Here is a 47,862-nt window from a genome sequence, read left to right as displayed (position 1 = left end):
CCCCCATTTAGAGCGCAAGTAGGCGGGAGGGCCTCGCCCCCTTTTCGGGCCCCCTTCTCAGCTCGTAGGAGCTCGCTCGAACTAGTACGAGCTCGACCCGCCCGCGCCGGAGAACCCGGAGCTGAAGCCCGTGTTCGCGCTGGACGAGGAGCTCTGCGCCTGCGCGGCCTGGTGCGCCGCCACGTTGGACGCGTGCCACGAGTTCATCGTCGCGTACGGCACGTAGTTGACGTAGATGAAGTCTGGGTCCGTCAGGCGCGGCTGTTGCAGTGCGTTGTACTCCTTCACGTCGGAGAACTCGCGGCGCTTGATCTCCTCGAGCACCAGCGTGTAGTCGCCCAAGATGCGGGTGAACTGGTCGACGAACTGCGGGTAGTCCGGATTCTGGTCCAGGTAGTCCAGGCTGCGTTCCAGCTCTGCCAGGTCCCGCTTGAGCTCCTTGTCCTTCACTTTGCGGCGCGCCTGAATCACGTCGGCGCGGACCTCGGTGATGATCACGCGGCGCTCCGCTGCGTCGCCCTGCTCCACGGCGAAGAGGCGGTTGATGTTCTCCTCCGCGTTGCCGGCGTCTTGCACGGTCTCGGCGTACTGGGCGAGCTGCTTGTGGTTCTCCCACGCTTGGCGGTCGGTGCCCACCTCCAGCTGCATCGCGTCGTGCATGCTCAGGAAGCGGTCGCGCACCTCCTCCCACTGCTTGCGCAGCTCGGCGTTGGCGAACGCGCTGGAGACGGAGTTCGCGCGGATGTCCAGCTCGTCCAACCGCTGCGACAGACCCGTGTAGTCGGCGCCGATCAGCTCGTGGTCGGTGCGCGCCTGCGCAATGGCCTTGCGGCGCTTACCGCGGCGCGACGCGGCAACGGAGCCGCCGATTAAGGTTGCGCCGCCGCCGACGATGCCGCCGATGATCGCCGCTAAGGCCTGATCGGTCTCCCCGTCCTCCACCGGGTAGTTCTGGGCGCTCTCAGTATCCAACGCCATGTCGGCGCCGGCGAAGTAGCCGCCCGGCAGGTTGTTGTCGCGCAACCCCGGTTTCATCGCCTCGAGCGCGGACTCCAAGCGCTGACCGGAGCGCAGGTAGAGCTCGCTCGCCACGTCCTCGCCGGCGAAGATGAAGTTGTTTCGTCCCTCAACATCGGTGCCGATGATTAGCACTCCGTCCGCGAACGTGTCGTCGCCGATCTCGTCTGGGTAGTGGTCGCGCAGGAAGTTTTCTACCGAGTCGTTGACGTTGTCGCGCCCCTCGGCAAGCGTGATGTAGTGCAGCTTCGTGACCACTTCCGGGTGCGGCAGGCGCTCGGCGTCGCGCACCATGCGCTCCTCGTCTTCCGGGCTGACTACGTCGCTCGGGTCGGAGATCTCCACGTGCGGGGCCTGGGCCTGCGTGGCGATTGCCGCAGGCTCCGGCACGTCAGGAAGCGTGTGCCCGAGCGCGCCGGCGCCCACGGTCGCAAGCGCCGTCATCCCGATCACCGCGGCCCAGTCCTTCAGCGGCGTGCTCCGGGATCCGCGGTAGCCCTTGTCTACATTTCCGTTGGAAGCTTCAGACATGGGTTCATAGTACGGCGGCGGGGGAGGGATTGAAGGGAGCGTCGATAAGCAACTTGTCCTGTTGCCACCCGTGCTACGTTCAAGCTGTACAACCCCACTACGGATCGTTCGGCACGTACCTGCCGATGGAGGAGAACATCATGGCATCTGTGACCTATGAGCAGGCCACCCGCATCTACCCCGGCGCGGACAAGCCGAGCGTGGACCGGCTCAACCTCGACATCGCCGACGGCGAGTTCCTCGTGCTGGTCGGCCCGTCGGGCTCCGGCAAGTCGACTGCGCTGCGCATGCTCGCGGGCCTGGAGGAGACCAACGAAGGCCGCATCCTGATCGGGGACCGCGACGTGACCAACGCGAGCCCGAAGGACCGCGACATCGCCATGGTGTTCCAGAACTACGCCCTGTACCCGCACATGACCGTGCGCGAGAACATCGGCTTCGCGCTGAAGATCGCCGGCATGGACAAGGCGGAGATCAACCGCCGCGTGGAGGAAGCGGCGCAGACGCTCGACCTGACCCAGTACCTGGACCGCAAGCCGAAGGCCCTGTCCGGCGGCCAGCGCCAGCGTGTGGCCATGGGCCGCGCCATTGTTCGCGAACCGCAGGTGTTTCTAATGGATGAGCCGCTGTCCAACCTGGATGCAAAGCTGCGCGTGCAGACCCGCACCCAGATCGCCAACCTGCAGCGCCGCATGGGCGTGACCACGATCTACGTCACGCACGACCAGACCGAGGCGCTGACCATGGGCGACCGCATCGCCGTGTTGAACTTCGGCGTGCTGCAGCAGGTGGGCACCCCGCGCGAGCTGTACGACCACCCGGACAACGTCTTCGTCGCCGGCTTCATCGGCTCCCCGGCGATGAACCTGTCCACCTTCGACGTCGACGCCGCATCGAAGGCCGCGCGCATCGGTGAGGCCAGCATTCCGCTTAGCCAAGACACCTTGGCCGCCATCACCCCCGAAGACAACGGGCAGGTCATTCTTGGTTTTAGGCCCGAGGCACTTGAGCTTGTGGACGGCGCGGTGGCCTCCCAGGAGCACACCATCCCGGTGGAAGTCGACTTCGTTGAGGAGCTCGGCTCCGACTCCTACGTCTACGGCCACCTGGCCGGCGGCAGCTGGCGCGCGGCGGGCCGCGACGAGTCGGATGCGGGCCAGATCGTCGTGCGCACCCCACCTTTGTCCGGCGCGCGCGAGGGCGACGTTATCCACGTCCGCATCAAGGACGGCGGCCTGCACGCCTTCTCCAAGGCGACCGGCAACCGCATCTAGGCGGCGGCCTAGGTGGAAAAACTCAACGTTGTTTCCCCGCAGTACGCACCCACGCTGCTGAAGATGCCGTGGTCGCTACCCCTTGAGCAGTGGAGCGGCGACCTGCTTGCGGCCCTGCCGCGCGGCATCTCGCGCCACACTGTGCGCCTAATCTCGGCGGACGGGCTGGTGTTTGCCGTCAAAGAGATCGGCGAGGAGGTCGCGTACCACGAGTACCGCATGCTGCGGCGGCTGAAGGAGCTCGACGCGCCCTGCGTTGAGCCGGTGGCGGTGATCACGCACCGCACCGATGCCGCGGGCGAGCCGCTCACCGCCTGCCTGGTCACCGAGCACCTGCGTTTCTCGCTGCCGTACCGCGACGTGTTCTCCCGCGTGCTCTCCCCGGACACCGTGACCAAGCTGGTGCGCGCACTGGCCGTGCTCCTGGTTCGCCTGCACCTGCTGAACTTCTACTGGGGCGACGTGTCGCTGTCCAACACGCTGTTTCGCCGCGACGCCGACGAGTTCTCCGCCTACCTGGTGGACGCGGAAACAGGCGAGTTCCACGAGCCGCTGTCCGAGGGGCGCAGGCTTTACGACGTCGACGTAGCCCGCGTCAATATCATCGGGGAGTTGATGGACCTCCAGTCCGGAGGGCTGATCGGCGCGGACGAGGACGTCATCGCGCTCGGCAACGACATCGAGCGCAACTACCTCGACCTGTGGGAACTCATGACCGGCGAGCTGGTGGCCGAGGACAGCCACGCCTTCGACGCGATCGCGGAGCGGGTGCGCCGCATCAACGAGCTCGGCTTCGACGTCGGAGAAACCGAGATCACCACCCGCGACGGCGTCCACCACGTTCGCATCGAGCCGGCGGTGTTCTCCACCGGCTTCAACCGCCGCAAGCTGATGGCCCTGACCGGTTTGGACGTGCAGGACCGCCAGGCGCAGCGGTTGCTGGGCGAGATGGAGGTCTACCGCTCCGTGCGCTACGGCGGCAAGCTGCCTTTGGAAGCCGTCGCGCACCGCTGGATGGTGAAAGAGTACGAGCCGGTGGTCAGCCTGGTGCCGGAGGAGCTGCGCGAAAAGCTGGAGCCGGCGCAGATCTTCCACGAGATCCTGGACCACCGCTGGTTTATGAGCCAGAACGACCGGCGCTTTGTGCCGCTGGCGGAAGCCGCGGAGTCCTACTTCGACTGGGTGCTGCCCAGCCGCCGGGACGAGGCGATGGTGTACCGCCTGCCCAACGAGGCGGGGGAGTGATCACGCTCACACCGTTTTGTCAGTTGTGCACACGTCACTAGAATGAAAGTTGTTACTTTTCCGAGTAGAAGGATTGCTCATGCGCAAGTTTTCCCGCGTGCTGGCCACCACCGCCGTGGCAGCACTGACCGCGACCAGCCTCACCGCCTGCGGCGGCAGCGGTGGCGAAGACGGTCCCAGCGTCTACTTCCTCAACTTCAAGCCGGAGCAGGACGCTGCCTACCAGCAGATTGCCCAGGAGTACACCGAGGAGACCGGCGTGCCGGTCAAGGTGGTCACCGCGGCATCCGGCAAGTACGAGCAGACGCTTCGTACTGAGGTGTCCAAGTCGGACGCCCCGACCCTGTTCCAGATGAACGGCCCGACCGGCTTCGACACCTGGAAGGACTACACCACCGACCTCTCCGACACCGAGGTGGCCAAGCAGCTCAACGAGGACGTCACCCCGCTCACCGGCGAGGACGGCTCCGTTCGCGGCGTTCCGTTCGCCGTTGAAGGCTTCGGCATCCTCTACAACGAGGAGATCCTGGACAAGTACTTCGCGCTGCCGGGCGCCGAGATCACCTCCATCGACCAGGTGAAGAACTTTGAGTCGCTGAAGAAGCTGGCCGAGGGCATGCAGGCGAAGAAGGACGAGCTGGGTATCGACGGCGCGTTTGCCTCCACCTCCCTCACCTCCGGTGAGGACTGGCGCTGGCAGACCCACCTGGCCAACGGCCCGATGCACTACGAGTTCGAGAACATCGGCGACCCGAACACCGCCGACGTGACCTTCGAGTACAACGAGGAGTTCAAGAACCTCTTCGATCTCTACCTGCAGAACTCCACCGTGGAGCCGTCTTTGGCACCGTCCAAGGCTGTGTCCGATTCCATGGCTGAGTTTGCGCTTGGCCAGGCAGCCATGGTGCAGAACGGTAACTGGGCGTGGAGCCAGATCGCCGACGTCAACGGCAACGTGGTCGAGGAGGACAAGATCAAGTTCCTCCCGATGTACATGGGCCTGCCGGACGAGGAAAACACCGGCATCAACGTGGGCACCGAGAACTACTTCGCCGTGAACTCGGAAGCCTCCGAGGAGGACCAGCAGGCGTCCAAGGACTTCCTGGATTGGCTGTTCACCTCGGAGAAGGGCAAGGAGCACGTGATCAACGACCTCGGCTTCATCGCCCCGTTTAAGAACTACTCCGAGACCGACGTCCCGGCTGACCCGCTGGCGAAGCAGGTCCAGGCAGCGATCTCTGACGATTCCGTCACCACCATCCCGTGGGACTTCCAGTACTTCCCCTCCCAGCAGTTCAAGGACCTCTTCGGCGGCAACCTTGCGCAGTATGCAAGCGGGAACATGGAGTGGGATGATGTAGTGGCCAAGTTCGTCGAGGACTGGAAGGCTGAGAAGCGCACCAACTAAGTCGCTTATACGCACCGAAATGAATACGAACGCGGAGCGCACGATCGCCGAGTAGGCGACCGTGTGCTTCGCGTTTTTCCGAAAGAGGCACCCGATGCAGCAATCTTTGAAGAAGTACTTCCCAATCTTTGTGCTGCCCACCCTGATCGCGTTTCTGATCGCGTTCTTGGTCCCGTTCGTCATGGGCTTCTTGCTCTCGTTCACCAAGTTCACGACGATCACCAACGCCACCTGGGTGGGCCTAGACAACTACGCACAAGCGTTTAGCGCCCGCGAGGGATTCGTCCGCTCGTTCGGGTTCACCGCGCTGGTGTCCATCGTCTCCATCATCACGGTGAACGTCTTCGCGTTCGCCATCGCCTGGGTGCTCACCCGCAAGCTGAAGGGCACCAACTTCTTCCGCACGATCTTCTTCATGCCGAACCTCATCGGCGGCATCGTGTTGGGCTACACCTGGCAGTCCATGATCAACGCGGTGCTGGCCCGCTACGGCACCACCATCGTGTCCGACTGGAAGTACGGCTTCGCCGGCCTGATCATCCTTCTGAACTGGCAGCTGGTGGGCTACATGATGATCATCTACATCGCGGGCCTGCAGAACGTCCCGCCGGAGCTGATCGAGGCCGCCGAGCTCGACGGCGTCTCCCGCTGGGAGATGCTGCGCCACGTGACCATCCCGATGATCATGCCGTCGATCACCATCTGCTTGTTCCTCACCCTGTCGAACACGTTCAAGCTGTTCGACCAGAACCTGGCGCTGACCAACGGTGCCCCAGGCGGGCAGACCGAGATGGTGGCGCTCAACATCGTCAACACCATGTTTAACCGCGTCGGCGTGGAAGGCGTGGGTCAAGCGAAGGCCGTGATCTTCGTCGTGGTCGTCGTTGTCATCGCAATGTTCCAGCTGCGCGCTACCCGCAGCAGGGAAGTGGAGGCGTAGAAACCATGACTAGCCGTATCAACCCATCGATGAACTCCACACCAGGCCCCAACGAGGGCAAGGTGGGCGTGGACACCGAGGCGTCGCGCAGCGGGACTTCGGATCTCGCGCTCGACGCGGATACCGACACCGAGGCGGAAGTTTTCGGCACCTCGAAGCGCGACCGTAAGCGCGAGTCCGCCGCAGCTGCCTCCCAGGCGCGCGTCTCCGGCGGCGCGAAGGTGCTCATTTACGCGGTGCTGGTCTTCCTCACCGTCGTGTTCTTGGGCCCGATCTTCTTTATCCTGCTGAACTCCTTCAAGCAGAAGTTCTCCATCTCGAACAATCCGTTCGCACTCCCGCTGGGAGACATGTGGGCCGGGTTCGAGAACTACATCACCGGCATCCAGGGCGAAGGTTTCGGCATGGCGATCGTCTGGTCGTTCGTGATCACGATCCTCTCGGTCGCCGCGATTGTGTTCTTCAGCTCCATGACGGCGTACTACATCACCCGCGTGAAGACGTGGTGGACGGCGCTGCTGTACTACCTGTTCGTCTTCTCCATGGTTATCCCGTTCCAGATGGTGATGTTTCCGACCGTGGCCATCGCCGACCGCCTGAGCCTGGACAACCCGCTCGGCATGGTCGTGCTCTACATGGGCTTCGGCGCCGGCTTGAGCGTGTTCATGTTCGCTGGTTTTGTGAAGTCGATCCCGCTTGAGATCGAGGAAGCCGCGGTTATCGACGGCTGCTCGCCGCTGACCACCTTCTTCCGCGTGGTGCTGCCGATGCTGAAACCCACCGCGATTACGGTGGCGATCCTGAACGCCATGTGGGTGTGGAACGACTACCTGCTGCCGTACCTGGTCATCGGCCTGTCCACCCCGTACCGCACGATCCCGGTCGTGATCCAGCAGTTCGTCGGCTCCCAGGGCAACCGCGACATGGGCGCCATGATGGCCATGCTGGTGCTGGCGATCATCCCGATCGTTATCTTCTACATGTCCGCCCAGAAGCACATCGTGGAAGGTGTCGCCGCTGGTGCCGTGAAGGGCTAGGCTCTATCGGGTGCTGCACCCTGACTCTCGGTTCATGTCCGCCATCACCTTGATGGCGGACATTGTCATTCTCAACATGCTTTTGGTGGTCAGCTGCTTGCCAATTGTGACGGTGGGCGCCGCTGTGCGTGCCGCCAGCGCCGTCGCACGCGATATGGCCGCCGGCATTGGGTCGCGCTACCACTTGCAGTTCTTCCGGGAGCTCACGTTGCGGTGGAAGCCGGTGTCCCTTTTCTGGGGTCTCTTCGCAGTCCTCAGCGCGCTGTTGGTCTACCAACAGTTCGTCGTTTTCCAAGCCGGCGTGGGCGGCGCCGCGCTCACGGTCATTCAGGCGCTTGCGCTCTCGGGTGCGTTCATCATCGCCGGCATCAGCGTCTGGTTCTTCGGGCTCGCCTCCACCCGCGGTGAGGACCGCGGTGAGGACCGTGGGTTTGCGGACTACTTCACCGCGGCCACGCTGATGGCGTTCCGCTTCCTCGGCCGCACCGTTCTAGCAGTCGCGATCCTCGTCGCCGCTGCCGCCGTCATCGTGGCGTTGCCCATCGCGTGGGCGGTGCCGCTGACGTTCTTCTTTGTGCCGGCCTTCGCGATCTACCTCATTCGGCTCGTGATCGCGGGGCCGCTTGGAGAGCAGCTCGGGGTGGACTAGGCCGGGGTGGACTAGACGGAGCCGCCTAGAACGGCTCCGCGACCGCCCGGGCGAGCACCACGGCTTGCTCGTCAATGCGCTCGGTCAGCTTCGCCTCGACGCTCTCCAGCGCCTCAGAGGTGAGGAACCACCCCGCCCAGGCAGTCTTGCCGGGGGAGAATATGCCGTCGCCCTTGCCGATGATGTTCAGCGTCGCGTCGCGAACCCACAGCGGCCCGATCCACTTCGCCTGCTCCGTGCTCTCCATCTCGGAGATGGTGGGGTGGAAGGCGACGGCGTTGACGTCGGCAAGCAGTGCGCTGAAAAGCTGCTGTGCCACCGCCTCGTTGGTTTCCGTGCCGAGGTACACAACGGTGATGAGGGAGAGCTCGCCCTCGATGCCGTCGCGGACCTCGAGCTCCGAGATGCCGCCGAGGGTCGACGGGTAGCGGGTGGGATCAGCAGGGCCTTCGAAGAAGAAGTCCTCCATGGCTTCGTCCCGGTCCGCTACCACGAAATCAACCAGCGCGTTCAGCTCGTAGAGGTTCATCGTCTCCGGGGCGGGCATGTTCGCGTACGCCGCTTCGCACCGCAGGTCCCACAGGAAGAAGTCGCTCTCGATCGGGTGGGGCCGGGGCGAGATCGCAACCACCTCGGCGCGGCTCGCGCTTACGCGAGCGCGGAAGAGCTCGTACGCGTCGTCGAGGTCCTCCTCGTGTGCGACGAAGTGGTTGGAAACGATCTCAAAAGCCATGGAGGCTAGCGTAGCGGGTTAGTTACTTTGCTAGCCGATACCTGCGATTCCGGCTCGTGGGCGGGGCAGTTGGAGAAATCTCGCCTGCATCGATGAGTTTGCGTAAACGGGGTCGAAGACTTCCGAGGGTGATACCAAGTGCCTCCGCAATCTCTCGGGCGGACAACTCAACCCCATCAGCCAGCAGCCTCGAGATTTCCTCATCAGCCCCCGCCGTTCGCGTCGATTGAAAGGTGAAGGAGTCCGTTTCTCCCGCCGGAGCCAGAATGTGCTTATCGACGAGACCGTTGAGCACCTCTCTCGCGTCATTGCTATCCAGACCAATGTTGTTCTTCAGCTCTCGAACGGATACGGCCCCTAAACCGTGCGCAATCGCCAGAACAATGTGCTCCTCGCGTGTGGCGTCAGGAGCGACAGATTCTAACCACGCGGCGATCTCGGGAGTCAGGAGGCCGAAACGAAACAGTGTGACGGTGAAATCACTGATAGTGGCGGTAAACAACGGTTGGGGAAGTCCCTGGTGCTGCATACCGAGCTTCATTCGCTGGATGCCGCTGCCCTGGTTTTCCGCAACACGGGATGACCCCCCTGGCGACGGGAGGTGGCTCAAGAGGTTAGCGAGCGCAGGGTTGCGCGTCGTCGAGCGGTTTTCGTCCAAATTCTCCACAGTGCGATCGCCCCAGAGACCGCCCGGGTTGTTGATCTCCACCCTGTCGGGGTAGATGTCGATCTGCACTTGCCTGCCCTGCACCTGAGGGTTGTAGTCGCGGTGCATTACTGCGTTGACCACAGCTTCGCGGATCGCGATCTCCGGAATCTCCGGTTCATCGACCATCACCGAATCTCGTTCCACCGCCCGAGTCCGCAAGTTCGCCATCACCGTCTGGATTGCAGTTTCAACGGCAATCGGCAGCGGGCCGTCGCACTGCTTACGGTCCAGGAACCGCACTTCGCTGGCCGATTTCTCAGTCATCGGGTGCACCGCAACGTCGATGAAGAGCTGCGGGTAGAACTGCTGCGGATATGTTCCAAGCGCTAGGAGCCCAGCCAACGTCGGCTTGCCCTCAGCATCGACAACATGGAGACGCTCCAGCGCTTCAGTGTCATTCCGAGTGCCGTACATCAGACGGGATCCGGACTTCACAAACGAATCCAATAAAGCAACCCAGGCAGACCTTTCGAGATCGTCGACTGCAGCCAGTGGCGGCGTGGCCAGCTCCGCTACGTCTGTCTCAAACAACGACGACAGTTGGAAGATTTCGTATGAGGACAACCTCTGATCGCCGTCCAGCACCCGCTTGTACGAACCGTTGCGCGGGCCTTGCGACGTTACGAAGCACGGCATCTGCTTACCGAGCTTCGGGTCATCCCGCATCGGATGCACCGTGATCACAATGACCGGCTGGTCTTCAAACTCGTCGGCCTCAATCTCCGTCCGCGGCATCGGAGTGACGCCGGGATCTTCTCTAGATGGGCGGAACGCGTCCTCGACCCGATCCGCCGCGCGACGATAATCAAAATCCGGCTGATATGGAACGTTCCACGCTGCTGATCTTCAGAGACACCTAGGACGATGATGCCGCCGCGAGTGTTCGCGAAGGCGCTCACCGTACTCCAAAATCCCTTGTCCAGTTTGCCCGTGCCACTCTTGGCCTCAACGCAATGGTCGTCGTCTCCCTGACGGTTGAGGCGTTCCATGATGCGCTCCATGCGTTCACTCACACCGTCACTATAGTGAGATTCTTCAGTGAAGACGTCACTTTTACAGTGACAGACCTGATTTGGCGTCACTTCGTTCACTGAGAGCATCACTTTCCATAGTGACGACCCGATTTTTACAGTGAGGACACAGTGACGGCTAAGTGACGTGCACTGAGGCCAAAGAAAAGCTCCCCGCCGCGGCTGATTGCTCAGCCCGCGATCGGGGAGTGGTGATCTAAAGATCCAACGCTTGGTTAGCGCACGACGGTGGAACCCTCAGAGGCAGCACCCTCCGTTTCACGTGAAACATTACCGGAGATCTTGCCGGACGCGAACTTGTTCACGATCAGCGCGATGGCACCGTCGCCGGTGACGTTCGCAGCGGTACCGAAGGAGTCGACCACGATGTAGGCGGCGATCATGAGGGAGACCATGGACTCGTCGAAGCCCAGGTTCGCCTGCAGCAAGCCAACAGCTGCCATGATCGCGCCACCTGGGACGCCCGGCGCGGCGATCATCATGATGCCCAGCAGCAGCACGAAGCCGATAATCTCTCCAGGGCCAACGTCCAAGTTGCCCATGAACACGATCGCGAGCGCGTACAGGGTGATCTTCATCATCGACCCGGAGAGGTGGATGGTTGCGCAGAGCGGAACCACGAAACCGGCGACATCCTCGTCCACCTTGTTCTTCAAAGTGGAGGCGTAGGTGACCGGGATGGTCGCGGCGGAGGAGGAGGTACCCAGCGCGGTGAAGTACGCCGGCGCCATGTTCTTCAGCGCGGTGAACGGGTTCACGCCAGCCACGGCACCTGCCACGAGGTACTGCAGCAGGATGATGACGAGCGTCATGACGATGGAGAGCACCAGCACCGTGCCGAAGGCCGCCATCGTGGAGCCGAAGTTTTCGTTCATGCCCAGGTTCAGGAAGGTGCCGAAGATGTAGATCGGCAGCAGCGGAATGACGAAGCTGGTGACCACTTTCAGGATCACCTCGTTGAGCTCCTGCAGCAGCGCGTACATGTTGTCGGATTTCACCGCCGTCATGGCCAAGCCCACCACAAAGGCGAGCAGCAGCGCAGACATAACCGCGAACGGCGCGGGCATCTCAACGGTGAAGTAGGGGGCGAGGCCGCCAGCTTCCGGGTCGTCCACGTTGGTGATGAGGGTTCGGCCGTCAAGAAGCCTCGGGTACAGCGCCGAAGCCGTACCCCACGCAATCAGGCCGGAGATAACCGTGGAGCCATAGGCAATGCCGGCCGTAGCCCCCAGCCACTTACCCGCGCCTTGGCCAAGACCCGCGATCGCAGGCGCGATGAGACCGAAGATGAGCACCGGCACGAAGAAGCCGAGGAAGTTGGAGAACAGGCCGTTGAACGTGACGAAGACGCGCGCCAGCCAGGCGGGGAAAAACAAGCTGCACAACCAGCCGCCGATGATGGCGACCACGATCCAGAACAGCAGCGAGTTCAGGAGTTTCGATTTCATACCGGAAGACCTTCACTAGTGGAACGGGAATTGCAAGACCATTTTCCCCCACGGATGGGCCAATCGAGGAATTATTGGAGAATTTTATTGGTCACCCCGCCCGGTTTATGCTGGTTGCTATGAGCCCATTTGCCACTACGACCACCCTCAACGTGGTCCTCGGTATCATCTTTTTGCTCGCGGCGATCTTCTTCCTCGTCACTGGCGGCATGGCAACCGCCGGCAAACTCCCCGGCAACACTGTGATCGGCCTGCGCGTGCCCGAGGTGCGGAAGAACGAATCCACGTGGGTCCAGGCGCACCGTGTCGTCGGCCCGTTCTGGGTCCTCACCGGCCTCGCCATGGCCATCGGCGCAGCGTTCGCGTTCATCGCGCACGGCTGGGTGTGGATTGCGCCGGTTATCGCGCTGGTTGCGGCAGTTATTGCGCTGTCGGTGGGAGGGAACTTCGGCGCCAGGGCAGCGCTGCTTGTCGACGCAGCCCAGAACTCCACCACCGCCGAACCCGCACCCAGCCCCGCCGTGGATCTGGACGCGCTGCGCAACGCTGCAAGTAAAGCAGACGGCGAGGCGTAGTTACTGCTACGCTGTGATCCGTGACTCGTTTCAACACCCAACTCAGCATCTGGTGGTGGCGCGCGTAGACGGCGTGCCATGAGTCTGCAACAATCTCTCATACATTCTCCGGCCCGCCAGCTTGATTCAAACCAAGCACCGCGGGCCTTTGCTCTACATACCCTCGGTGCACAGAACAAAACCAAGGACAACAGATGAGCAACCCACCACCACCACGGTTCACGCGCCGCGAGGTGCGCTACCACGAGGACGTCTCCAGCCTCTTCGCGCACCTCGGCGGATTAGACGAGACCGATTCGGTGCTTTTAGAGTCCGCCGATATCACCACCAAGTCGGGGCTGCATTCGCTTGCGGTGCTCAAGGCGTCGCTGCGCGTGACATGCAACGGCACGCGGGTAACGGTGGAGCCGTTCACCGCCTCGGGCGAGGTACTCGCTGCCCGCGCCGCCCAGCAACTCACTGAGTACGCAGCGGGGGAGCACGCTTACGAGTTTCCCGCCTCTCGCGCCGAGGACGAGCGCGAGCGGCTCACCGCCACATCGTCGGTGGAGGTGCTGCGGGCGCTGACCACAAGTGCGGACTACAGCAACGAGGATTTCCCGATGCTGGCCGGCGGCTTCGCGTTCGACTACCTCGAAACCTTCGAGACGCTGCCCGCGGTTGAGGACGGCCCGAACACGTACCCCGACTACCAATTCGTCCTCGCAGAAGTGCTGCTGCGCGTCGACCACCAAGCCCAGACGGCGTACCTCGCCGGCGTGGACGCCGCGGGCGACGGGATCGATCTCGACGAACTCGCTGCGGCGATTGACGCAGCCGACCCCGACAACACCCACGCCTACTCGTCTGCCGGGGGCGGCGCCGGGACGCTTGTAACTCGGGCTGATGTGGGGGACAGGGAGTTTTGTGGGAGCGTCGACAAGCTGAAAGCTTCCATCTACAACGGCGACATCTACCAAGTGGTGCCTGCGCGGGCCTTCGAGGCCGAGTGCGCGGACGCGTTTGCCGCGTACCGGCGCCTGCGCGCGACCAACCCCTCGCCGTACATGTTCTACGTCCGCGGCGTTGACAGGGCGGGCGAGCCGTACCAGCTCTTTGGCGCGTCGCCGGAATCCAACCTGAAGTTCGACGCGGCGACACGCGAAGTGCAGCTGTACCCGATCGCGGGCACCCGGCCGCGCGGGTTGAACGCCGACGGGACCGTCAACCACGAGCTGGACACCCGGATGGAACTGCAACTGCGCACGGACGCAAAGGAGGTTGCAGAGCACACCATGCTGGTGGATCTCGCCCGCAACGACCTCGCCCGCGTGGCCAAGCCGGGTACCCGCAAGGTGGCGGAGCTGCTTCAGGTGGACCGCTACTCGCGCGTCATGCACCTCGTCAGCCGGGTCACGGCGACGCTTGCAGACGACCTTGACTCCCTCGATGCCTACCGCGCCTGCATGAACATGGGCACGCTTACCGGCGCGCCCAAGCTGCGGGCCACGGAGCTGCTCCGCGAGGCGGAGGGAACCCGCCGCGGCTCGTACGGCGGCGCCGTCGGGTACCTGCACGGCACGGGCGACTTCGATACCTGCATTGTTATCCGTTCCGCCTATGTTTCACGTGAAACAGCGGTCGTTCAGGCGGGCGCCGGCGTGGTCCGGGACTCGGTCCCGCAGGCCGAGGCGGACGAAACCCTGCACAAGGCGTACGCCGTGCTCAACGCGCTGGCGCAGGCCGCCAGCGCCGAACTGGAGGTGACCAAATGAGAATCGTGCTGCTGGATAACCAGGACTCCTTCGTCTATAACCTCGTGGACGCGCTGCACGGCATCGGTAACCACGAGATGGCGGTGTACCGCAACACCGTGCCCGCCGACACCGTCCTCGGTGGCGGGGCGGGGGAGAAGGAGCCAGACCTCATCGTGCTCTCGCCCGGGCCCGGCTACCCGGCCGACGCCGGCTGCATGATGGAGGTTATCGCCAAAGCGCAGGGGCGAATCCCGCTGCTCGGCATCTGCCTCGGGTACCAGGCGCTGATCGAGCACTTCGGTGGCGCGGTTGAGCCGTGTGGGCCGGTGCACGGGGCGTCGATAAGCATGCAGCTCACCCCGGCCGGGCAGGACAGCCCGCTCTTTACCGGCTTGACCCTCGGCGGCACCCCAGGCGAGCCGGGCATCGACGTGCCGGTGGCGCGCTACCACTCTCTCGGCGCGACCCGCGAGCCGGGCGGCGTGCGCGCTCTCGCGTGGACCGAGACCGAGATCGGCAGCGTCATCATGGCCGCCGAGACGACCGATAGCATGTCTATCGGGCTGCAATTCCACCCCGAATCCATCCTCTCGCCGTCTGGGCCGATTCTGCTCGAGCGGTGCGTAACCACGTTGCTTGAAGAAAGGACTCCGAACAATGGCAAGTGACACATCGCTCGAAATTCTCCGCCGCTTTTTGGACAACCGCGAGCCGTCCCTCGAGGAGGCCATCGAGGCTTTCACTCCGCTCACCGTGGGCGACTACGACGACGTCCACATCTCAGCCCTTCTGGCCACGATCCGCACCCGGGGTGAAACCTTCGCCGACACCGCCGGTGCTGCGCGCGCATTCCTCGCCGCGGGCCGGCCGTTCCCCGTGACGGGGGAGGGGATCATGGACACCGCAGGCACAGGCGGTGATGGAGCCAACACGATCAACATCACCACGGCCGCCTCGCTCACCGCGGCCGCTGGAGGCGTGAAAATGGTCAAGCACGGCAACCGCTCCGTGTCTTCGAAGTCCGGCTCCGCTGACGTGCTCGAGGCGCTCAACATCCCGCTCGACCTGGATCCGGAGCGCGCCGTGCGCCAGTTCGAGTCCTCGAACTTCACGTTCCTCTTCGCGCCCGCCTACAACCCAGCGGTCGCGCACGTGCAGCCGGTGCGCAAGGCCCTCGGTGTGCCCACGCTGTTCAACACCATGGGCCCGCTGCTCTCGCCGGCGCATCCCGAATACCAGATCATGGGTATCGCGAACCCCAAGCAGGGGCAGATGATCGCGGAAACCCTGCGTGAGTTGGGCCGCGGCCGCGCACTCGTCGTGCACGGGGCGGGCACAGACGAGATCGCTGTCCACGGCGAGACGCTCGTGTGGGAGCTCGACCGCGAGGGCAATATCACCCACTACACCGTGACCCCCGAGGAGCTCGGCGTCACCCGGCACTCGCTAGCAGACCTCGCGGGCGGCGACGGCGCCGAGAACGCCGCCATGATGCGAGACACCTTCGCAGGCGTCGGCCCCCGCGCACACCGGGACGCGATCGCCGTGTCCGCCGGCGCGATGTTCTACCTCTACGGCATTACCAACACCATTGCGGACGGCGTCGCGCACGCGGGCAAGCTGATCGATAACGGAACGGTTGCCCAGTGGCTGAAGACGCACGAGGAGGCGGACTACAGTGAGTAGCCTCGCCACCGTCCTCGAAGAAATCGTCGAGGGACGGAAACGTCACCTTGACGAAATCCGGCAACGCGTAGCACACGTTGATTTCGACACGTTACCCAAATCGGAGCGCTCGCTGTACGACAACTTGAAGCGCCCCGGAACGAGCTTCATCCTCGAGTGCAAGTCCTCCTCGCCGTCGCTCGGCACGATCCGCGAGCACTACGAACCGGGGGAGATCGCCGCGGTATACTCGCGGTCGCGGAACCTGGCGGCGGGCATCTCCGTGCTGTGTGAGCCCGACCGCTTCGGCGGGGACTACGATCACCTCGCCACCGTCGCCGCCACCACCCACTTGCCGGTACTGTGCAAGGACTTCATCATCGACGAGGTCCAGGTCTACGCCGCGCGCTACTACGGCGCCGACGCAATCCTGCTCATGCTTTCGGTGCTTGATGATGCCACCTATACCCGACTTTCCGCCCTTGCCGGCTCCCTCGGCATGGACGTGCTGACCGAGATCATCGACGAAGAAGAAGCCGAGCGCGCCGCCCGCCTGGGCGCCAAGATCTTCGGCGTCAACCACCGCAACCTCCACGACTTAAGCATCGACCTCAGCCGCTCCGCCCGCCTCGCAGCCCACGCCCCGGCCGACGCCGCCGTCGTCTCCGAGTCCGGCATCCGCACCGTTGAGACAGTGCGCCAACTCGGCGCTCACTCCGACGGCTTCCTCGTCGGATCACAACTCACGAGCCAACCAGACGTCGACCTCGCCGTGCGCGAACTCGTGTACGGCCCGAACAAGGTGTGCGGACTCACCTCGCGGACCGCGGCCCAGGCGGCCAAAGCTGCGGGCGCAGTGTACGGCGGCCTCATCTTCGAGGATGGGAGCCCGCGCAATGTTTCACGTGAAACGGCGCGCGACATCATCGACCACGAACTGGGTCTGCGCTACGTCGCGGTATCCCGCCGCAGCGAGGGCTACGGGGCTTTGCTTATCGACGGCATCGTCGCCGTCCAAGTCCACGCCCCCTACCAGGGAAGCGCGGAGGCCGAACGGGCCCTGCTCGAGCGGGTCCGCGACGAGGTCGACGGACGGGCTGAAGTCTGGCGCGCCGTCTCCATGACCGCGCCCGAGGGCCCCGAGACCGCCAACTTCTTGGCGGAGGCAGGTCTCGCCGACCGGCTGGTCCTCGACTCCGGCCAGGGCGGTACCGGCGAAGCTTTTGACTGGGCGACCGTCTCCGACACCGTCAAGCACCACTCGCTGCTGGCCGGCGGCATCGGCCCGGAGAACATCGAAGCCGCCCTTCGCGTTGGCTGCCTCGGCGTCGACCTCAACTCCGGCGTGGAGTACCCCGCCACCGCAGGGGAATGGGCAGGCAAGAAGGACGCTGGTGCACTCCGCAACGTCTTCCGCACGATCGGCAACTTCCACTACTAAACCCGCATTATCTGAAAGAGCACTCTATGTCTGATTACGCTCACGGCGGCAGCACCATCCTGCCCGCCTACTACGGTGAGTTCGGCGGCCAGTTCGTGCCGGAATCCCTTTTGCCCGCGCTCGACCAGCTCGAACGAGCCTTCGTCGACGCGATGGAGGACGAGGAGTTCATGAGCGAGTACCGCGCTCTGCTGCGCGACTACCTCGGCCGCCCGACCCCGCTCACCGAGTGCCGCAACCTGCCGCTCGACGGCGCGAACGCGCGCATCTTTCTCAAGCGCGAGGATCTTGTCCACGGCGGCGCCCACAAGACGAACCAGGTGATCGGTCAGGCGCTGTTGGCGAAGAAGATAGGCAAGACGCGCATCATCGCTGAGACCGGCGCCGGCCAGCACGGCACCGCAACCGCGCTCGCCTGCGCCCTGCTCGACCTCGAGTGCATCATCTACATGGGCAAGGTGGACATGGCCCGCCAAGAGCCGAACGTCTACCGGATGCGTCTCATGGGCGCTGAGGTGGTCGGCGTCGAGTCCGGCGCCGGCACGCTGAAGGACGCGGTGAACGAAGCGCTGCGCGACTGGACCGCAACGTTCCACGAGTCCCACTACCTCCTCGGCACGGCTGCGGGCCCGCACCCGTTCCCGAAGATTGTGAAAGAATTCCACCGCGTCATCTCCACCGAGGCGCGCGCCCAAATGCTGGAGCGCATCGGCCAGCTCCCGGACGTTGTGGTCGCCTGCGTTGGCGGCGGATCCAACGCCATTGGCATGTTCGCCGACTTTATTGATGACGAGGGCGTGGAACTCGTCGGCGCCGAGCCGGGCGGCGAGGGCTTCGGCGTTGGCAAGCACGGGGCGGCCATCGCCGCCGGCACTGTGGGCATCCTCCACGGCACCCGCTCCTACTTGATGCGCGACGCCGACGGGCAGGTAGAGGAGTCCTACTCCATCTCCGCCGGTCTGGACTACCCGGCCGTTGGCCCGGAGCACGCGCACTTGGCCAACACCGGCCGCGCGACCTACGTACCCGTCACCGACGAGGAGGCGCTCCGCGCCTTCCAGCTGCTGTCCAAGGAGGAGGGCATCATCCCGGCGCTCGAGTCCTCCCACGCGCTGGCATACGCGCTACAGCGCGCTGCCGATCACCCGAAAGACGCGGAGCCGCTGAACATCCTGGTCTCCCTCTCCGGCCGCGGCGACAAGGATGTCGCCCACGTGCGCGAGACGCTGGAGCAGCACACCGACTGGGTGATCCCGGGCAAGCTCCGCGCCGCCGACACCGAGACCGACACCGAGACCACCGGTTCCCCCGAACACGCCGAGGAGGCGAAGTAGATGACCCGCTACGAAAACACATTCACTCGCCTCGCAGACAGCGGTGAGGGCGCATTCGTCCCCTTCATCATGCTGTCGGATCCCACGCCGGAGGACGCGGTGGAAATCATCTCGACCGTGATCGAAGCCGGCGCCGATGCTGTTGAACTCGGCGTGCCGTTCTCTGATCCTGTCGCCGACGGTCCCGCGATCCAGGGGGCGCACGTCCGCGCGCTCGACGGCGGCGCGACCGTGGATCAGGCGCTGGAGCAGATCTCCGCACTGCGAGAGCGCTATCCGGAGATCCCGATCGGCATGTTGATCTACGCCAACGTGGCATACGTGCGCGGGGTAGAACAGTTCTACACCGCGTTCAGCGAAGCCGGAGCTGACAGCATCTTGCTTCCCGACGTCCCCGTGCGCGAGTCACAGCCGTTCACCGCGGCTGCCGAAGCCGCGGGCATCGACCCGATTTACATCGCTCCGGCGAAGGCGTCTAAGGAGACTCTGGAGGGTGTCGCAGCGAACTCGCGCGGCTACATTTACGCCATCTCCCGCGACGGTGTCACCGGCGCAGACAAGGAGGCAACGGTTGACGGGCTTCGCGAAGTCGTCGACAACGTGCGCGCCTTCGGCGGCGCTCCGGTACTCCTCGGCTTCGGCATTTCGAAGCCGGAGCACGTCCGCGATGCGATCGCCGCTGGCGCGGCCGGCGCCATCACCGGATCCGCAATCGCGAACATCGTGGCGAAGCACGTGGAACACGAGCACCCGAACCCAGGCCGAGTAACAGACATGGAGGCGCTGAAATCGGAGCTGACGGCATACGTTCAGGCCATGAAACAGGCTACGGTGAAGCCATGACACACGCACCTGAGACCGCTCAACCGTCCTGCTCCCGCCGCCTGTTCCTGCTCGGCTCGGCGACCACCTTTGCCGGCGCGTTCCTCGCTGCCTGCGGCTCGCCCGCCCCGGCAGAGATTGCGGAGACCGATGTTCCCGTCGGCAGCGCGGTGATCGTGGACAACTTCATCATTGCCCAGCCGACTGCGGGCAACTACGTCGCGTACTCGACGCTGTGCCCGCACGAGGGCGCTCGCATCACCAAAGTGCAGGGCGACGAGGTCCGCTGCATGAAGCACGGCTCCACCTTCGCAATCGAAGACGGAGCCGTTATTACCGGCCCGGCAGAGAAGCCGCTGCAGCCGGCGTCGGTGATAAACAACGGCGGTACGCTCACCGTCGAGTAGCTCCGACCTCGCTAGGCCCAACCGCGGAAGTAGGAGTCCGGGTAGGGCAGCTCCTCTGCGGGCACGCCCCCCTCACTCAATGCGTTCAGCGCCCACTCCGAGTCGCGCAGCGCAGCGCGGCCGATCATGACGGCATCGGCGGCACCGGATGCCACGACCTCGTCTGCTTGTTCTGGTGTGGTGATGAGGCCGACGGCGGCCGTCGGCAAGCCTGCGGCTTCCTTCACCGCCTTTGCGTGGTCCACCTGGTACCCGGGAGCAACCGGCACCTTTGCCTTGGTGTTCCCTCCGGTGGACACGTCGATCAGGTCGACACCGTGGTCCTTCAGCTGCGGGGCAAGCCACTGCGAATCCTCCAGCGTCCAACCCTCGGGGTCCAGCCACTCGCTGACGGAGAGGCGCACGAAGAGTGGCATCGTGTCGGGGATCGCGCTGCGAACCGCATCGACGACCTCGAGCAGGAGGCGGGCGCGGTTCTCGCAGCTGCCGCCGTACTCATCGGTGCGCTCGTTGGAGAACGGGGAGAGGAACTGGTGCAGCAAGTAGCCGTGGGCAGAGTGGATCTCCACGAAATCGACGCCGATGTTCACCGCGCGCTTCGCGGCCTCAGCGAAGTGGCCGGGCAGAGCGCGCACTTCTTCGGTCGTGAGCTCGCGGGGCGGGTTGTGGCCGCCGGCAGGAACAGGGGAGGGGCCCACCGTCTGCCAACCGCCCTCCTCAACCGGGATGGTGCGGCGGCCTGCCAGCTGCGGCAGCATCGCGAACGAAGAACCTTTGCGGCCGGCGTGGTTGAGCTGGATGCCAAATGTGGCGCCCTGCGACTTGGCGAAGGCCACGATCGGCGCCCACGCCGCAGCGTGCTCGTCGCTCCACAGGCCGGCGCAGTAGTTGGAGATGCGTCCCTCCGGGACCACCGCGGTCGCCTCAGCAACGATGAGACCGAAGCCGCCGGCGGCGCGGGCCCCGTAGTGCATCATGTGCCAGTCGTTCGGCATGCCGTCTTCCTCGCGGCAGCGGTACTGGCACATCGGCGGGAGCCAGATGCGGTTTCGCGCGGTGGCGGATCGGATAGTCAAAGGTTCATTCAAGCTCATACTCGCGAGGGTACGCCCGAGAGACGCGGGCCGTTCGTAGAATTACCTGCATGCCCGGTTTCTTAAGAAAAATCGATCCGCTGCTCATCGGCATCTTCGTCGCGGCGATTATCGCGTTCATTTTTCCCGCCCGCGGGGGATTCGCGGACGGTTTCGACGTCGCCGTGAAAGTCGCCATCGCGCTGCTCTTCTTCCTCTACGGCGCGCGCCTGTCCACGCAGGAGGCGCTGAAGGGCCTCACGCACTGGCGCCTTCATCTGGTGATCCTCGCGTTCACCTTCGCTGTGTACCCACTGATCGGACTAGCGCTGCGGCCGATGACCGCGTTCATGTCGACGGAGCTTTACCAGGGCGTGCTGTTCATGACGCTGGTGCCGTCGACGGTGCAATCGTCGGTTGCGCTCACAGGCATCGCGCGCGGCAACGTCTCGGGCGCGGTCGTGGCCGCCTCAGTGTCGTCCCTCGTCGGTGTCATTGTCACCCCGCTGCTCGTCATGTTGCTCATGGGCGCGGGCAACGGCGTGCAGGTGGACGCGTCGGTGTTCACCGATATCGCCCTCCAGCTGCTGCTGCCGTTCGTGCTGGGCCAGCTGGCGCACAATTTCGTCCCGAAGATCGCTGACGTAGCGAAGTCCAAGGCAACGAAGATTGTGGACCGGGGCTCAATCTGGATGGTGGTCTACGCCGCGTTTTCCAAGGGCGTCGTCTCTGGTGTGTGGTCGAACGTGACGTTCCTAGAGATCGCGTCGCTCATCGTGCTGACGGCTATCTTGGTGGCGGCGATGCTCTGGCTGACCAAGGCAGTCCCGAGGGCAATCGGGTTCGACCGCGCGGATATCGTTACTGTGCAGATGTGCGGCACCCAGAAATCGCTTGCCACGGGCCTGCCGATGGCAACGGTGATCTTCGGCGGCGAGGCCCTAGGCGTGCTCATCATCCCGCTGATGATCTACCACATGGTGCAGCTGGTGATGTGCTCCGCGTACGTCTCCCGCATCGCCGAGAGCGACACCGCAATCGCATAACCCACGAAAGGCGTTTCACGTGAAACATTACGTTCGGCTCCACTACTCCGTCCCCGAGCTCGGCGGCGAGCTGCTCAATATCGCCGAGTTGGAGGAGATCAACGACGCCGCGTGCACCATGCTCCGCATGATCGAGCTCGACCCGGCCGAAACGATTACAGGCATCTACATCGACGGCCGCGTGCACGGCCAGGCCAACGTGCCCATGGACACCGTGCCCCACCCAAAGACGTACGGCGCCATCGAAGGCATTGAGGCCACCCACCTCACCGCAGAAGAGTTCGAGGGGCTTTGGGAGGAAGCGAGCGCGAAGTTCCCCCACTAGGGCATTGCTGCTTAACGACGAAACCCCCACCACAATCACCGGCCCGGTGAATCTGGTGGGGGTTTGGCTTGCGCCTGCTAAGGCAACCTTAGAACTTGATCAGGCCCTGCTGGAACGCCCATGCGCCACCGCCGAGGACGGCGAGGATCGCAGCGGCGATGCCGGTGCCGACCAGGATGTCGTGGGTGGTGCCGACCTTGTAGCCGCGGGCGGCGTCGTTCCTAGTGGAAGAATTGACCTGCTCGAGGACACTCTTGCCTTCAGACGACTTCTTGTAGGGCGCGGAGAACCCAGAGCCCTCGGTGATGAGCTCCTTGACCTTGCCACCGTAGATGTAGCCGGTCACGTAGCTGTCGTCCAGTTCCGAGGAACGCGTGGTCTCCGAAGAGCGGTTGGTCTCGGACGAGCGGTCGGTCTCAGCAGCCTGTGCCGGGATGCCGACCAGGGCGAGGGAGGTGGCAGCAGCCAGGGTTGCAGCGGTGAAACGCTTCATGGGGTGTCTCCTTGTCAAGTTGAATGGAGCGCCAGTAGTTCTGACGAAGCCAACATAACCCGGGCTTCCGTAGAAGAGCAAACAATTTATCCTGGGAATTTAAGGTGTAACGCGGTCAGTACCCGCGCCGATACGGGCTTCCACAAAGCCCCGTCTACCTAGAACACCCAGTTGACAAACACCATGTAGATGGCTGTTCCGGCGAGGATGGAAAGGGCCATGGAGCGTCGCCAAGCATGGAGACCAAGGGTGGCAGCCGCAGCCAAAAGCGCGGCGGCGATACCCCCGTTCTCGCTCTCGGCGCCCCCGATGGAGTAGACAACTAACACTGTCATCACACCCACGGGCATGGTGATCCCGAGGAAGTCCAGCAGCGGGCTGCCGCGGAGCACACGGCGGAAGACGAAGGGAAGCGCGCGGAGCACGAGTGTCACGGTCGCCACGGGAATGAGCACGCTCCACACCGCCGCCGCGGTGATGCTGGCAGGAAGTCCCACCGCTTACACCTTCCACAGCACAGCGCTGTCGACAAGCGGCGACCAGAACCGGACCAGCAGCAGCACAAAGTAGGTCACGAGCGCGACGATGAGCATCTGGGCGGGGAAGCCGAGGAACGCGATCACACCCACCAGCAGTGCAGTCACCACTAGGGAGACATCGCGCGTGGACTGAAACGCTTCGTACGCCAGGACGATGAACAGGGCGGTGAGAGCGAACTCGAGGCCCTTCACGTCCGGAGGGATCACCGCTCCAGCAAGCGCGCCGACGATGCCGGACAGCACCCAGAACAGCTGAACGACGACCTGGATCGTCAGGATGCGCACGCCAGTCAGGCGCTCGGTCTTCGGCAAGGCGGAGACGACGGCGTAGCTTTCGTCTGTGAGCGCGTAGGCGCCATAGGCGCGGCCAAGCGGAGAACGGACCTTTTCCAGGGGGTAGGTCAGCCCGTAGAAAATGTGCCGGAAGTTCACCATGAAGCCGGTCACCGCAGCGGCAGCAGGGCCAGCGCCCGCCAGCACCATGTTGAGCGCCACGAACTCCATCGAGCCCGCGTAGATCACCACGGAAAAGATCGGGGTCCACCACCAAGCGAACCCGGACTGCGTCATCAGCACCCCGAAGGCCAACCCCAGCGGGATCAGCCCGAGGCCGACGAGCCAGATGTCCTTCAGCCCGCGCCGTAACTCGCGCGATGTTTCACGTGAAACAGCCATCCCTAGCCCCGCCTAGAGCTCCTCTTGGTTTGCAGGAAACGTGGCAAAGAGGGGGAGCGGCATGGGCTGGCGGCGCATCACGCCGCCCCACAGATCTGCCGCGCCGGCCGCGATCACGTCCGACGGCAGCGCCGGGGTGACGTACCAGTCGCCGCGCGCAATCTCCTCCTCCAGTTGGCCGGTGTCCCAGCCGGAATAGCCGGCGAAGATGCGCAAGCCCTCAATGTCGTCCGCGATCACCTCTGGCGAGACGCCTAGATCGATGTGCACCAGCTTGTTGGCAAGCCTGGTGTAGTGGGGCTGGTGGTCGATGTCCACACCGTTCTTTGTCACCCCGACCGCCACCGCGGCCTGCGGCATCACGGGCCCGCCAATGTACAGGGCGCGCGGTGAGGACACGAGGTCGTGCCACTCGGGGATAACAGTGTGGATCGCCAGCTCGCTGCGCCGGTTCAGCACGACGCCGACGGTGCCGTCGATGTCGCGTTCCAAGATGAGCACCACGGTGCGGGCGAACTCGGGGGAGAGCATCCCGGGCGAGGAGACCAGCAGCATGCCCGGCGCCGGCTCCTCGCGCTCCAGCGCGTTGAACAACCGGTCGGCGTAGAAAAACTCAGGCATCGGCGTTTCCGTCCTGCTGCGCAGCCCACCAGGCTTTCAGTTCCGCAACGGCCTCGTCGTGGTCCAGCTCGCCGCGCTCAAGGCGCAGCTCTTTCATGTACTTCCACGCCTTGCCCACCTCGGGGCCAGGCTTAAGGTCCAGGATCTGCATGATCTCGTTGCCGTCCAGGTCCGGGCGGACGCGAGCCAAGTCTTCCTTTTCCGCCAGCTCAGCGATGCGGTCCTCGAGGTGGTCGTAGGTGCGCTGCAGCCGCGCGGCCTTCCTCGGGTTGCGCGTGGTGGAGTCAGCGCGCACCAGCTTGTGCAGGCGGGGGAGAAGCTCGCCCGCGTCCGTGACGTAGCGGCGCACGGCCGAGTCGGTCCACTGGCCCTCGCTGAAACCGTGGAAGCGCATGTGGAGAAACACCAGCTGCCCCACGTCCTCGATGACGTGCTTCGGGTACTTCAGCGCCTTCAGACGCTTGCGCGCCATTTTCGCGCCCACCACCTCGTGGTGGTGGAAGCTCACGCCGCCGCCCTCCTTCACCGCGCGGGTGTCAGGCTTGCCAATGTCGTGCAGAAGCGCGGCCCACCGCAGCTTCAGGTCGGGACCCTCCTCCGAGTCTTCGAGCTCCGTCGCCTGCCGCAGCACGGTCAGCGAGTGGCGGTAGACGTCTTTGTGCTGCATGTGCTCGTCGCGCTCAAGCTTCAGCGCGGGGATCTCCGGCAGGATGTGATCGGCCAGACCCGTCTCCACGAGCAGCTCAATGCCCTCCCACGGCTGCGCGCCGGCCATCAGCTTGTCCAGCTCGGCCTGCACGCGCTCCTTCGTGATGCGGTTGATCTCATCCGCCATGTCGCGCATCGCGTCGAAGACGCGGTCCGCCACGGAAAACCCCAGCTGGGAAACGAAGCGGGCGGCGCGGAGCATCCGCAGGGGATCGTCCCAGAAGCTCAGCTCCGGCGCCTGCGGCGTGTCCAGCCGGCGCGCAAGGACGTCCTCGAGGCCGCCGCAGGGGTCGTGGAAGGTGGGGTTGAGGTGGCCGTCGACAAGCAAAAGCTCCAGCGCCATCGCGTTGCACGCGAAATCGCGGCGCACCAGGTCACCCTCGATCGTGTCGCCGAAGGTGACCTCGGGGTTGCGCGACACACCGTCGTAGAGGTCGGCGCGGAACGTCGTGATTTCCACCTGGTTGCCGTGCTTCACCGCGCTCACCGTGCCGAAATCGATGCCGGTGTCCCAGGTTTTCTCGCCCCACGCGTCGAGAATCTCGCGGATCACCTCAGGCCGCGCCGAGGTAGTGAAGTCCAGGTCGTGGCCGACTTTGCCCAGCATCGCGTCGCGCACCGGGCCGCCCACAAGATATAAGGACTCCCCGCGCTCGGCGAAGGCGGCAGCCAACGGTTCTAGCAGGGCTTTTTGCTTGTCGACGCCCCGCTGCAGTCTCCCCATGACCACCGCCACCGCGTTCGGATCATCCGGTTCCGGCAGCTCATAAACACTCACCCGTGACACGATACCCGCGCTTCTCTCGAGACCCGATACGATGAGGTGAATGACTGACCAAAACCGCACCTCGCAGCCCTCCTCGGGCGACGCTGCACCCCGGGACACCTCCCAGGGGCCGCAGAAGCGTCGGCGCCGCCGCAGCCGGGGCAAGGGCCGGCCCGCGCAGGGCGGCAAGCCGCAGGGCGAGAAGCAGCAACCCTCCAAGCCGCCGGCGAAGCAGGGTAGCAAGCCCCAGTCAAGCAACCAGCGCCGGCGCCGCCGCGGCGGCAAGAACCAGTCGAACCGGCCGGGAGCCAAGCCGCAGCAGCGCCGCCGTCCGCAGTACGCCGACCGCTACGACTCCTCGATCGCGACCCGCGACGAGACCTCGGCCGGAGGACTGGTGGTTTCCGGGATGGCGGAGGCGGTCAACGCCGGCGGGGACGTGGACATGTCGCAGATCTACGCCGCGCTGATTGGCCGCCTCGACCGCCGCGGGCGCCTGTTGTGGTCGATGCCGAAGGGCCACGTCGAGGACGGCGAGCACCAGTGGAAGACGGCCGAGCGCGAAGTGTGGGAGGAGACTGGCATCTACGGCGAGGCGTTCGACGAGCTCGGCACCATTGATTACTGGTTCGTCTCCGACGGCGTCCGCATTCACAAGACGGTGCACCACAACCTGCTCCGCTACGTCGACGGCGAGCTCAACGACGAGGACCCGGAAGTCACCGAAGTTGCCTGGGTGCCCATGAGCGAACTGATTGAGCGCCTCGCCTACGCCGACGAACGCAAACTTGCGCGCATCGCCGTCGACCGCATGCCCGAACTGGCAAGAAAGGAACGCCGCGCCGGAAGGGCCACCCCGCGATGAAACGCGCCGCGCGGCTGGTCGCGCTAATTTGCGGCGCAAGCGTCACCGCCGCCACCAGCGCCGGCCTGCCCGCAGCCGCCGCGCCGGTCCCCGTCGATCCGGAGAACCCGCAGGTTGCCGACGAGTGGGTCAACCCGGCGATTCGCCCGGGAGAGGGGGACAAGGCGGAGCTCAGGCTTGTCGACGCCACCCCGAACCCCTCCACCCCAAACACGATGTTTCACGTGAAACTTCGTGTTTCGAACTCCTCGGACGAGACGATGGAGGAGCTCGCGGTCGTGCTCAGGCGGGGCCCCATGACTGGCTCCCCGTGGGATCAGCGCGCAGCCACCGTCGCCCAAATCGGCGAGTACACCCCGGTCGGCCAGCGCATCGAGCTGGGTCCCGCGCTGAAGGCCGGCGCCGAGCGGGAGGTCGAGCTCGACATCGAGATGCCGGCGCACCGCGGCACGTACCCGGTGATGCTGCAGCTTGTCGACGAGTACGGCGCCACCCTGGACACCGAACGCTTCCACCTCAGCGGCGCCGGCCCGATGCCGGAGGGTGCCCGGCCCGCGGGGATGACCGCGCTGTACCCGATCTCCGCGGAGGTGGACATTCTCCCCGGCGAGACAGGGGACGCGCCAGAGGATCCGCCGCTCATCCTCGCCTCGGAGGAGCTCGCTGGCGAGCTTGCACCCGGCGGCAGGCTGGACGAGTTGGTAGACAACTACATCGCGGCCAGTGCGGATCCCCGCGTGGGCACCGCGATCTGCGCAGCAATCGACCCGGCGCTGATCGACACCGTCGACCGCATGAGCCGGGGCTACCTCGTCGCCGACGAGCGCCCGGCCGTGGTGGAGGAGCCGAAGCGCCTGCGCGACTCGTGGGGCAGCGGCGGCGCCGAAGCAGGGGAGGCCGGCACTGGGGCAGAAGACGCCGCGGCCTGGCTGGCGAAGCTGCGCGACATCTCCGCCACCGGCTGCACCGTCGCACTCCCGTGGGCGAACACCGACATCAACGCGCTGGTGCGCACCGGCGACCCCTGGCTGGTGCGGGAAGCCATCGAGCGCGGGCCGTTTACCCTCGGCCGCGTCCTCGGCTCACCGGGCGAGCTCAACGTGGTGATCCCGTCTGCCGGTTACGTCACCGACGACGCGGTCGCCGCGCTCGGCTGGGCAGACCACACGAGGTCCACAATCCCGACCGAAGGCTTAAGCGGCGCGTGGGAACGGGCCGTGACCGCAGCAAACGCGGCCGCGCCGGAAGCGCAAGGGCAACCCAGCTCCGGCAGCGCGCTTGAGCGCCGCGACATGGCGGCCCCCGCCTTGGCCGCCGCCCCGCAGCCGGCCGCACCCGTGCGCGTGCTCGTGCCGTCGTCTTCAGTCGTTGCGGACCCTTCTGTCCCGGTGGCAACAACCGCCACCGACCCCGGGCAACCCGCGCCCCTTCCGGCCGACCGCTTCGCGTGGGCGGCGCCCGGCATCCTGTCCGTCAGCTACCAGGACTCGCTCGCCTCGACGTGGGCGGCGGTGGGGCCGAACCCGCAGACTCCGGGATACTCGACCGACTGGCTGCGCTACGACTACACGGACGATTCCGAGTTGGCGCGGCGGGTCAACGCCGCCTCGGGTGTGCAGGTTGCCGCGCAGTCCGCGTGGACCTGGGAGGGACAGCCACCGCGCGAACCAGTGCTGGTGAACCCGCCGGCCTCCTGGTCCGCCGACGACGGCGCGGCGCTGCTCGGGGCGCTCGCCGAGCTGATTTCCGCCGGCGCCGCAAGCCCAGTCGCATTCGCCGACTACCTCACCGTGCCCGCGGGTGCCGCGGTAGCCAACGCAACGCAGGTGCAACCGGCGTTTTCTGACCCCGCCGCATACTCCGACGCCGAAGTCCTCTCCGCCACCCAGCAGGCCAGCTTCATCACCGACCTGTCGACCATCCTCGCGCCAGACCCCTCGATCGCGCTGACCCGCTACGGCTTCACCCTCCCGCTGCGGCGCGACATCCTGGCGGCGTTCTCCCCGCCCGCGCGGCGCTCGCGCGAGGGTTACGAGGACGCAGTGGAGCACACCGCAGCGTGGCTGAGCCGTTCGCGCGCGACGCTTGGCGAGTTGCGCTCCGCCGTCACCCTGATCCCGCCGGGCAACGTGTACACCAGAACATCGCCGTCGAGCCCGCTTCTGATCGTGGCGCAAAACGGCATGCCGCTGCCGGTCGACACCTCCATCCGCTACGTGGCGCCGGAGGGCGTGCGCCTCAACGTGCCGGACGAGCTGCGCATCCCGGCCCGCGGGTCGGTCACGGTTCAGATGACCGCCGACCTGCCGCAGGACGCGCGCGACACCCACCTCCAGCTTTACCTGGCGGGCAACCAGGGGCCGGCAATCTCGCGGCCCGTCGACATCGCCGTGCGCACAGCGTCGCACGCGCTGCACAGTGGGTTGTTGGCCGCGCTCGCCTCGGCGCTCGTGGCGCTGATGCTGCTGTTCAGCATCAGCAGGCGCAGACGCCGCGACGTCCGCCCGCCGCCAAACGGCAAGGACGGCGCGAGCACCGCGCACGCAAGAGCACCTGCACCGACCAAGAATGGAGACTAGGACGTGACACAGGACGAGTCCCGGAAGGGCGAGTCCCAGCCAAGCGCTGGTTTACGACGCCGCATCGTCACACCGGCGCCGCCCGCACCAGTGCCCGCGCCGCGCACGCCGAAGCCGACCCAGGCGGCCACGAAGCCGGGGGAGCCGGACCGCTCGCTGCTGACCACCAGCCCCAAGGGCGAGACCATCGCCCCGCCAGTGCCGGCTGAGACCGCAGCGGTCACCGCGATGGGCGACGAGGGTGCCGTAGAGGTGGCGCGCTCGGCGGTCGCCACCGCCAATGGCCGCGACGGCGAGGGCGCCGCGGCCGACGGCGGCACGCCCAACGAATCGGTCGTGCGCGCGACCGGCTCGATGGCGGTTGCGACGCTGATCTCGCGCATCACGGGCTTCATCCGCACAGTGCTGATCGGCGCCGCGCTGGGCCCGGCGGTGGCGTCTGCGTTCAACACAGCGAACACGCTGCCGAACATCATCACCGAGATCGTGCTCGGCTCGGTGCTCACGGCACTCGTGGTGCCGGTGCTCGTGCGCGCGGAGAAAGAGGACCCTGACCGCGGCGAGCGGTTCGTGCGCCAGCTGTTCACGCTCACGCTCACGCTGATGATCGCGGTGACGGTGCTCGCCGTGGCCGCCGCGCCGCTTTTGACCCGGCTGTTTCTTAACGACGCCGGCAAGGTCAACGTGGTGCAAGCCACCAGCTTCGCCTACCTCGTGCTGCCGCAGATCTTCTTCTACGGCATGTTCTCGCTCTTCATGGCGATTTTGAACACCAAGGAACACTTCCGGCCTGGCGCGTGGGCCCCTGTTGCGAACAACATAGTGTCCATCGCGGTGCTGATCGCGTACATGGCTCTGCCGGGGCGGTTGAATGCGGCGGCGCCGGCGTCGATAAGCAACCCCCATGTGCTCCTGCTGGGCCTCGGCACCACGTTGGGTGTGGTGGTCCAATGCCTGATCATGCTGCCCGCGCTGCGCAAGCTGGGCATCAACTTGAAACCCCTGTGGGGCCTGGACGACCGGCTGAGACAGTTCGGCGGGATGGCCATGGCGATCATCACCTACGTGGCGATCAGCCAGGCCGGCTACATCGTGACCACCCGCATCGCGTCCAACGCGCACGAGAGTGCGCCATTTATCTACCAGCAGCACTGGATGCTGCTGCAGGTGCCGTACGGCATCATCGGCGTGACCCTGCTGACCGCGATCATGCCGCGGCTAAGCCGCAACGCCGCGGACGGCGACGACGAAGCGGTGGTGCGCGACCTCACGCTGGGCACCAAGCTGACGTTCATCGCGTTGATCCCCATCATCGTGTTCATGACGGCGCTGGGCCCCGACATCGGCCACGCCCTGTTCGCCTACGGCGACTTCCCGCCGGAGGCTTCGCGCACGCTCGGCCTGACCATCAGCTTCGCCGCGTTCACTTTGATTCCTTACGCGCTGGTGATGCTGCACCTGCGCGTGTTCTACGCCCGCGAAGAGGCGTGGACGCCGACCTTCATCATCGCCGGCATCACCGCCACCAAGGTGCTGCTCAGCGCGCTGGCGCCGCTCGTGGCGAACCGCGCCGAGCACGTCGTGGTGCTGCTGGGTGCCGCCAACGGCTTCGGCTTCATCGCCGGCGCCGTCATCGGCGCGCTACTGCTGCGGCGCAAGTTGGGCACGCTCCAAGCTGGCTCCGTGCTGAAGACCTCGGCTTGGGCCGCGGCGTCCTCCCTCGCCGGCATCGCCGTCATGTACTTCACCCGGTGGATGGCGCGCGACGTGATCGGCATCGACTTGCCCGGGATGCTGGGGGACTGGTTGGGCATGCCGTCGGTAGGCATGCTGCTTGAGGTGGCGCTGCTCGGCGTCTTCTTCGTCGTCGCCACCGGCGTGGTGCTGGCTCGTTCGGGCCTGCCCGAGGTGCAGAACCTGGGCCGCGCGCTGACCCGCATCCCGGGCTTGGGCCGCTTTATCCGCCCAGACGAGGAGCGCGCCATCGACACTGGCGAGGTCGACCCGCGCGACGTGTCCACCCAGTTCCTCGCCTCCGACACCTTCAACGCCACGCCGGTGCCACCGCCGATGTCCGCCGGCGTGGTGCGCGGGCCCCGCCTCGTGCCGGGCGCGCTGGTGTCCGACGGCCGTTTCCGCCTGATCCGCGACCACGGCGCGACCACGGGCGCTCGCTTCTGGCAGGCCCGCGAGGTGGCCACTGGCCGCCCTGTAGCGCTGACGTTCGTCGACACCACCGGTGCCGCCCCGATGGCGCCGGCGAGCCCGCGCGAAGCGGCGATCAGCGCCGCCGGCGTGGCGCGCCGTACGCGCCGCCTGGCGCAGCTGCGCCACCCCGCAATCGCGGACAACATCGAGATCCTGTCGTACCGCACCGGCGCGTTGATCGTGGCCGACTGGATCGACGGCAGCTCGCTGAAGGCCGTGACCGACAGCGGCCAAACCCTGCACACCGAAGCCGTGGCCAACGCACTCGCACCGCTTGCGGGCGCGATTGCGGCGGCCCACACTGCGGACATCCCGCTGGGCTTGGACAACCGGCAGCGCCTGCGCATCGACACCGAAGGCAAGATCCGCCTCGCCTTCCCGGCGGTGCTTCCGGGCTCGTCCGCGGCAAAGGACGCCACGTCCTTCGCCTCCGGTCTGGAACTGCTGACCGCGAACGTGAACTCCGGGGCGCTGGACGAGCTCACCCGCAACACCCGCGCGTTGGTCGACGCCGAGGCGATTGAGGCGCAGGACTTCCGCGACATTCAGGTCGCTCTGCGCCGCGCCGCGAACCTGCCGGGCACGGTGACGGACGCTGAGGCGGCGGTTGCCGCGCGGGCTCAGGCTGCGGAGAAGAACGCGGAGGGGGAGTCCCGCGACGGCCAGCTGGTGCGCACCGTGCAGCGCGACGCCCCGGACAAGGACCCGGACGCGCTACGCGGCGGCTTCGGCGCGGCGCGCTACCGCCCGCTGACGGTGGCGCTGCTGACCGCCGCAGCCGTGATGACGGTGATTCTCATCGCCGCGCTGACCACCTACCTCATCGGCGTGTTCTCCGGCGACAGCGATGCGCCCGTCAGCTCCGAATCCATCCAGAGCGGGCAGACGACCGAGGCCGCGCCCACGACGAAACTGCCGGTGGTCATCGAGCCGCTGAAGGCGCAGCTGCTTGAGAGCGCCGAAAGCGGCACAGATGCCCAGGCGATCGTCGACGGTGACAAGGCGACCTCGTGGACCACCGAGCGCAACGCCGCGGTGCTGCTGCGCCCGACCGGTGTGACCACCCCGTTCACCCTTGAACACCTGCTGATCCACGCCACGACCGAAGGCGGGCCGTACGAGATTTACGGCGTGCCGGCCGGCAGGCTGGGAGAAGTGGAGGCCGACGGCCCGAACTGGGAGGAGCTGCCGTTGTTCGCCGCCGGCACGTTCCACGCCGGGCAGAACAACATCGACGTCACCTCGGTGACGTTGGCGAACCTGCGGCTCGATGCGGTGATTCTGGGGCTGCCGCCGCGCGTCGCCGTGGGCGACGCCGGGGGCGACGCCCACGGTGACGCCGGCGGTGAGGCCGGCACCGCGGAAGGCCCCGGCACCGCGACGATCCGCGAGGTGTCCTTGATCGGCTTCCGCGAAGTGCCGTAACTCCGCCGGCACGCCTGTCCACTGAGATGTGCGCCCGCACCCTGTGAAAGCAGGGGGCGGGCGTGCATGCTTTCTACGGGTACACCAGGGGCACACCAGATAACCAGGGGGAAACGGAAGCCATGCCGCACCGGACGGACCGCCAGCTGGCGGCAGACTACGCCGCGGGGGACACGCGCGCGTTCAAGGTAATTGTGAAGCGCCACCGCCAGCGCATGTACTACGTGGCACGCAACTACGCGCGCAACGAGCAGGACGCGCAAGACATCGTGCAGGAGGCGCTGCTGCGCGCGAGCCGCAGTCTCCACACGTACCGCGGGGAGGCGCAGCTGAGCACGTGGCTGCACCGCACCGTGACAAACGCCGCGCTCGACCACCAGCGCAAGGCCAGCAAGCGCGAGCGAACCGTGAGCTACGACGACCACACCATGATTGACCAGGACTCCAACCGCCTACTCGCGCACGATCCGACGGCGACACTCGAGCAGTTCCTCGCGCTGCGCCAAGCGGTCGCTCAGCTACCGGCCGCGCAGCAGCGGGCCCTCGTGCTTGTGGACGTCTACGGGATGAGCGTCGAGCACGCCGCCGAAGAGCTCGGCGTGCGCCCGGGCACGGTGAAGTCGCGCCGCCACCGCGCCAGGGAGGCGGTGGCTCTGGCGCTACACTGATGCGTATGACCAACCCCGGATTCATCAACCTCGGCAGCCTGGGCAACAACGAGGCCGCCGCGCAAGGCGCCGCCCAGACCGCGACGTCCGACGACCACGTGCACGACTTGATCATCGTGGGTTCCGGCCCGGCCGGGTACACCGCGGCAATCTATGCCGCCCGCGCTGAACTTTCGCCGCTTGTCTTCGAGGGTTTCGAGTACGGCGGCGAGCTGATGAACACCACTGAGGTGGAGAACTTCCCCGGCTTCGAGGACGGCGTCATGGGCCCCGACCTCATGTCCAACATGCGCGACCAGGCTGAGAAGTTCGGCGCTGACCTACGTCCGGAGCTGGTTGACCGCGTAGATTTCTCCGGAGACGTGAAGAAGGTCTACGTCGACGACACGGAGTACAAGGCGAAGGCAATCATCCTGGCCACCGGCGCGGCACCCCGCCACTTGGGCGTGCCCGGCGAGGCTGAACTCACCGGCCGCGGCGTATCCACCTGCGCGACCTGCGACGGCTTCTTCTTCAAGGACCACCACATCGCGGTCGTCGGCGGCGGCGACTCGGCGATGGAGGAGGCGACCTTCCTCACCAAGTTCGGCTCGAAGGTGACCTTGATCCACCGCTCCGAGAACTTCCGCGCGTCCAAGATCATGCTGGAGCGCGCCCGCGAGAACGACAAGATCGAGTTCCTCACCAACACGGTGGTGGAGTCGGTCGAGGATGAGGGCGGCAAGGTCGGGGGCCTGAACGTGCTGAACGTGGAGACGGGCGAGCGAAGCGTGCTCGACGCCACCGCCATGTTCGTCGCCATCGGCCACGACCCGCGCTCGGGGTTCTTGGAGGGCCAGGTCGCTGTGGACGAGGGCGGCTACGTCGAGGTGGCAGACCCGTCCACGCTCACCAGCGTCCCGGGCGTGTTTGCCGCCGGCGATCTAGTGGACAAGACCTACCGTCAGGCGATCACCGCCGCGGGTTCGGGCTGCCGGGCCGCGCTCGACGCCCAGCACTACCTCGCGGCGCTGTAGAACGGGCACCGGCGCACACATCACACCGCTCCTCGCGGTGGGGTAGATGCGCTCAGCCTGCTGGCGGAACTAAGATAGGCCACTATGAACTCTCCGATCGATGTCACGCAGGCAACGTTTAAGTCCGAAGTCATCGAAGCCGGCACGCCGGTGCTGGTGGACTTTTGGGCGGAGTGGTGCGGCCCGTGCAAGAAGCTCGGACCCGTCCTCGACGAGATCGCGGCTGAGATGGGCAACCAGGTGAAAGTGGCCAAGGTCAACGTGGACAACGAGCGCACGCTCGGCGCCATGTTTCAGGTCATGTCGATCCCGACGGTGCTGCTGTTCAAGGACGGCAAGAAGGTCGACGAATTCGTGGGTCTTCGCCCGAAGAGCGAGATCGTCAAACGAGTCCAGGCCCAGGTTTAGCCAACTGTTTTAAGATGTAAGGAAGGTGGAGCGCATGCCCGGCACACTGCGTGTGGGCGATTCAAGCGCGCGCGTGGCTGAAGTGCGCTCCGCACTCGCCCGCATCGGCTTGATTAAGGGCTACGAGGGTGAGTTGGGTGACTGGAACACCCGGCAGTTCTCGAAGCAGGAGATGCTTTTCGACGAAGCGTTGGCCGAAACGCTTCGCGCATTCCAACAGTCGCGCGGCATCGTTCCGAGCGGAACAATCGACGATGTCACCCTGCGCGAGCTGCGTGAAGCCTCGTACACCCTCGGAGCGCGGGTGCTGAGCTACCAGCCGAACCAGATCCTCGTGGGCGACGACGTGGGCCAGCTACAGAACCAGCTGCACGAGCTCGGGTTCTACCAACACCGCGTCGACGGCCGGTTCGGCCAGCTCACGCACGAAGCCGTGGCGAACTTCCAGCTCGACACCGGTCTCGACGACGACGGTGTGTGCGGCCCTGACACCCTGCGCGCGCTGAGCCTCCTGGGCCGGCGCATCACCGGTGGCTCCGCTCACGCCATCCGCGAGCGCGAGCACGTGCGCCAAGCGGGCCCGCACCTCTCGGGCAAGCGCGTTGTGATCGACCCCGCACTCGGCGGCGCCGACCAGGGCACGACGGTCCAGGGCCTGTACGGCGAGATCGCAGAGGAAGCGATCCTGTGGGATTTGGCCCAGCGCATCGAGGGCCGCATGGTGGCTGCGGGCATGGAGACCATCCTCTCGCGCACCCGCGGTGACAACCCGTCGACCAAGGCGCGCGCCGACTTGGCCAACGGCTTCGGCGCCGACGTGGTCATTTCGCTGAAACTCGACCGGTACCCAAACGAGAAGGCGAACGGGTCCGCCGCGTTCTACTTTGGATCGGAGCACGGCAGCTCGTCCATGACGGGGGAGACCTTGTCCGATTTCATCCAGCGCGAGATCGCCGCCCGCACTGATCTGCGCAACTGCCGCAACCACGGCCGCACCTGGGACATGCTGCGCATGACGCAGATGCCCACGGTGGAAGTGGTGCCAGGCTACCTTTCCAACCCGGGCGACGTTGCCGTGCTGACTAACCCCAAACAGCGCGACGCGATTGCGGAGGCAATCGTCGTGGCCGTGAAGCGTCTTTACCTTATGGAGATGGACGACCAGCCCACAGGCACCTACACCTTCTCCGACCTGCTGCGCGCCGAGCACGCCTAACTGTCGGGTTAAGGCAGGTAGCGGGTCGTCCTGGTCTCTCCGGTGCGCCGGATTAGACCCCGGTTAACCAGCTTGCGCAGCGCGCGGTACGCCTGCTGCGAGCTCAGACCCGCGGCCCGGGCGATGTCGCTGCTCGACGCGCCGTCGCCGTCTACTTCCCGCACCGCCAGCAGCACCTTTGCCTCGTTACCCCCGAGCTCGCTGGCCTCGGCCGAGGCCCAGCTGACGCTGGCGGTGACGCCCTGGTCGTGGCTGCCATCGAAGGACACACCTGTCCCCGCCATTCCAGCGAGCCCAGTGCCTGCGCCTTCGGAGACCGATGTGCGCGCCAGCGCCGTAGAAAGATACAGCGAGCGCGGGGCGTAGCTCGCGTTGCCGGAGGCCGCCTCGGCGAGGTCCACGCCGCGCGGGGCACCGCCTGGGCTGGAGACTTTAGCCCCCTTGTCGTCCAACGCCACGTACACCGGGCCGGGCAGGAAGTAGTCGCGGTGTGTCAGCGCGTTGATGACCAGCGGGAACGCGGGCCCGAAGGTATCTGCGTTGCGCTTGAGGTCCGCCAGCATTGGCGCAAGCGGCGCGGAGCTGCGGATTGTGGCGGGGGAGAGGCGGCCTTCCGTCTTCCTGCGGTCAGCCACCGTGAGCACGTGGTACGGCAGGTAGCGCCGCACTGCGTCGGGTGTGCCGAACAGGGCGATGGCACCTAGCGCGACTGGGTCATCCGAGTCGTCGAGGAAACCGAGGGCGCGGATCAACCCCTCGTTATCAAGCTGGGCCAGTCGAGTATCAGTGAGCAGGCCGCGGTACGCATCCACGGCGCGGGGGCTCACGTCCGCGATTGCCGCTCCGAGGGCGGGAGTTTGCGCCCAGTCCATCCCGTTCGCGTCTCGGTACCGGGTGACCACCGTCGCCGGATCCATGCCCACGCACTCCGGGGTGCCCTGGGCGTTGACGCGGCGCGTGCGGTACACACCCCACGAAGTGGCAACCGGGGACGGCTGCGCCGCGACTGTGACCGCTACAACGGGCAGACCGCCAACCCGCACCTCGCGCACTTCGACGGGCAGCCCCGGGGTCGTGTGGCGGAACACCGCCGAGGAGAGCAGCGCCGGGTCGGTCACGTCGCCGTGGAACGGGTGGCACCCGCTGACCGTCCCATCGCGGTCTACCCCGATCAGCAGCGTGCCGCCACCGGCGTTGGCCATGCAGGCCATCGTTTCAATCACTCGGCGCTCGTTGATGTATGCCGCGGAAGCGCGACGAGCGAAAGCGACGGAAAGTGATTCGCCTTGCGCTATGAGCTGCCGAATGTCTGCTTCAAGCATAGTGGCGATATTACATCAATTTCCATCAATTAATTACATCGATGTAATCGTATTTCGGCGATAGATAACCCCTGCGGTGCGATACCGCAGGGGGTGCACCCTACTTGCCTGAGCCGATGAGATCCATGATGCGCTCAAAGTCGTCCCGGTCGCCGAACTCGACGACGATCTTGCCTTTGCGCTTGCCCATGGTGACAGACACCTTGGTGTCCCACTCGTCCGCGAGACGCTCTGCCGCGGCGGTCAAGTACTCCGGCTGGGGGATTGGCTCGCGCTTCGGCTTGTCGGGGACAGTGCCGTTCTTATTTAGTAACGTGACGGCTTCTTCGGTGGCACGGACGGACATACCCTCGGCCACGATCCGGTCGGCGAGCTGACCCTGTGCCTCCGCATTTTTCTCGTCGTCGCCGAGCTTGATGCCCAGCAGTGCCCTGGCGTGGCCCGCCGAGAGCACACCGGCAGCCACGCGGCGCTGCACCGCCACCGGCAGGTTCAACAGACGGATAGCGTTGGTGATGGCCGGGCGCGAGCGGCCGAGCTTGTCAGCCAGCTGCTCCTGGGTGACCCCGAACTCCTCCAGCAGCTGCTGGTACGCGGCCGCCTCCTCGAGGGGGTTCAACTGGACGCGGTGGATGTTCTCCAACAACGCGTCGCGGAGCATGTCCTCATCGGAGGTCTCGCGCACGATCGCCGGGATGTGCTTGAGGCCAGCCTTGGACGCGGCGCGCCAGCGGCGCTCGCCCATGATGAGCTCAAACCCGTCGGGGGTGTCGCGGACCACAATCGGCTGTAGCAGCCCGAACTCCCGGATGGAGTGGACCAGCTCAGCGAGTTCGTCCTCGTCGAAGACCTGACGGGGCTGCTTCGGGTTCGGGATGATCGAACCGAGCGGGATCTCTTGGTAACGCGCGCCGCCGACCGGCACCGGCTGCATTACCGCGTCCGTGCTGGCGGTAACCGTGGGCGCGCCGGCGACCGGGCGGGGCGCGCCGCTAAGTTGCGGGGCCCCCTTCGTCTGCTTCGCGCCCTTCGGGGCATCGCCGCCCTTGGACGGCTTCGGCTTCTTCGCGGGCGGGTTCTTCTGACCGAGCCCGCCGTCGGGCTTGCCAAAGATGATGTCGGAAGCGCCGCCTCCAATCCCGCCGGTCTTGCCGGAGGTGTCCATCTGCAGCGGCGTCGACGGGATCAGCGCCGCAAGGCCCCGGCCGAGTCCACCCTTGCGTTCCTGTGCCATGGTTTACTCCTCGCTTGTCTCGTCGCTGTAATCGGTCATATCCGCGCCCGCCTCATCCAGCTGGGCGTACACCTCGGGGCTGACGCCGATCGGTCCAGTGGCCGGGTGCGGCGCGTAGTCTCCGCGGCGGTGGAGTTCCTTGGCGGCGTCGAGGTAGGCGAGCGCACCGCGCGAAGACGCGTCGTAGTCCACCACGGTCAGCCCGTAACCCGGCGCCTCGGAAACCTTCACGGAGCGCGGGATAACGTTGCGGAGCACCACCTCGCCGAACTGGCCGCGCACCTCGTCCGCCACATCGGAGGCGAGCTTCGTGCGCCCGTCGTACATGGTCAGCAGCACAGCGGAGATGTGCAGGTTTTCGTTGAGGTGCTCCCTGATCATCGTGATGTTGCCCAGCAGCTGCCCCACGCCCTCGAGTGCGTAGTACTCGCACTGGATCGGGATCATCACCTCGTCCACCGCGGTCATGGCGTTGATGGTGAGCAGTCCGAGCGACGGCGGGCAGTCAATGAACACGTAGTCGAAGCCGTTCTCATTCAAGAAACCGCGCCGGATCGCGTCGTGCAGCCGATACTCGCGACGCACCATGCTCACCAACTCGATCTCAGCTCCGGCCAAGTCAATCGTCGCCGGGATGCAAAACAGGTTGTCGTTCTCCGGGTTGGGCTGCATCGCCTCGGTGGGACCAGCCTCGCCGATGAGGATCTCGTAGCTCGACGTCGTGCCCGAGGTGTGCTCGGCGCCGAGCGCCGTCGACGCGTTACCCTGCGGGTCGAGGTCGATCACGAGGACCTTCTTGCCCTGCTTCGCCAGGGCCGCGGCCATGTTGACGCTCGTGGTCGTCTTGCCCACGCCACCCTTCTGGTTGGCAACGGTGATCACGCGAGTCACGGGCTACCTCCTCACAATCCGGATCAGCGTCGTCGGCTGCGGAAGCACCGCGCCGACCGTGAAAATTTCAGCGTCCTCGCCGCCGGCAGCCGCGATCTCCTTCTCATCGCGCTGGAGCTCGTCGCTTACCGACGCCCCCTTCATCGCCACCATCACGCCCCCGTGCTTCACCAGCGGCAACGACCACCCCGCAAGCTTGCCCAGCGGCGCCACCGCGCGCGAGGTCACCGCGTCGAAGTTACCGCGCTGCTGCTCCTCCGCGCGGCCGCGGATCACGGTCACGTTATCCAGGCCCAGCTCCTGGGTCACCTCGCGGAGGTACACCGAGCGCTTCAGTAGCGGCTCAATCAGCGTGACGGACAAATCCGGGCGCGCGATCGCGAGCGGAATGCCCGGCAGGCCCGCGCCTGAGCCGATGTCCGCAACGCTGATGCCCTCGCCGAACGCCTCCCCGATAACCGCGCAGTTGAGGATGTGCCGCTCCCACAAACGGTCGACTTCCTTAGGGCCGATGAAGCCGCGTTCGGCGGCGGTGGTGGCCAGTGAGTCGTGGTACGCCTTGGCCAAATCGAGGCGATCCCCAAACACCTCGCCCGCAATTTCTCCCGAATCCGACATAGCACCCAACTCTAGTAAACGGCCCCAACATGCGAGCAACCCCCGCGGTTGCGGGGGTTGCGGTTGCACGGGGCGTCGATAAGCTACTGCCCCTTCTTGCGCTGCTTCTTGGTGCGCTTGTCCACGGTACGGGCGCCGACCTGCGGTGCGGATGCGCGCTTGGCTTCGCGCTTCTGCTCCTCCTCGACCGCCTCTTCCTTGTCCATCTTGTCGAAGACGATCCGCGTCTGGAAGAAGGTCCAAATGTTGTTCGCCAGCATGTAGGTCAAAAGGCCGACGTGCCAGATCACACCCGAAGCGATGATCATGATGGGGAAGAACCACAGCATCATCTTGTTCATCATGCCCATCTGCGCTTCCATCATCGCGGCGGCCTCGCCTTGCGGGGCGGCAACCTTGCCGGACGCGCGGCGCTCCGCCTGGCGGTTGACCGACATGCGCGCGTTGAGGTGGGTGAACAGCGCACAGACCAGGACCATCGGCAGGCACACCGCGATGATGTGGGCGCGGGTCAGCTCCACACCGGTGAAGGCGGCGAACGCCTCCTCCGGCATCGACATGTAAGCCGATAGCGGCACGCCGAAAAAGTCGGCGTCCAGGAAGGACTGCACATCCGAGGGCGGGAAGGCGTAGTTGGCAATCTCGCGGTTTTCTTCAACGCTCAAGCCCGGCTGGTTCGGCCCGGCGGTGCGGTTGAAGGAGCGCAGCACGTGGAACAGGCCCAAAAAGATCGGCATCTGCACCAACGGCACGATGCAGGAGGCGAGCGGGTTGGTGCCCATCTCCTTGTACAGCTTCTGGGTCTCTTCGGCCATCTTGGCCTGGTCGTTCTTGTACTTCTCGCGGATGGCCTGCATCTGCGGCTGCATTTCCTGCATCTTGCGCGTCGTGCGCATCTGCTTGACCATCGGGCGGACCAGGAAGATACGGACGGTGAACGTGAGCAGCACAATTGCCAGCAGCCACGACACACCGGAATCCTCCGGCAAGACAAAGCCGACCACTTCGTGCCAGAACTTCAGCACCCACGAGATCGGCCAATAAATGAAATTCAGCACGGTTCGGTTTTACTCCTCATCAACGTTCGCCACACTGCCTGGCACGGGGTCGAATCCGCCGGGATGCCAAGGACCGCACTTGCACACCCGAGCAACGGCCATCGCGCCCCCGCGCACAGCACCGTGCCGCGACACGGCTTCCAGCGCATATGCGCTGCATACCGGCATAAAACGACAGGTGCCCCCCATCTTAAGGGGAGAAAGGTATTTTTGGTAACCACGGACCATCCCCACCGCGGCCTTCGCCGCCGGCGATGTCGGCTGGGGAATTTCATCGCCCATGAAGTTGTAGTACTGCATCAGCGCTTGTTCGCTTTGCGGACGGCGCGCTGCAGCGATGAAGCAAACTCCGCCGCCAGCTCAGCGCTGGACGCCTCGGCGGCAGGCGGCAGGGCGCGGATGACCACGTCCCACTGCGCGTCGAGCTCGCCGACAGCGCTATCCATCACGACGGCGCGCAGTTTGCGCGACACCGCGTGCCTGGTCACGGCGTTGCCCACCTGCTTGGACACCACCAGCCCGAAGCGCGGACCTCCTCGGGTGATGAGGTCGTCGCGCTCGCGCACATGGACCACTAACGCAGAAGACCCCGCTCGCGCACCCTTTCGAATCGTCTCCTTGAAATCCGAGGAGGCGGAAAGTTTGTGCGGGCGGGGTAACACGTGCGTGAGGCTTACGCGCTCAGCTTGGCGCGGCCCTTCTTGCGGCGCGCGGACACGATTGCGCGGCCGGAACGGGTGCGCATGCGGGCGCGGAAGCCGTGCTTACGGGAACGGCGGCGGTTGTTCGGCTGGAAAGTCCGCTTAGACACGGAAATGCTCCTAACGTTTGTACGAACGGCTGGCCCGGAGGCCGGCCGTTACGGCGAAGTTTTACTTTGAGATTGCGGATGCGCACGCATCGCCCGATCTCCAGGCGGTGCTCTCAAGCACACCAGACGACACTGATGTGACAGACGCTGTCAGATTACGTCACTTTCGCCCGCGGTTCCAAATCGGCTTTCACGCCTCCCCGCCCAGCTCAGAAGCACCCCCGGAATTACACGAGTGTCCTTTTCGGCGGCGGCACCGACACGCCGGCAAATCCTGCGAAGTCGCTGTGGCGCGGCATCCGGCGCCGGGGCGGCGACGGCGGGCGGAAAGTTATCCACAGGGGTACGCACAGCGAAGTGTTAGACATCGCGCCGTTGAACGCGGTAACAATGATTTCATTAACACAATGTCACACCCTGGGGTGGGGACAGCCTGTGGAATAATGTGAACTAAAGGTTGAGACTTTGCCCCGAAATGCCGCGTAACTGCAGGTAGAAGGGGTGGGGATATTCAACAGAAGTTATCCACAAGTCATCCACCCCCTGTGGATAACAAGGCGCCACCGAGTTATCCACAGGTGTGGACAACATTGTGGAACATGAGGTGAGGGCGGTTACGTCCCAGCCTCCCCGTGTGGAAATCACAGGGGATTGACGGTGAAGAAATTGTCCGAGGTTGAAAGGAGCGCGTGTGGCGGACCAACAGCTCGAGGCGCTGTGGCGCGAAGTTGTGTCGGAATTGCTGCAGCTATCTGAGCGTCCGAACTCTTCCGTCCCCACGCTGACGCACCAGCAACGCGCTTACCTGCAGTTGGTGCGTCCGGAAGTGCTGGTGAACGGTTACGCGATTTTGTCCGCACCGCACGCCGCCGCGAAAACGGTGGTGGAGGACTCCCTTGCCCCCCACATCACCGCCCTTTTGCAATCCCGCACCGGCACGCCGTGCACACTCGCTGTCTCCATTGCGGCGCCTCAAGCTCCTGCCGCGCCGGCTCCGGCCCCGGCGGCCCGGGAAAGCTCGGCTGGCTCGGTGGGCGGGGCGGAAGCAAACTGGGCGTCGTCGCAAACCGCGAACCAGGTCAACGACAACTACGCGCACTTCGTCGGCGCCGGCGAGCAAATTCCCATGGGTCTCGACGAGCTTGCGCAGATGCACGCGCTGCAGGTCACCGAGGCGGAGCAGCGAAATTCCACCGCGCACCCCACGGTGCAGCCGCCGCAGCGCATCCCCCGCGAGAAACCGGCGCACGACCCAGACCGCGAGGCGAGCCTGAACCCGAAGTACACCTTCGAAAACTTCGTCATCGGCTCGTCCAACCGCTTCGCTAACGGCGCGGCGGTGGCGGTCGCGGAAAACCCGGCCCGCGCCTACAACCCGCTGTTTATTTGGGGCGGCTCCGGTCTTGGCAAGACCCACCTCCTGCACGCGGCGGGCAATTACGCCCGCGTGCTGCAGCCGGGCCTGCGCATTAAGTACGTCTCTTCTGAAGAGTTCACAAACGACTACATCAACTCCGTGCGAGACGACCGCCAGGAATCGTTCAAGCGGCGCTACCGCAACTTGGACATTTTGATGGTGGATGACATTCAGTTCCTCGAGGGCAAAGAAGGAACCCAGGAGGAGTTCTTCCACACCTTCAACGCGCTGCACCAGCAGAACAAGCAGATCATCCTGTCTTCCGACCGCCCGCCCAGGCAGCTGACCACGCTGGAAGACCGGCTGCGCACCCGCTTCGAGGGCGGGTTGATCACCGATATTCAGCCGCCGGATTTGGAAACGCGCATCGCCATCTTGATGAAGAAGGCGGCCGCCGACGGCACGCACGTCAGCCACGACGTGCTGGAACTGATTGCTTCGCAGTTCGAGTCCTCGATCCGTGAGCTCGAGGGTGCGCTGATCCGCGTTTCCGCGTATTCGTCGCTGATCAACGAACCGATCACGATGGAAGTTGCGCAGGTCGCGCTGCGCGACATCCTCCCGGACGAAAACGACGTGACAATCACCGCGAGCGCGATCAAGGACGCCGCGGCCGAGTACTTCCAGGTCGGCGTCGACCAACTCACCGGCGCCGGAAAGACGAGGCAGGTCGCCCACGCACGCCAAATCGCGATGTACCTGTGCCGAGAACTGACGGATCTCTCGCTGCCGAAGATCGGCGACGAGTTCGGCGGCAAGGACCACACCACCGTCATGTACGCGGACCGCAAGATCCGCAAGGAGATCTCAGAAAACCGCGACACCTACGACGAGATTCAAGAGCTCACGCAGGTAATCAAGAACCGCGCCCGCACCCGCTAGCCGGCGCCGGCAACACTATCCACAGTGTTGTCCACAGCTGTGTAATTACACCGGTGTAACTTCCGTAAATTCCCCCAAATACCCCCAGTGGACAACAACGCCCCACGTTGTGGATGATCGGTGGAAGAAATCGGGTTCCTTGTGGGATTTTCAAAGAGGGAAAAGTTTATCCACAACCACACGGAGTTATCCACAAGTTATCCACAGGGCAAACCACACCGCGACACGCCGCCGCCACCTCGAAAAAAGTGGGCGCATCCACAGCCTCCACAGGACTTACTGCAGTTACCAACTCTTTAACTTGTAATTCTTCAGAGAGAAACAGGGGATGTGAGCGCCCCGTCGACAAGCAACGTCCCGCTTATGAAATTCCTCCGGCGCTTGGCTAGATTGAAAACCGGTAATTACACGTTTTTGCAACGACGACGAAGGGGGCCGGCGCGCCATGGAAGGAAGCTCCGCGGGCACGAACACGGTGGCATTCCGGGTTCACAAGGACGACCTGTCGGTGGCGGCCGCGTGGGTCGCCCGCAACCTCCCGACCAAAAACACCCAGCCCGTGCTGCGCGCCGTTGTCATCACCGCTGACGACAACGGGTTGGAATTCGCCGGCTTCGACTACGAAGTGTCCACGCGCGTGCGCATCGCCGCAGAGGTGGATGAGCCGGGTCGCGTTGCTGTCGCCGGCAAGTTGCTCTCCGACATCGTGGCCACCATGCCGCCGAAGCCGGTCGAGGTGACAACGAAAGACGGCAAGCTGGAGCTTCGCGGGGGATCCGCGCGGTTCGAGCTGCCGCTGATGAGCCTCGATGACTACCCGCAGCTGCCCACGCTGCCGGAGGTCACCGGCCAGATTGCGCCGGCGGCGCTGAGCGCTGCCGTAACCCAGGTTGCCGCCGCCGCGGGCCGTGACGACACGCTGCCCATGCTTACCGGTATCCACATGGAGATCAACGGCAGCCACGTGAAACTTACCGCGACTGACCGCTTCCGTTTGGCGCTGCGCTCCCTCGAGTGGGAGCCGGCGCAGCCGGACGTGGAGGCGAAGCTGCTGATCCCAGCGAAGACGCTGCTGGATAACGCGCGCACCCTGGACACGCACATCGACGAGCCAGTAAAGATCGCCGTCGGCGGTCCGGGCAACGTCGGCGCGGAGGGTCTGTTCGGTCTGCACACCGGCAACCGGGAGACCACCACGCGCATGCTGGACGCGGATTTCCCGAACGTCGCGCCGCTGTTGCCGAAAGCGCACAGCTCGATCGCGACGGTGGAGATCGCGCCGCTGTTGGAATCGATCCGCCGCGTCTCGCTGGTCGCCGACCGAAACGCGCAGATCCGCCTGCACTTCCGCGATGGCGAGCTGTCGCTCTACGCGTCCGGCGCGGATTCCGGCGAGGCGTCGGAGACCATCCCGGCTGCGTTCACCGGCGCGGAAGACCTGCTCATCGCGTTCAACGCGGGCTACCTGCGCGACGGTCTGTCCGTGATTGGCACCGACCGCGTCATGTTCGGCTTCACCGAAGCGTCGCGTCCCGCGATCATGATCCCGGAGCCCGAGGATTTGCCGGAGGCGGACGCGGACGGCACGTTCCCAACGCCGGAGACCCACTTCACGTACCTGTTGATGCCGGTGCGTCTGCCGGGTTAAACGGTGTACGTCTCCGAGCTCGACCTGCGCGATTTCCGCTCTTGGCCGGAGCTGCGCTTGGAGCTCGCGCCCGGTGCGACAGTGTTCGCCGGCCGCAACGGGCACGGTAAAACCAACATCGTGGAGGCGGTGTATTACACCGCCCACCTGCGCAGTCACAGAGTGAGCAGCGACGGCCCGCTGATTTTGAGCGGCGCAGATAACGCCCGCGTCTCCGCCACCACGGTCAACGAGGGCCGTGCGCTGACCACGCACCTGCTGCTGAAGGCCTCCGGCGCGAACCAGGCGCAGATAAACCGCACGCGTTTGAAGTCGCCCCGCGAGTTGCTCGGCGTGCTGCGCTGCGTGATGTTTTCGCCGGAGGACTTGAGGCTTGTCGTCGGCGAGCCGGCTGAGCGCCGCCGTTTCTTGGACGATTTGATGTCGCTTCGCACCCCGCGCTTGAACGGCGTGCGCATGGATTACGAACGCGTGCTGCGGCAGCGCAACGCCCTGCTCAGGTCGTCGAACATGGCGCTTCGCCGCGGCTACCAGGATGAATCGGGCGCGGCGGCCCTTGCCACGCTCGACGTGTGGGATGCCCAGCTCGCGGCGCACGGTGCGCAGCTGATCGCGGGGCGGTTGCAGCTTGTCGACGCCCTGGCCCCACTCATCACCTCCGCGTACGCCTCCGTCGCGCCCGAATCCCGCCCGGCGTCTGTGCACTACAAGACCACGATCGGTGACATCGGCACTGACTCAACAACCGACGCACCCCGCGACTCCGCGTTGTTCGAAGCCGCCATGCTCGCCGAGCTGGGCCGCCGCCGCCGCGAGGAAATCGACCGCGGCACCACCGTGACCGGCCCGCACCGCGACGACCTCGTCCTGATGCTCGGCGACAACCCCGCCAAGGGCTACGCGTCCCACGGCGAGACCTGGTCGTATGCGCTCGCGCTCCACCTCGCCGAGTACCAGCTGCTTGCCAGCGAGGGGACGGACCCGGTGCTGATCCTGGACGACGTTTTCGCGGAGCTCGACGCGAAACGCCGCGAGCGCCTCGTCGCCGTCGCCGAGTCGGCGGAGCAGGTGCTCATCACCGCAGCGGTCGGCGACGACCTGCCTTCGAACCTCGACGACGCCGTGACCGCCCGCTACGCTGTGACGATGGAGGAGGGGGTGAGCACGATTGAGCGATCTGATCCATGACACCTTCGTGCGTTGGCGCGACGCCGCACGCCGCAACGGCACGCTGCCCAACCTCGCGCGCCAGGGCCGGCCGGTGGTCCCGCGCCGCTCCATCGCTGCGCGTCCTGCGGCCCAGGTTCCAGGGCTTTCGCTTATCGACGCCCCCACAAACCCCACACCC

At 65.4% G+C, this 47,862-nt stretch carries 45 protein-coding genes and 1 pseudogene; 27 read left to right on the top strand and 19 right to left on the bottom strand.

Annotated features, from left to right (window positions below; genetic code table 11):
- Window positions 1–81 precede the first annotated feature (81 nt).
- Window positions 82–1,548, bottom strand: a complete 1,467-nt coding sequence (locus V6D40_RS09980; RefSeq protein WP_334290212.1) for a DUF5129 domain-containing protein — start codon at window positions 1,546–1,548, stop codon at window positions 82–84.
- Between the two features lie 140 nt (window positions 1,549–1,688).
- Here V6D40_RS09980 and V6D40_RS09975 point away from each other — a divergent pair, with 140 nt between their 5' ends.
- The 6 genes from V6D40_RS09975 to V6D40_RS09950 all read left to right on the top strand — a co-directional run bounded on the left by V6D40_RS09975 (window position 1,689) and on the right by V6D40_RS09950 (window position 8,101).
- Window positions 1,689–2,822 carry an ABC transporter ATP-binding protein gene (locus V6D40_RS09975; protein WP_334290211.1) on the top strand — a complete coding sequence of 378 codons (1,134 nt, stop codon included), beginning with the start codon at window positions 1,689–1,691 and terminating at the stop codon, window positions 2,820–2,822.
- Window positions 2,823–2,885: 63 nt separating this feature from the next.
- Entirely contained in the window at window positions 2,886–4,067 is a 1,182-nt protein-coding gene (locus V6D40_RS09970; protein WP_334290215.1) for a DUF4032 domain-containing protein, read from the top strand.
- 79 nt (window positions 4,068–4,146) lie between these two features.
- On the top strand, window positions 4,147–5,475 hold the full coding sequence (locus V6D40_RS09965; protein ID WP_334290210.1) for an ABC transporter substrate-binding protein: 1,329 nt from the start codon (window positions 4,147–4,149) through the stop codon (window positions 5,473–5,475).
- Window positions 5,476–5,569: 94 nt separating this feature from the next.
- A complete protein-coding gene (locus V6D40_RS09960; protein WP_334290209.1) occupies window positions 5,570–6,415 on the top strand; it encodes a carbohydrate ABC transporter permease in 846 nt (281 codons plus the stop codon).
- Window positions 6,416–6,420: 5 nt separating this feature from the next.
- Window positions 6,421–7,452, top strand: a complete 1,032-nt coding sequence (locus tag V6D40_RS09955) for a carbohydrate ABC transporter permease (RefSeq protein ID WP_334290208.1) — start codon at window positions 6,421–6,423, stop codon at window positions 7,450–7,452.
- A 10-nt stretch (window positions 7,453–7,462) separates the two neighbouring features.
- Window positions 7,463–8,101, top strand: a complete 639-nt coding sequence (locus V6D40_RS09950) for a DUF624 domain-containing protein (RefSeq protein WP_334290207.1) — start codon at window positions 7,463–7,465, stop codon at window positions 8,099–8,101.
- Window positions 8,102–8,126: 25 nt separating this feature from the next.
- Here the strand turns inward: V6D40_RS09950 and V6D40_RS09945 are convergent, their stop codons facing one another.
- From V6D40_RS09945 to V6D40_RS09935, 4 genes are all read right to left on the bottom strand, one after another.
- Window positions 8,127–8,834 (bottom strand): hypothetical protein, encoded by a 708-nt coding sequence (locus tag V6D40_RS09945; protein ID WP_334290206.1) that lies wholly within the window; start codon window positions 8,832–8,834, stop codon window positions 8,127–8,129.
- 22 nt (window positions 8,835–8,856) lie between these two features.
- Window positions 8,857–10,278, bottom strand: coding sequence for an ATP-binding protein (locus tag V6D40_RS09940; RefSeq protein ID WP_334290205.1), 1,422 nt, complete (start codon window positions 10,276–10,278; stop codon window positions 8,857–8,859).
- On the bottom strand, window positions 10,224–10,532 hold the full coding sequence (locus tag V6D40_RS10880; RefSeq protein ID WP_442891914.1) for an AlbA family DNA-binding domain-containing protein: 309 nt from the start codon (window positions 10,530–10,532) through the stop codon (window positions 10,224–10,226). Before V6D40_RS10880 ends, V6D40_RS09940 begins: the two co-directional genes overlap by 55 nt.
- Before the next feature lie 257 nt (window positions 10,533–10,789).
- A complete protein-coding gene (locus tag V6D40_RS09935) occupies window positions 10,790–12,022 on the bottom strand; it encodes a dicarboxylate/amino acid:cation symporter (RefSeq protein WP_334290204.1) in 1,233 nt (410 codons plus the stop codon).
- Window positions 12,023–12,141: 119 nt separating this feature from the next.
- Here V6D40_RS09935 and V6D40_RS09930 point away from each other — a divergent pair, with 119 nt between their 5' ends.
- The 8 genes from V6D40_RS09930 (at window position 12,142) to V6D40_RS09895 (ending at window position 20,002) form a co-directional block, all read left to right on the top strand.
- Complete coding sequence (locus V6D40_RS09930) at window positions 12,142–12,597, top strand: SdpI family protein (protein ID WP_334290203.1); 456 nt, start codon at window positions 12,142–12,144, stop codon at window positions 12,595–12,597.
- Window positions 12,598–12,791: 194 nt separating this feature from the next.
- A complete protein-coding gene (locus V6D40_RS09925; RefSeq protein WP_334290202.1) occupies window positions 12,792–14,351 on the top strand; it encodes an anthranilate synthase component 1 in 1,560 nt (519 codons plus the stop codon).
- On the top strand, window positions 14,348–15,001 hold the full coding sequence (locus V6D40_RS09920; RefSeq protein WP_334290201.1) for a glutamine amidotransferase-related protein: 654 nt from the start codon (window positions 14,348–14,350) through the stop codon (window positions 14,999–15,001). The genes V6D40_RS09925 and V6D40_RS09920 overlap by 4 nt, the downstream gene beginning before the upstream one ends.
- Window positions 14,991–16,019: an anthranilate phosphoribosyltransferase gene (gene trpD / locus V6D40_RS09915; protein WP_334290200.1), complete on the top strand. Its 1,029-nt coding sequence runs from the start codon at window positions 14,991–14,993 to the stop codon at window positions 16,017–16,019. Before V6D40_RS09920 ends, trpD begins: the two co-directional genes overlap by 11 nt.
- Window positions 16,012–17,439 (top strand): bifunctional indole-3-glycerol-phosphate synthase TrpC/phosphoribosylanthranilate isomerase TrpF, encoded by a 1,428-nt coding sequence (trpCF, locus tag V6D40_RS09910; RefSeq protein WP_334290199.1) that lies wholly within the window; start codon window positions 16,012–16,014, stop codon window positions 17,437–17,439. The genes trpD and trpCF overlap by 8 nt, the downstream gene beginning before the upstream one ends.
- Window positions 17,440–17,465: 26 nt before the next feature.
- Entirely contained in the window at window positions 17,466–18,773 is a 1,308-nt protein-coding gene (gene trpB, locus V6D40_RS09905) for a tryptophan synthase subunit beta (RefSeq protein ID WP_334290198.1), read from the top strand.
- Window positions 18,774–19,616 (top strand): tryptophan synthase subunit alpha, encoded by an 843-nt coding sequence (trpA, locus tag V6D40_RS09900; RefSeq protein ID WP_334290197.1) that lies wholly within the window; start codon window positions 18,774–18,776, stop codon window positions 19,614–19,616.
- The gene (locus tag V6D40_RS09895; RefSeq protein WP_334290196.1) at window positions 19,613–20,002 is read left to right on the top strand and encodes a Rieske (2Fe-2S) protein; all 390 of its coding nucleotides are present in this window, start codon (window positions 19,613–19,615) and stop codon (window positions 20,000–20,002) included. Before trpA ends, V6D40_RS09895 begins: the two co-directional genes overlap by 4 nt.
- An 11-nt stretch (window positions 20,003–20,013) precedes the next feature.
- Here the strand turns inward: V6D40_RS09895 and V6D40_RS09890 are convergent, their stop codons facing one another.
- Entirely contained in the window at window positions 20,014–21,096 is a 1,083-nt protein-coding gene (locus tag V6D40_RS09890; protein ID WP_334290195.1) for an NADH:flavin oxidoreductase/NADH oxidase, read from the bottom strand.
- 50 nt (window positions 21,097–21,146) lie between these two features.
- Between V6D40_RS09890 and V6D40_RS09885 the strand changes: the two genes are divergently transcribed.
- Both V6D40_RS09885 and V6D40_RS09880 read left to right on the top strand, forming a co-directional pair.
- Window positions 21,147–22,121 (top strand): bile acid:sodium symporter family protein, encoded by a 975-nt coding sequence (locus V6D40_RS09885; protein ID WP_334290194.1) that lies wholly within the window; start codon window positions 21,147–21,149, stop codon window positions 22,119–22,121.
- A gap of 19 nt (window positions 22,122–22,140) precedes the next feature.
- The gene (locus V6D40_RS09880; RefSeq protein ID WP_334290193.1) at window positions 22,141–22,446 is read left to right on the top strand and encodes a hypothetical protein; all 306 of its coding nucleotides are present in this window, start codon (window positions 22,141–22,143) and stop codon (window positions 22,444–22,446) included.
- Window positions 22,447–22,534: 88 nt separating this feature from the next.
- Here the strand turns inward: V6D40_RS09880 and V6D40_RS09875 are convergent, their stop codons facing one another.
- The 5 genes from V6D40_RS09875 to V6D40_RS09855 form a co-directional block, all read right to left on the bottom strand.
- Window positions 22,535–22,939, bottom strand: coding sequence for a hypothetical protein (locus tag V6D40_RS09875; RefSeq protein ID WP_334290192.1), 405 nt, complete (start codon window positions 22,937–22,939; stop codon window positions 22,535–22,537).
- 158 nt (window positions 22,940–23,097) lie between these two features.
- The gene (locus V6D40_RS09870; protein WP_334290191.1) at window positions 23,098–23,436 is read right to left on the bottom strand and encodes a branched-chain amino acid transporter permease; all 339 of its coding nucleotides are present in this window, start codon (window positions 23,434–23,436) and stop codon (window positions 23,098–23,100) included.
- 3 nt (window positions 23,437–23,439) lie between these two features.
- Complete coding sequence (locus V6D40_RS09865; RefSeq protein WP_334290190.1) at window positions 23,440–24,153, bottom strand: AzlC family ABC transporter permease; 714 nt, start codon at window positions 24,151–24,153, stop codon at window positions 23,440–23,442.
- Window positions 24,154–24,165: 12 nt separating this feature from the next.
- A complete protein-coding gene (locus tag V6D40_RS09860) occupies window positions 24,166–24,774 on the bottom strand; it encodes a YqgE/AlgH family protein (protein WP_334290189.1) in 609 nt (202 codons plus the stop codon).
- Window positions 24,767–26,206: a CCA tRNA nucleotidyltransferase gene (locus V6D40_RS09855; protein ID WP_334290214.1), complete on the bottom strand. Its 1,440-nt coding sequence runs from the start codon at window positions 26,204–26,206 to the stop codon at window positions 24,767–24,769. The genes V6D40_RS09860 and V6D40_RS09855 overlap by 8 nt, the downstream gene beginning before the upstream one ends.
- A gap of 103 nt (window positions 26,207–26,309) precedes the next feature.
- Here V6D40_RS09855 and V6D40_RS09850 point away from each other — a divergent pair, with 103 nt between their 5' ends.
- From V6D40_RS09850 to V6D40_RS09820, 7 genes are all read left to right on the top strand, one after another.
- Window positions 26,310–27,113, top strand: a complete 804-nt coding sequence (locus tag V6D40_RS09850) for an NUDIX hydrolase (RefSeq protein WP_334290188.1) — start codon at window positions 26,310–26,312, stop codon at window positions 27,111–27,113.
- Window positions 27,110–29,692, top strand: coding sequence for a hypothetical protein (locus tag V6D40_RS09845; protein WP_334290187.1), 2,583 nt, complete (start codon window positions 27,110–27,112; stop codon window positions 29,690–29,692). Before V6D40_RS09850 ends, V6D40_RS09845 begins: the two co-directional genes overlap by 4 nt.
- 3 nt (window positions 29,693–29,695) lie before the next feature.
- On the top strand, window positions 29,696–33,325 hold the full coding sequence (gene murJ / locus V6D40_RS09840) for a murein biosynthesis integral membrane protein MurJ (protein WP_334290186.1): 3,630 nt from the start codon (window positions 29,696–29,698) through the stop codon (window positions 33,323–33,325).
- A 122-nt stretch (window positions 33,326–33,447) separates the two neighbouring features.
- A complete protein-coding gene (locus tag V6D40_RS09835) occupies window positions 33,448–33,993 on the top strand; it encodes a sigma-70 family RNA polymerase sigma factor (RefSeq protein ID WP_334290185.1) in 546 nt (181 codons plus the stop codon).
- Window positions 33,994–33,998: 5 nt separating this feature from the next.
- Window positions 33,999–35,009, top strand: coding sequence for a thioredoxin-disulfide reductase (gene trxB / locus V6D40_RS09830; protein ID WP_334290184.1), 1,011 nt, complete (start codon window positions 33,999–34,001; stop codon window positions 35,007–35,009).
- A gap of 84 nt (window positions 35,010–35,093) precedes the next feature.
- Complete coding sequence (gene trxA, locus V6D40_RS09825; RefSeq protein ID WP_334290183.1) at window positions 35,094–35,417, top strand: thioredoxin; 324 nt, start codon at window positions 35,094–35,096, stop codon at window positions 35,415–35,417.
- 34 nt (window positions 35,418–35,451) lie between these two features.
- Window positions 35,452–36,633, top strand: a complete 1,182-nt coding sequence (locus V6D40_RS09820; RefSeq protein WP_334290182.1) for an N-acetylmuramoyl-L-alanine amidase — start codon at window positions 35,452–35,454, stop codon at window positions 36,631–36,633.
- A gap of 8 nt (window positions 36,634–36,641) precedes the next feature.
- Here V6D40_RS09820 and V6D40_RS09815 read toward each other — a convergent pair whose 3' ends face one another.
- The 8 genes from V6D40_RS09815 to rpmH form a co-directional block, all read right to left on the bottom strand.
- Window positions 36,642–37,955: an RNA-binding domain-containing protein gene (locus V6D40_RS09815; RefSeq protein WP_334290181.1), complete on the bottom strand. Its 1,314-nt coding sequence runs from the start codon at window positions 37,953–37,955 to the stop codon at window positions 36,642–36,644.
- A gap of 100 nt (window positions 37,956–38,055) precedes the next feature.
- Window positions 38,056–39,189, bottom strand: coding sequence for a ParB/RepB/Spo0J family partition protein (locus tag V6D40_RS09810; RefSeq protein ID WP_334290180.1), 1,134 nt, complete (start codon window positions 39,187–39,189; stop codon window positions 38,056–38,058).
- A 3-nt stretch (window positions 39,190–39,192) separates the two neighbouring features.
- Window positions 39,193–40,080, bottom strand: coding sequence for a ParA family protein (locus V6D40_RS09805; protein WP_334290179.1), 888 nt, complete (start codon window positions 40,078–40,080; stop codon window positions 39,193–39,195).
- 3 nt (window positions 40,081–40,083) lie between these two features.
- On the bottom strand, window positions 40,084–40,698 hold the full coding sequence (gene rsmG, locus V6D40_RS09800; protein WP_334290178.1) for a 16S rRNA (guanine(527)-N(7))-methyltransferase RsmG: 615 nt from the start codon (window positions 40,696–40,698) through the stop codon (window positions 40,084–40,086).
- An 83-nt stretch (window positions 40,699–40,781) separates the two neighbouring features.
- A complete protein-coding gene (yidC, locus tag V6D40_RS09795; RefSeq protein ID WP_334290177.1) occupies window positions 40,782–41,756 on the bottom strand; it encodes a membrane protein insertase YidC in 975 nt (324 codons plus the stop codon).
- Between the two features lie 9 nt (window positions 41,757–41,765).
- Window positions 41,766–42,056 (bottom strand): membrane protein insertion efficiency factor YidD, encoded by a 291-nt coding sequence (gene yidD, locus V6D40_RS09790; protein ID WP_334290176.1) that lies wholly within the window; start codon window positions 42,054–42,056, stop codon window positions 41,766–41,768.
- On the bottom strand, window positions 42,056–42,418 hold the full coding sequence (gene rnpA / locus V6D40_RS09785; protein WP_334290175.1) for a ribonuclease P protein component: 363 nt from the start codon (window positions 42,416–42,418) through the stop codon (window positions 42,056–42,058). The genes yidD and rnpA overlap by 1 nt, the downstream gene beginning before the upstream one ends.
- An 11-nt stretch (window positions 42,419–42,429) precedes the next feature.
- Window positions 42,430–42,573, bottom strand: coding sequence for a 50S ribosomal protein L34 (rpmH, locus tag V6D40_RS09780; protein ID WP_334290213.1), 144 nt, complete (start codon window positions 42,571–42,573; stop codon window positions 42,430–42,432).
- A 685-nt stretch (window positions 42,574–43,258) separates the two neighbouring features.
- Here rpmH and dnaA point away from each other — a divergent pair.
- From dnaA to V6D40_RS09760, 4 genes and pseudogenes are all read left to right on the top strand, one after another.
- The gene (gene dnaA, locus V6D40_RS09775) at window positions 43,259–44,866 is read left to right on the top strand and encodes a chromosomal replication initiator protein DnaA (RefSeq protein WP_334290174.1); all 1,608 of its coding nucleotides are present in this window, start codon (window positions 43,259–43,261) and stop codon (window positions 44,864–44,866) included.
- 445 nt (window positions 44,867–45,311) lie between these two features.
- Entirely contained in the window at window positions 45,312–46,514 is a 1,203-nt protein-coding gene (dnaN, locus tag V6D40_RS09770; RefSeq protein ID WP_334290173.1) for a DNA polymerase III subunit beta, read from the top strand.
- A 3-nt stretch (window positions 46,515–46,517) separates the two neighbouring features.
- Window positions 46,518–47,702: a DNA replication/repair protein RecF gene (gene recF, locus V6D40_RS09765; RefSeq protein WP_334290172.1), complete on the top strand. Its 1,185-nt coding sequence runs from the start codon at window positions 46,518–46,520 to the stop codon at window positions 47,700–47,702.
- Window positions 47,683–47,862, top strand: a pseudogene (locus tag V6D40_RS09760) (hypothetical protein); the annotation flags it as partial. The gene recF and the pseudogene V6D40_RS09760, both read left to right, overlap by 20 nt.

Source organism: Corynebacterium sp. Marseille-Q4381, assembly GCF_036881695.1.
GTDB lineage: Bacteria > Actinomycetota > Actinomycetes > Mycobacteriales > Mycobacteriaceae > Corynebacterium.
The sequence above is the reverse complement of the archived record's forward strand: the minus strand, read 5'-3'. Positions and strand labels throughout refer to the sequence as shown.

Bases quoted from the DNA above. Each gene is read 5' to 3' on its own strand.
- trpA (WP_334290197.1), top strand. From the start codon at position 18,774: ATGACCCGCTACGAAAACACATTCACTCGCCTCGCAGACAGCGGTGAG.
- V6D40_RS09930 (WP_334290203.1), top strand. From the start codon at position 12,142: ATGAGCCCATTTGCCACTACGACCACCCTCAACGTGGTCCTCGGTATC.
- V6D40_RS09885 (WP_334290194.1), top strand. From the start codon at position 21,147: ATGCCCGGTTTCTTAAGAAAAATCGATCCGCTGCTCATCGGCATCTTC.
- trpD (WP_334290200.1), top strand. From the start codon at position 14,991: ATGGCAAGTGACACATCGCTCGAAATTCTCCGCCGCTTTTTGGACAAC.
- V6D40_RS09815 (WP_334290181.1), bottom strand. From the start codon at position 37,955: ATGCTTGAAGCAGACATTCGGCAGCTCATAGCGCAAGGCGAATCACTT.
- V6D40_RS09890 (WP_334290195.1), bottom strand. From the start codon at position 21,096: ATGAGCTTGAATGAACCTTTGACTATCCGATCCGCCACCGCGCGAAAC.
- V6D40_RS09940 (WP_334290205.1), bottom strand. From the start codon at position 10,278: ATGCCGCGGACGGAGATTGAGGCCGACGAGTTTGAAGACCAGCCGGTC.
- V6D40_RS09820 (WP_334290182.1), top strand. From the start codon at position 35,452: ATGCCCGGCACACTGCGTGTGGGCGATTCAAGCGCGCGCGTGGCTGAA.
- V6D40_RS09955 (WP_334290208.1), top strand. From the start codon at position 6,421: ATGACTAGCCGTATCAACCCATCGATGAACTCCACACCAGGCCCCAAC.
- V6D40_RS09855 (WP_334290214.1), bottom strand. From the start codon at position 26,206: ATGGGGAGACTGCAGCGGGGCGTCGACAAGCAAAAAGCCCTGCTAGAA.
- V6D40_RS09975 (WP_334290211.1), top strand. From the start codon at position 1,689: ATGGCATCTGTGACCTATGAGCAGGCCACCCGCATCTACCCCGGCGCG.
- V6D40_RS09810 (WP_334290180.1), bottom strand. From the start codon at position 39,189: ATGGCACAGGAACGCAAGGGTGGACTCGGCCGGGGCCTTGCGGCGCTG.
- V6D40_RS09960 (WP_334290209.1), top strand. From the start codon at position 5,570: ATGCAGCAATCTTTGAAGAAGTACTTCCCAATCTTTGTGCTGCCCACC.
- V6D40_RS09945 (WP_334290206.1), bottom strand. From the start codon at position 8,834: ATGGCTTTTGAGATCGTTTCCAACCACTTCGTCGCACACGAGGAGGAC.
- V6D40_RS10880 (WP_442891914.1), bottom strand. From the start codon at position 10,532: ATGGAACGCCTCAACCGTCAGGGAGACGACGACCATTGCGTTGAGGCC.
- trpB (WP_334290198.1), top strand. From the start codon at position 17,466: ATGTCTGATTACGCTCACGGCGGCAGCACCATCCTGCCCGCCTACTAC.
- trxA (WP_334290183.1), top strand. From the start codon at position 35,094: ATGAACTCTCCGATCGATGTCACGCAGGCAACGTTTAAGTCCGAAGTC.
- V6D40_RS09935 (WP_334290204.1), bottom strand. From the start codon at position 12,022: ATGAAATCGAAACTCCTGAACTCGCTGCTGTTCTGGATCGTGGTCGCC.
- V6D40_RS09970 (WP_334290215.1), top strand. From the start codon at position 2,886: ATGCCGTGGTCGCTACCCCTTGAGCAGTGGAGCGGCGACCTGCTTGCG.
- V6D40_RS09980 (WP_334290212.1), bottom strand. From the start codon at position 1,548: ATGTCTGAAGCTTCCAACGGAAATGTAGACAAGGGCTACCGCGGATCC.
- V6D40_RS09865 (WP_334290190.1), bottom strand. From the start codon at position 24,153: ATGGCTGTTTCACGTGAAACATCGCGCGAGTTACGGCGCGGGCTGAAG.
- dnaN (WP_334290173.1), top strand. From the start codon at position 45,312: ATGGAAGGAAGCTCCGCGGGCACGAACACGGTGGCATTCCGGGTTCAC.
- V6D40_RS09845 (WP_334290187.1), top strand. From the start codon at position 27,110: ATGAAACGCGCCGCGCGGCTGGTCGCGCTAATTTGCGGCGCAAGCGTC.
- V6D40_RS09925 (WP_334290202.1), top strand. From the start codon at position 12,792: ATGAGCAACCCACCACCACCACGGTTCACGCGCCGCGAGGTGCGCTAC.
- V6D40_RS09920 (WP_334290201.1), top strand. From the start codon at position 14,348: ATGAGAATCGTGCTGCTGGATAACCAGGACTCCTTCGTCTATAACCTC.
- V6D40_RS09875 (WP_334290192.1), bottom strand. From the start codon at position 22,939: ATGAAGCGTTTCACCGCTGCAACCCTGGCTGCTGCCACCTCCCTCGCC.
- yidD (WP_334290176.1), bottom strand. From the start codon at position 42,056: ATGCAGTACTACAACTTCATGGGCGATGAAATTCCCCAGCCGACATCG.
- V6D40_RS09965 (WP_334290210.1), top strand. From the start codon at position 4,147: ATGCGCAAGTTTTCCCGCGTGCTGGCCACCACCGCCGTGGCAGCACTG.
- rsmG (WP_334290178.1), bottom strand. From the start codon at position 40,698: ATGTCGGATTCGGGAGAAATTGCGGGCGAGGTGTTTGGGGATCGCCTC.
- trxB (WP_334290184.1), top strand. From the start codon at position 33,999: ATGACCAACCCCGGATTCATCAACCTCGGCAGCCTGGGCAACAACGAG.
- V6D40_RS09850 (WP_334290188.1), top strand. From the start codon at position 26,310: ATGACTGACCAAAACCGCACCTCGCAGCCCTCCTCGGGCGACGCTGCA.
- V6D40_RS09835 (WP_334290185.1), top strand. From the start codon at position 33,448: ATGCCGCACCGGACGGACCGCCAGCTGGCGGCAGACTACGCCGCGGGG.
- V6D40_RS09895 (WP_334290196.1), top strand. From the start codon at position 19,613: ATGACACACGCACCTGAGACCGCTCAACCGTCCTGCTCCCGCCGCCTG.
- V6D40_RS09860 (WP_334290189.1), bottom strand. From the start codon at position 24,774: ATGCCTGAGTTTTTCTACGCCGACCGGTTGTTCAACGCGCTGGAGCGC.